Below are 52,569 nucleotides of genomic sequence, written 5' to 3'. Positions count from 1 at the left end.
GCGGCCAACAGCGCCGGCAGCCCCTCCGGCACGGCCACCGGCCCCGCCTCGGCCGCCGGCGGGCGGGGACCGCCCCGCTGGGCCGGCTTCGGCGGCTTCGGCGGCTCGGGCCGGTTGAAGAACGAGGCGGCGGGGCGCTCACCGCTCTCCACGGCCCGCACGGCGGCCCGCAGCTCCGCCGCCGCGTCGGCGGGGGTGGCGTGCTCGGAGGTCACAGCGAACTCCAGTCCTGGTCGGGGTAGTGGTGCACCGGCGCCGAGACGTCGTCCAGGGCCCGGCGAATCTCATCGGGAAGACTAAGCGCCTCCACTGACAACGCCTCCTCCAACTGCCGCGCCGTCCGCGCCCCCAGCAGCGGCGCCGCCACCCCCGGCCGGTCCCGCACCCAGGCGAGCGCCACCTGGGCCGGCGTCACCGCGAGCCCGTCGGCCGCTATGGCGACCGCGTCCACGATCCGGCCGGCCGCCTCGTCCAGATAGGGCGCGACAAAGCCCGCCAACACCTCGGAGGCACCCCGGGAGTCGGCCGGCCTGGCGCCCTCCCGGTACTTGCCGGTGAGCACCCCGCGCCCCAGCGGCGAGGACGGCAGCAGCCCGACGCCCAGGTCCAGCGCGGCCGGCAGCACCTCCCGTTCCACCCCGCGTTGCAGCAGCGAGTACTCCATCTGCGTGCTGGCCAGCCGGGTCCGGCCCAGCGGCGCCGCCAGCTGCCAGGTCGCCGCCTTGGCCAGCTGCCAGCCGCAGAAGTTGGAGACCCCGGCGTAACGGGCCCGGCCGGTGGCGATGGCCACGTCCACCGCCTGGAGCGTCTCGTCGAGCGGCGTCTCGGGGTCGAAGGCGTGGATCTGCCACAGGTCAACGTGGTCGGTGCGCAGCCGCGCCAGGGAGGCGTCGAGCGCCGCCAGCAGGTGACCGCGCGAGGTGTCGAAGCGGCGGTCCGGGTCGGGCACGCTGCCGGCCTTGGTGGCGATCACCAGGTCCTCGCGCGGCACCGAGCCGCCGACCAGCCGGCCCAGCATCCGTTCCGCCTCGCCGTCGGCGTAGACGTCGGCGGTGTCGACCAGCGTGCCGCCGGCGGCCCAGAACGTCTTCAGCAGCTCGGCCGCGTTCCGTTCGTCGATCTCCCTGCCCCAGGTGAGGGTCCCGAGCCCGAGGCGGGAGACGCGCAGTCCGGTACGGCCGAGGTGCCTGAGATCCATGGGCGTTGAGGGTACTTGCGGGCACGCGCTACAGTCCGGGGGACCGGTGCGTTACCGGTGAGTAGGCGGCGGTGAAGGGGATCTCATGCGGCTCGGAATCAACCTCGGCTACTGGGGCGCCGGGATGGACGCGGACAACCTGGCGGTGGCCCAGGAGGCCGACCGCCTCGGGTACGCGGTCTGCTGGGCCGCCGAGGCGTACGGTTCCGACGCCCCGACCGTGCTCTCCTGGGTCGCGGCCCAGACCGAACGCATCGACGTGGGCTCGGCGATCCTCCAGATCCCGGCCAGGACCCCGGCGATGACGGCGATGACGGCGGCCACCCTGGACAGCCTCTCCGGCGGCCGGTTCCGGCTGGGCCTGGGCGTCTCGGGGCCGCAGGTCTCCGAGGGCTGGTACGGGGTCCGCTTCGACAGGCCGCTGGCCCGCACCCGCGAGTATGTGGAGATCGTCCGCAAGGCGATGTCCCGCGAGCGGCTGACCCACCAGGGCGCGCACTGGACGCTGCCGCTGCCCGAAGGGCCGGGCAAGCCCATCAAGCTGACCGTGCACCCGATCCGCGAGCGCGTTCCCCTCTACATCGCCGCCATCGGCCCGAAGAACCTGGAGCAGACCGGGGAGATCGCCGACGGCGCCCTGCTGATCTTCTTCTCGCCCGAGCACGCCGAGGAGACGACGCTGGCGCCGCTGCGCGCCGGGCGGGAGCGGATCGGTCAGACGATGGACGGTTTCGATGTGGTGCCGACCGTTCCGCTGGCCATCGGTGACGATCTGACCGCGCTGGCCGACCACTTCCGCCCGTACACCGCGCTCTATGTGGGCGGGATGGGCAGCCGCAAGCAGAACTTCTACCACCGGCTGGCCCACCGGATGGGCTTCGGCGAGGCCGCCGACACCATCCAGGAGCGCTATCTCGCCGGCGACAGGGACGGCGCGGCCGCCGCCGTGCCGCGCGAGCTGATCGACGCGACCACGCTGATCGGGCCGGTGGAACGGGTCGCCGACCGGATGCGGGCCTTCGCCGACGCCGGAGTCACCACCCTCTCGCTCGCCCCGGCCGGGTTCACCCGTGAGGAGCGGTTCGCCGGCCTGCGCGCCGGGGTCGCCGCCCTGGAGCGCGCTGGCCTCGCCTGAGGGCGCGGGCCTCGCCTGAGGCGCCGGCGCGCGAGGGGCCGGCGCGCGCCGGTGAACGGGCGGCCACGCGTTCAACAGCCCACCCCGCACGGGGGACAGCGCCCTCGGAGCCCGCGTGGCCACGCCACCCCGCTGCTCTACCCTGGGCGCCATGCCCACGCTACTGCTGCTCCGGCACGGCCGGACCACCGCCAACTCCTCGGGGCTGCTCGCCGGCCGCACCCCCGGCGTCGACCTCGACGACTACGGCCGGGAGCAGGCGCGGGCGCTGCCCGGACGGCTGGCCGGGGTGCCGCTGGCCCTCGTCGTGCACAGCCCCCTGCTCCGCTGCGCGCGCACCGTCGCCCCGCTGCGCGAGGCGCGCCCCGAGCTGCCGGTCCACGCCGACGAGCGGGTCACCGAGTGCGACTACGGCCGGTGGACCAACCGGCCGCTCAAGGAGCTGGCCGAGACCGAGCTGATGCGCACCGTCCGCGTCCAGCCGTCCGCCGTGGTCTTCCCCGAGGGCGAGGCGCTGCGCGACGTCCAGCACCGCGTGGTGGCGGCCGTCCGCGAGTGGGACGCCCGGGTCGCCGAGGAACACGGCGCCGACGCGGTCTGGCTGATGTGCACCCATGGTGACAACATCAAGGCCGTGGTCGCCGACGCGCTGGGGATGCATCTCGACCTGTTCCAACGGCTGTTGCCGCACCCCGCCTCGGTGACCGCGATCCGCTACACCGAGCCCCCGATGCTGCTGCGCTTCGGGGACACCGGAGACCTGGGCGAGTTCGTGCCGCAGACCGAGGCCGCCGCCCGGGACGTCGCCGAGACCACCGAGTCCCCGGTGGGCGGCGGCGCCTAGGGAACGACGAGGGCCCCGCCCGGTGGCCGGCCACGGACGGTCCCGGGGCACGGTGATCGCGAAGCGCAGTAGGGTGCACGTGTCCCAGCAATCGATCCCCCGGAGCAGTACGTGTCCCGTCAGGTCTTCCTCTACGACCCTCCCGAACGCTTTGTCGCCGGGACCGTCGGGTTGCCTGGCCGCCGCACGTTCTTCCTACAGGCGTCGGCGGCCGGCCGTACCACCAGCGTCGCGTTGGAGAAGGCGCAGGTGGAAGCGCTCGCCGAGCGCATCGACGAGCTGCTGGACGAGGTCGTCCGGCGCTCGGGAGGCAACACCTCGGTCCCGGCCGTCGCCCCCTCCGAACTGACCGACACCGCGCCGCTGGCCTCGCCCGTGGACGAGGAGTTCCGGGTCGGCACCATGGCCCTGGCCTGGGACGGCGAGGCCGAGCGCATGATCGTCGAGGCGCAGGCGCTGGTTGAGCTGGAGGCGGACTCCGAGGAGGAGTTCGCCGAGGCCGAGGAGCGGCTGCTGCGCGACGACGAGAACGGCCCGCCCATGTTGCGGGTCCGGCTGAGCGGCACCATGGCGCGCGCCTTCGCCAAACGCGCCCTGGAGGTCGTCAACGCCGGCCGTCCGCCCTGCCCGCTGTGCAGCCTGCCGCTCGACCCGGAGGGACACGTATGTCCGCGCCAGAACGGATACCGTCGCAGCCGGGCGTGAGCACGTGTGAGGTCCTCGCCGAGGGCGAGTTGACGATCCTGGGGCAGGTCACCGACGCCTCCAACGCGGTCCTCTACGCCACCGTCGAGCGGGCCGGCCGCACCCTGCACTGCGTGTACAAGCCGGTGTCGGGCGAACGCCCGCTGTGGGACTTCCCCGACGGCACCCTCGCCGAGCGCGAGGTCGCCGCGTACGAGGTCTGCCGCGCGCTGGGCTGGGACCTGGTGCCGCCGACGGTGCTGCGCGAGGGGCCGCTGGGCGTCGGGATGTGCCAGCTGTGGGTGGGGCCCACGCCGGACGCGGCCGACTTCGGCCGGGGCCCCGAGCGGCTGTTGGCCCTGGTCGAGGGGGAGGAGCCCGGGCCCGGCTGGAAGGCCGTCGGCTTCGCCGAGGTCGCGGAGGGCCGCACGGCGCTGCTGGTGCACGCGGACGACGCGCGGCTGCGCCGGCTGGCGACCCTGGACGCGGTGATCAACAACGCCGACCGCAAGGGCGGCCACCTGCTGCCCCTGGACGACGGCCGGCTGCACGCCATCGACCACGGGGTCAGCTTCCATGTGGAGAACAAGTTGCGGACGCTGCTGTGGGGTTGGGGCGGCGAGCCGTTGCCGACGGACGTCCGCGCTGCCCTGGCCGGGCTGAGCGCGGAACTGGCCGACGGGCGCCCGCTGGCGAAGCGCCTCGCCGAGCTGCTGACCGAGGAGGAGTGCGAGGCCCTCCGCGAACGGGTCGCCGACCTGCTCGCCACCGGCACCCACCCCCTCCCCGGCGGCGAGTGGCCCGCGATCCCCTGGCCCCTGATCTGACCCGCGTCTGCCCCGCCCCTGATCCTTGCCCTCCGGGCGGCGGCCCCTCGGGGCCCTCAGCCCTCCTCGGGCCCTCGGGAGTGTTCGGGGCCGTAGGGCGAGGACACGGGATCTCCTTCTCAGCTGCCTGCGCCGCGCGTGAGGGCGCCGCGCGTGAACGCCGCCGCGCGTGAGGGCGCCGCGCGACACGCCGCGCCCGTACAGTAACGGCCCGACCGGCTCTGACGGCGCCGGCCGGGCCCTCGGCGGAGCGACGACGGCCGGGGGCCCGCCCCCGGAGGGCTCCCGCCGGGACGGGGCTCGGCCCGTGACGTTAGGCTCGTTGGCATGTATGCCTGGCCTGCCTCGAAGGTCCCCGTTCTGCCCGGTCAGGGCCCGGATCTGACGATCCACGACACCTCCGCGCGACGGCCCGTGACGCTGTCGCCCGGGCCCGTCGCGCGGCTCTATGTCTGCGGCATCACCCCCTATGACGCGACGCACATGGGCCACGCGGCCACCTACACCGCGTTCGACCTCGTGCAGCGGATCTGGCTGGACTCGGGGCGGCAGGTCGAGTACGTGCAGAACGTCACCGACGTCGACGACCCGCTGTTGGAGCGGGCCGAGGCCACCGGGGAGCCGTGGACCGAGCTGGCCGAGCGCGAGACCGCGCTGTTCCGGGAGGACATGACCGCGCTGCGGATGCTGCCGCCCGACCACTACGTCGGCGCGGTGGAGGCCATACCCCGGATCGTTCCGCTGATCGAACGGCTCCGGGAGGCCGGCGCCGCCTACGACGTGGACGGCGACACCTACTTCTCCGTCGCCTCCGACGCCCGCTTCGGCTCGGTCGCCGGGCTGGACGCCGCCACGATGCGGGAGCTGTCCGCCGAGCGCGGCGGCGACCCGGACCGCCCCGGCAAGAAGAACCCGTTGGACCCGCTGTTGTGGCGGGCCGCCCGCCCGGGCGAGCCGTCGTGGGACGGCGCCAGCCTCGGTGCCGGCCGGCCCGGCTGGCACGTGGAGTGCGTCGCCATCGCGCTGGACCACCTGGGCATGGGCTTCGACATCCAGGGCGGCGGCTCCGACCTGGCCTTCCCGCACCACGAGATGGGCGCCTCGCACGCCCGCGTCCTCACCGGGACCCACCCGTACGCGCACGCCTATGTGCACGCCGGGATGGTGGGCTACGAGGGCGAGAAGATGTCCAAGTCCAAGGGCAACCTCGTGCTCGTCTCCCAGCTGCGGAGGGACCACTGGGACCCGGCCGCGATCAGGCTGGCTCTGCTGGCGCACCACTACCGCGCCGACTGGGAGTGGACCGACGACGTGCTCGGCGCGGCCGTGGCCCGGCTGGCCCGCTGGCGGCACGCCGTCTCCCGGCCCGACGGCCCGCCCGCCGACGCGCTGGTGGCCGAGGTGCGGGCCGCCCTGGCGAACGACCTGGACGCGCCGGCCGCGCTGCGCGCCGTCGACCGCTGGGCCGAGGCCCAGGACCGCGACGGCGGCGACGACCCGGGCGCCCCGGGCGTGGTCTCCCGCGCCGTGGACGCGCTGCTGGGCGTCGCCCTGTAGGCGCGGCCGAAGGCCCGCCGCAGGCGGGCGAGGAACCAGCGACGCGCGGCAACTTCCCGCTCATACAAGGAAGTTGACGCGCGTCGCACAGGCCGTTCGGCTCCCGGCGCCGCTACTCCTCGGGCTCCTTGCCGCCCCCGTCCTGCGGGCCGGGCTCGCCCTCGGGCGGGCGGGGCCGGCGCGGCCGGTGGCTGCCCGGGTCGCGCAGATAGGAGCCCTGCTCGCCGCCGCCCGGCGGCTGCCCGTCCCGGCGCCGCAGATACCGTTCGAACTCCTTGGCGATGGCCTCGCCCGAGGCCTCCGGCAGTTCGGCCGTGTCCCTGGCCTCCTCAAGGGACTTCACATACTCCGCCACCTCGCTGTCCTCGGCGGCGAGTTGGTCCACGCCGATCTGCCAGGCGCGGGCGTCCTCGGGCAGGTCGCCCAGCGGGATGCCCAGGTTCAGCAGGTCCTCCAGCGCGTGCAGCAACGCCAACGACGCCTTGGGGTTGGGCGGTTGGGCCACATAGTGCGGCACGGCCGCCCAGAGCGTCACCGCCGGGACGCCGGCGTGGCCGCAGGCCTCCTGGAGAATGCCGACGATGCCGGTCGGCCCCTCGTACCGCGACTCCTCCAGGTCCAGGGTCCTGGCCAGGTCCTCGTCCGAGGTGACGCTGGTGACCGGAACGGGACGGGTGTGCGGGGTGTCACCCAGCAGGGCGCCCAGCACCACCACCATCTCCACGCCCAACTCGTGGGCGAAGCCCAGGATCTCGTTGCAGAACGAGCGCCAGCGCATACTCGGTTCGATGCCCCGCACCAGCACCAGGTCCCGCCGTCTGACCGGGCCGTCATCGGAGCCGATCCTCACCACGGAGAGCCTGGTCGTGGGCCAGGTGATGCGCCGCACCCCGCCGTCCAGCCAGATGTGGGGACGGTTGACCTGGAAGTCGTAGTAGTCCTCGGCGTCCAGGGCCGCGAACACCTCGCCCTTCCACTCCCGTTCCAGGTGTGCCACCGCTGCGGAGGCGGCGTCACCAGCATCGTTCCAGCCTTCGAACGCGGCCACCATGACCGGGTCAACCAGCTCGGGAACTCCGTCGAGCTCGATCACCCAGCGCCTCCTCCCGGCCGGGACGGGACGGTGTTGTCCGACCCGGCTGCATCAAGTTTCTGTGCGGCCCCAGCCTACGGCGTGACCGTGCCCAGCCGGCCGTCCTCGTACGCCTGCCCGGGGCAGGCTTGTCGCCGAAGGGCTCGCACGGGGGCCGGAACGGCTCCGTGAACCGTTCACTCCCACAGGGCGGTGGGCGCCTCACGGCGCAGCACCGGGGCGACCTCCTCGGCGAACCGGTGCAGCGTCTCGATCTGTTCGGAGCGCCCGGCGCCGAGCCCGTCCACGGTGAGAGACAGCAGGTCATGGCGGTAGGAGGCGTGGAAGTCCAGGATCTTGTCGATCACCCGCTGGGGGCTGCCGATCAGCGCCGGGCCGCTCTCCACGGCCTCCTCGATGGTGGTGAACGGCGTGTTGTAGCCGGCCCGGCCCACCAGGTGCGGCTTGAACGACTGGCGCACCCGGGCCTCGTAGAGCGCGCCGTAGCGCTCGATCGCGCGCTCCGTGGTGTCCGCGAGACACAGCCCGCCCGAGCCAGCGCCCAGGAACGCCAGGGCCGGGTCGTGGCCGTACGCCGCGTACCGCTCGCGGTAGTGGTCAACCAGCCGAACGTACGCCTCCCTTGGCTGGATCGCGTTGGCCGTGAAGAGCGGGTCGCCATAACGGGCCGCCAGCTCCGTGGAGTTCTCGCTGGTGGCCGAGCCGTGCCAGACGCGGGGCGGCCCGTCGAACGGGCGGGGCACGGTGGTGACCTCGTGCAGCGGTGGCCGGAACTCACCCGCCCAACTGACGTTCTCCTCCCGCCACAGCCGGCGCAGCAGCGCGTACTTCTCGGCCAGCAGGTCCCACTGCCGCTCCTCGGCCAGGCCGTAGAGCGAGAAGTGGCCGGCCTCCGAGCCCTTGCCGATCACCAACTCCAGGCGCCCGTGGGCCAGTTGGTCGAGGGTGGCGTACTCCTCGGCGACCCGCACCGGGTCCAGGACGGAGAGCACGGTTACTCCGGTCAGCAGCCGCACCCGGGAGGTGCGGGCGGCGATCGCGGCGAGCACCACCGCCGGGCTCGACGACAGGAAGTCGCCGGCGTGGCGTTCGCCGACGGCCACCGCGTCGAAGCCGAGCCGCTCGGCGGCGACGGCCACCTCGACCACGTCGGCCAGCCGCTCGGCGGCCGGCGTCACCGCCCCGGTCAACGGGTGCGGGGCCGAGCCGATCAGGGACAGCACGGAGAACCTCATGCGGTCGGCACCTCCTTCGGATCGCGGCCCTGCCGGGGCCGGGCGCGGGTGCCGGGGATGGCGGCGAGCAGCTCGCGGGTGTAGGGGTGCGCGGGCTCGGCGAAGATCCGGCCGACCGGCCCCTCCTCGACCACCTCGCCCCGGCGCATCACCGCGACCCGGTGGGCGATCCGGCGCACCACAGCCAGGTCGTGCGAGATGAACAGGTAGGCGAGCCCCAGCTGCTCCTGGAGCGTGGCCAGCAGGTCCAGGATCTGGGCCTGGGAGGTCACGTCCAGCGCGGAGACCGGCTCGTCGCACACCACCAGGTCGGGCTCCAGCGCCAGCGCCCTGGCGATGGCGACGCGCTGCCGCTGCCCGCCGGACAGCTCGGCCGGCCGCCGGTGCAGGGTGCGGGCGGGCAGGCCGACGCGCTCCAGCAGCTCGGCGGCGCGGGCCTGGCGCACCCGGCGCGGCCCGACGCCGAAGGCCCGCAGCGGCTCCCCGATCACCTCGCCCACCGAGAAGCGGGGGTTCAGCGAGGCGTACGGGTTCTGGTAGACGATCTGCGCCCGGCGCCGCAGCCGGCGCAGCGCCGAGCCGCGCAGCGCGGTGATGTCCCGCCCGTCGAAGACGACCCGGCCCGAGGTGGGGTCGGTCAGCCGCACCAGCATCCGCGCGGTGGTCGACTTCCCCGAGCCCGACTCGCCGACCAGCGCGAGGGTCTCGCCGGCGCGCACCGCCAGGCTGACCCCGGCGACCGCCCGGGTCGGCGGTGCCCCGCTGCCGCGCGGCGCGGGGAAGACCTTCACCAGGTCCTCGGCCCGCACCAGCGGCGGCCGCTCCGGGTCGGCGGCCGGCGCCCTGGCGGCGACCGGGCCGCCGTCCAGGCTGGGCGCCGACCGCAACAGGGCCTTGGTGTACGGGTGTCGCGGGTCGCCCAGCACCCGCTCGGCCGGGCCGACCTCCACGATCCGGCCCTGCGACATCACCGCGATCCGCCGAGCCCGGTCGGCCGCGACGCCCAGGTCGTGGGTGATCAGCAGCACGGCGGTGCCGGTGGAACGGGTCAACGCCTCCAGGTGGTCCAGGATGTGCCGCTGCACGGTCACGTCCAGCGCGCTGGTCGGCTCGTCGGCGATCACCAGGCGCGGGTCGGCGGCCAGCGCGATGGCGATCAGCACCCGCTGCCGCAGGCCGCCGGAGAGCTGGTGGGGGAACTGCCGGGCGCGCACGGCAGGTTCGGGCACGCCGGCGCGCTCCAGCAGGGCCACGGCCCGCTCCCGCGCCTCGGCCCGGTCGGCGAGCCGGTGGATCAGCAGCACCTCGGCGACCTGGCGGCCCACCCGTTGCACCGGGTTGAGGGAGACGGTCGGGTCCTGCGGCACCAGGCCGATCTCCCGGCCGCGCAGCGAACGGAGCCGGCGCTCGTCGGCCCGGGCCAGGTCCGTTCCGTCGAAGTCGATCCGGCCGGCCGCCCGCACCCCGCCCGCCGGCAGCAGCCCCATCACGGCGTGCCCGGTGCTGCTCTTGCCCGAGCCGGACTCGCCGACCAGCGCCACCACCTCGCCCGGCGCGACGTCCAGGCTCACCCCGCGCACCGCCTCCTCGACCCCGCCCCGGGTGTGGTAGCTCACCCGCAGGTCGGCGATCGACAGCAACGGCCGTGCGGGGTCGCGTTCCTGAGGTTCCGTCACAGCGCCTCCCCCGTTCCCCGGTCCAGCGCGCGGGCGATCCGGTTCGCCGCCAGCACGGTCAGCGCGATGGTGAGCCCCGGCAGCGTGGTCAGCCACCAGGAGGTGGCCAGGTAGTCCCGGCCGCCGGCGACCAGCGAGCCCCACTCCGGCTCAGGCGGCACGGCCCCGTAGCCGAGGAAGCTCAGCGAGGAGATGGCCAGCACCACCGTGCCGAACTCGACGGCGGCGAAGACCACGACCGGACCCCACGCCCCGGGCAGCACATGGCGCAGCAGCACGCCGGGCCAGCGGGTGCCGGAGGCGTGCGCGGCCTCCACGTAGTCGCTCTCCCGCACCCGGAGCACCTGCGCGCGCATCACCCGGGCGAAGCCCGCGATGCTCACCGCGCCCACGGCGACGGCCACCCGCGTGGTGCCGAAGCCGAGCGCGGTGATCAACGCCAGCGACAGCAGCAGCCCGGGGATCGCCAGCAGCACGTCGGCGACCCGCATCAGCACGTCGTCGACCACGCCGCCCGCCGCGCCGGCCAGCAGGCCCAGCAGCGAGCCAGGGACCAGGCCGATGGCGATGGCCAGCAGCGCGGCGCGCAGCGTCGGCGCGGTGCCGTGCACCGTGCGGGACAGCAGGTCGCGGCCCAACTGGTCGGTGCCGAAGGGGTGTTCGAGGCTGGGCGGCAGCAGCTTGTCGGCCGGCACCCCGGTCAGCGGGTCCTGGCCCGTCAGCAGCCCCGGCGCCAGCGCGGCCAGTCCCACCAGCACCAGCAGCACCACCGACAGCACCAGGCCCGGGGCGCGCAGCGCGGCCCGCGCCCGGGAGGGCCACGCGGCGGCGGGCGAACGTTCCAGCGTCTCCGAGGTCATCGCGCCACCGCCCCGCCCGTGGTCACCCGGGGGTCGAGCAGCGGGTAGACCAGGTCGACCAGCAGGTTGGCCAGCACGAACGCCACCGCGCCCAGCATCACCAGCCCCTGCACCACCGGGATGTCCTGCACGGTGACCGAGGTCGCCGTGATCCGCCCAACCCCCGTGCGGGAGAAGACCGTCTCCACCACCACCGAGCCGGCCAGCAGGTTGCCCACCAGCACGCCGAAGACCGTGAACGCCGGCAGCGAGGCGTTGCGCGCCGCGTGCCGCAGCGTCACCCGCGCCCGGCTGGCGCCCTTGGCCAGGGCCGTCTCCACATAGGGCTCGCGCAGCGCGTCCCGCAGGCTCTTGGCGAAGACCTGCGCCAGCACCGCCGAGGTCGGCAGCGCCAACGTCAACGCCGGCAGCACCAGGCTCCGCCACCCCTGGTCGCCGATCGCCGGCAGCAACCCCCAGCGGAACGACACGAGTTGGATCAGCAGCAGCCCCACCCAGAAGGTGGGCGCCGAGGCGCCGACCGAGGGCAGCGACAGCAGCAGCTGCCGCAGCCAGGGCCGTCGGGTGTGCGCGCCGGCCAACGCCACCGCCGAGCCGAGCAGCAGCGCCAACGCCCCGCCCGCGCACGTCAGTTGGAGCGTCGCCGGCAGCTGTTCCGCGACCATGGCGGAGACCCGTTCCCCGGTCTGCACCGAGGTGCCCAGGTCGCCGGTGAGCGCCGCGCCCAGCCGGTCGAGGTACTGCTCGGCCAGCGGCGCGTCCAGCCCGTACTCGGCGCGCACCGCGTCCAGTTGCTCCTCGGTGACCTCGGTGACCTCCCCGCCGCCGGCTGCCATGATCTCCACCGGGTCGCCGGGCAGCAGATAGAGCACCGCGAAGGAGAGCGTGTAGGCCGCCCACAGCACCAGCACCGCCTGGAGCAGTCGGCGCGCCACATAGCGTCCCATCCCGGGCCGCCGCTCAGCCGCGCCACGTGTCGTGGAACTGGAGCCGCGAACTGGCCTCGAAGTCCAGGTCGTGGACGTCCCCGTCCAGACCCAGCACCGTGGTCAGCTCGAAGACCGGCACCAGATAGCCCTTCTCCAGAAGCTCCCGCTGGAGCCGCTCCACCAGCGGCCCGCGCACCTCGGGGTCGACGGAGGCGTTCTGCTCGTTCAGCAGCGCCTCCAGGTCGGGGTCGTCCACCCGGGAGAGGTTGGCCAACTCGGCGGAGAACGCGGCCCGCAGGATGTCGGGGTCGGTGCGCGTGGTGTTGGACCAGGCGTAGTCGTAGTCGCCCTCCTCGCGGACGGCGTTGTACTCCGCGATGGTGACCGTCCGCAGCGTGACGTCGATGCCGACCTCCCGCAGCTGCTGCTGGATCAGCTCCAACGAGGGTTGGTTCGGGCCGAAGTTGGCGCCCCACACGATGTCCAGGTGCAACGGCTGCCCGTCCCGCTCCCGGATGCCGTCGGGCCCCTCCTCCCAGCCGGCCTCCTCCAACAGCGCCTCGGCGGCGGCCGGGTCGTGGGCCAGCAGGTCGGACTGGTCGGCGTACAGGTCGGTGGTCGAGGCCAGCGAGCTGGTCGCCGGCCGGTAGGACTCCGACAGCACGGTGTCCACGACCTCCTGCCGGTCGATGGCCAGCGAGACGGCCTGCCGCACCCGGGGGTCGGCCGGGATGGGCCGCTCCAGCTGCGGGAAGAGGGAGAACGGCAGTCCCGGGTTGGCGCGGCGCTCCAGCGTCAGGCCCGACGCCTCCAGGGTGGCCTCGTCCTGTGGGGCCACGCCGCCGATCGCGTCCACCTGCTGCGAGGACAGCCCTCCGGTGCGCACCCCCGACTCGGGGATCACCTCGAACGTCAGCCGATCAAGCCGCGCCGGTCCCTCCGGCTCGTCCCACAGCGAGGAGCCCCAGGCGTAGTCCTCCCTGCGGACCTGCCGCACGAAGCTGTTGAGGCGGTACTCCTCCAGCGTGAACGGGCCCGAGCCCACCACCGTCACGCACCGGTCGGCGGGGTCGTCCTCCAGCGTGGCCGGCGACAGCAGGCCCAGCGCCGGAGTCGAAGTGGCCTGGAGGAACTGGGCGTTGGGCCGCTCGAAGGTGACCTCGGCCGTCAACTCGTCCAGCACCTCGGTGCTCTGGTAGCCCGTCAGATAGCTGAGCGCCAGCGGCGCCCTGGGGCCCAGCTCCTGGATGCCGTCCAGGTTCCGCCGCAGCGCCTCGGCGTCGACGGGCGCCCCGTCGCTGAACGTCACGCCCTCGCGCAGCGTGAACGTGTAGACCGTGGCGTCCTCGTTGACCTCCCAGGACTCCGCCAGCCAGGGCACGATCTCCCCGGTCTCGGGGTCCTGGTCGGTGAGCGAGTCCACCAGCTGCCTGGCCGGATAGATCGTGTCGTTGGTGCCGGCCTGCTGTGGGTCGGCACAGGTCGGCGCGGAGGCCAGGGCGAAGGTCAACTCCCCGCCCGAGACCGGCTCCCCGCCGCCCTGCCCGGAGCCGGAGGACGAGGCGGCCGAGGAACAGCCGGAGACCAGCAGCACGCCACACAGCAGCGCCGCCGGCACGGCCGGCCGGCGACGGGCGGTGGGGAACAACGACGGTGACGACGCCGGTGACGACGGCGAGAGACTGAACCGCACGGGCGACAACTCCTTCAGGTCGCAACGCGGTTCAGTCTCTCGCCGTCGTGTTGACGCGGTATGAAGGGAAGATGGTCTAAACGCCCGTGCCCAGCACCCGCTCGACCTTCTCCCGCACCTCGGGCGTGTCCAGGCCCCTGATGGTCAGCGTGGTGCGCCGACGCAGCACGTCGTCGGTGGTCTCGGCCCACTCGCGGTCCCTGGCGTAGACGAGCTGCGCCATGATCTCCGGGCTGTCCGGATGCACCCGCTCGCCCAGGGCCGGGTCCTGGCGCGCCAGTTCCGCGACGTCCAGCGCCAACGAGCCGTAGTGACCGGCCAGATGGGCCGCCGTCGCCGGGCCGAGCAGCTCGCCCAGCTCGGGGTCGGCCAGCAGCCGGTGGGCCACCGCGTTGGGCGCCGCCACGCCCGGCAGCGGCACCCGCCGCACCAGGTCGGAGACCGGCTCCATCTCCGCGCCCAGCGGGCCGCCCGGCAGCTTGGCCAGCTTGCGCAGCACGGTGCGTCCGATGTGCCGGTAGGTCGTCCACTTGCCGCCCGCCACCGACAGCATCCCGCCGGCGCCCTCGGTGACCACCGTCTCCCGCTTGGCCTTGGCGACCCCGCCCGGGCCGCCGGGCAGCACCCGCAGCCCGGCGAAGGCGTAGGTCATCAGGTCCCGGTCCAGCTGCTCGTCGCGCACCGAGTGCCCGGCCTCGTCGAGGATCTGCGCGATGTCCGCCTCGGTCGGCGCGACCTCGCCCGGGTCGCCCTCGTAGGTCTCGTCGGTGGTGCCCAGCAGCAGCTGGTCCTCCCAGGGCAGGGCGAACGTGATCCGGTACTTGTCCACCGGGGTGGCCAGCGCCACCGGCCAGGGCGCGACCCGCCGCATCACCAGGTGCACGCCCTTGGAGAGCCGCACGCTGGGCTCGGCGCCCGGGTCCTCCATCAGCCGCAGCCGGTCCACCCACGGGCCGGTCGCGTTGAGCATCAGCCGGGCGTTCACCCCGAACTCCGAGCCGTCCAGCCGGTCCCGCAGCTCGGCGCCGGTGACCCGGCCCGCCGTCTTGCGCAGCCCGGTGACCTCGGCGTGGTTGAGCACCGTCGCGCCGGCCTCGGCGGCGGCGCGGACCGTCATCACCGCGACGCGGGCGTCGTTCATCTGGTGGTCGCCGTAGACCGCGACGGCCTTCAGGCCCTCGGTGCGCAGCGCGGGCACGGTGGCCGCCGCCTTCCTCGGCGAGACGACCCGGCCGACGCCGTCGCCGAAGGCGGAGAGCGCCGAGTAGGCGAAGACCCCGGCGCCGAGCTTCGCCGCGCCGTGCGGGCCACCCTCGTAGACCGGGAGATAGAAGGTGAGCGGGTTGACCAGGTGCGGCGCGACGTCCTTCGCCAACACCCGCCGCTCGTGGTGGTTCTCGGCCACCAGGCGCACGGCGCCGGTCTGGAGGTAGCGCAGGCCGCCGTGCACCAGCTTGGAGGACGCGGACGAGGTGGCGCCGGCGAAGTCGCCGGCGTCCACCATCGCCACCCGCAGACCCGACTGGGCGGCGTGCCAGGTGACCGAGGTACCCAGGATGCCGCCCCCGATGACCAGCAGGTCATAGGTAGCCTCGGCGAGCCGCTGTCGGGTCTCGGCGCGCCGTTCGGCGCGGGCTATCGCGGCCGGTTCGGCTGTCGGGTGCGGGGTGTTCATCTGATGTCAGCCTTCCTCGTCGAGCCAGCCCATGGTCCGCTGCACGGCCTTGAGCCAGAACTGGTACTCCCGGTCGCGCTCGGCCGGGTCCATCTCGGGCGTCCACTCGGCCGCGCGTCGCCAGTTGGCCCGCAGGTCCTCGATGTTGGACCAGAAGCCGACGGCGAGCCCGGCGGCGTAGGCGGCGCCGAGACAGGTCGTCTCGGAGACCATCGGCCGCACCACGGGCGCGTCCAGAAAATCCGAGATGTTCTGCATGAGTAGATTATTGGACGTCATCCCGCCGTCCACCTTCAGGGAGGTCAGCTCGACGCCGGAGTCCTTCTTCATGGCGTCGACGATCTCCCTGGTCTGCCAGGCCGTGGCCTCCAGGACCGCCCTTGCGATGTGGGCCTTGGTGACATAGCGGGTCAGACCGGCGATGACGCCCCGCGCGTCGGCCCGCCAGTAGGGCGCGAACAGCCCGGAGAACGCCGGCACGAAGTAGGCGCCGCCGTTGTCGTCCACCGAACGGGCCAGCGTCTCGATCTCGGCCGCGCTGTGGATCAGGCCCATCTGGTCGCGCATCCACTGCACCAGCGCGCCGGTGATCGCGATGGACCCCTCCAGCGCGTAGACCGGCTGCTGGTCGCCGATCCGGTAGCCCACCGTGGTGACCAGGCCGGCATAGGAGTTGATGGCCTGGTTGCCGGTGTTCATCAGCAGGAACGTTCCGGTGCCGTAGGTCGACTTGGCCTCGCCCACCGAGAAACAGGTCTGCCCGAAGAGCGCCGCCTGCTGGTCGCCCAGCGCCGAGGCGACCGGCACGCCGTCCAGCACGCCGCCCTTGGCGTGGCCGTAGACCTCGGAGGAGGAACGGATCTCCGGAAGAACCTCCATCGGTACGCCGATCGAGTCACAGATGCGCTCCTCCCAGCGCAGCGTGCGCAGGTTCATCAGCATCGTGCGGGAGGCGTTGGTGACGTCCGTGACATGCGCCCCGCCGTCGGGGCCGCCGGTCAGGTTCCAGATCACCCACGAGTCCATCGTCCCGAAGAGGATCTCGCCGCGCTCGGCGCGCTCCCGCAGCCCCTCCACGTTGTCCAACAGCCACCGGATCTTGGGCCCGGCGAAGTAGGAGGACAGCGGCAGCCCGGTCTCCCGGCGGAAGCGGTCCTGGCCGACGTTGCGCCCCAGCTCGCGACAGAGCGCGTCGGTGCGGGTGTCCTGCCAGACGATGGCGTTGTGGACCGGCTCGCCCGTGGTGCGGTCCCACAGCAGGGTGGTCTCGCGCTGGTTGGTGATGCCGATCGCCTTGACGTGCTCCCTGGTGATCTCGGCCTTGGCCAGCGCGCCGGCCACGACCTCCTGGACGTTGGCCCAGATCTCCCTGGCGTCGTGTTCCACCCAGCCCGGTTTGGGAAAGATCTGCTCGTGCTCCTTCTGTTCGACGGAGACGATGCGCCCGTCGCGGTCGAAGACGATGCAGCGGCTGGAGGTGGTGCCCTGGTCGATCGCGGCGATGTACTCGCGCGCCTCGGTGGTGAGTGCGGGGTCCTGAGCGTCGGTCATGGTTGGCGACTCCTGGTCGTGGCGTTGCGGTCGTGCTGGTCGCGGGTACCCGTTCCGGTCGCGGGGCGCCGGGTGGATCGGTCAGAAGAGGAGATTGAAGACGACGGCCGCGATCGTGGCGCCGATCAGCGGTCCGACGACGGGAATCCAGGAGTAGCCCCAGTCGGAGCCGCCCTTGTTGGGCAGGGGGAGGAGCGCGTGGACGATGCGGGGCCCGAGGTCACGGGCCGGGTTGATCGCGTAGCCCGTCGGCCCACCGAGCGAGAGGCCGATCCCGAGCACGATCAGGGCCACCATCAGCGGACCCGTGCCGGAGAGCGCCAGGTCGTCGTTGACGCCGATGGTCAGCACGCCGATCACCAGCACGGCCGTCGCGATGATCTCGGTGGCCAGGTTCTGCACCGTGTTGCGGATCTCCGGCGCGGTGGCGAAGACGCCCAGCACAGGACCCGGCTCGCCCGGCTCGGTCGCGCGCCGCTCGGCCTTCCGCTCGTTGCTCTCGTCGAAGGCGCGCGGGCCCGGCGTGGCCGAGCCGCTGACCTCCTCGCGGTCCAGCAGATGCGCCTGGAAGTGTCCGTAGTAGGCGAGCCAGACGAGCACGGCGCCGAGCATCGCGCCCAGCATCTGCCCGGCGACATAGGTGGGAACGTCGCTCCACTCGCCGGTGTCGATGGCGATGCCCAGCGTCACCGCCGGGTTGATGTGCGCGCCGGAGAGCTGGGTGGAGGCGTAGGCGCCGGTGAGCACCGCCATACCCCAGCCGAGGGTCACCACGACCCAGCCGGCCTCGAACGATTTCGACTTCTTGAGAACGGTGCCGGCGACGACGCCACCACCGAGCACGATCAGTACGGCGGTGCCGAGCACCTCGCCGAAGAAGATATCGGAGCTGGACACCCGTGACTCCTTTGTCCTTCGTCCAGGGGATTCCTGGGCGACATCCGTCCAGTGTTCGACATTATCGACCAACGAACGGCAGTGTTCTCCCCGGGGAGGGCTCCGTCAAGTGGGTAGGCGCCAGATACCTCTCCGGTGTCTGGATTGTCCTAGAAGCGCCCGGCTCCGAGGTCCCGCGACACGGCCCGGGCGCAGTCCCGCACCGCCGCCACCAGCCGGGGTCGGGGCGCCTCGCCGTCGAGCACCCGCTCCACGGCGCCCGTGATGCCCACCGCGCCCACCGGCATCCGGCGGCGGTCCACGATCGGGGCCGCGACCGAGGCGACGCCGTCCCAGGTCTCCCCGACGTCACTCGCCCAGCCGCGCGCCCGCACCGCCTCCAACTCCCGGTCGAAGGCGGCCGGGTCCGTGACCGTCAGCGGGGTGATCGCGGCGAAGTCCGAGTCCATCGCCTCGTTGTGCGCCACCGGGTCGAACGCCGCCAGCACCTTCCCCAGTGCCGTGCTGTGCAGCGGCTGCATCGCCCCCACCTCCAGCACCTGGCGGCTGTCGTCGGGCCGGAAGACGTGGTGGACGATCAGCACCCCGCGCTGGTGGAGCACGCCCAGATAGGTGCTCTCCCCGCTGGACCTGGCCAGGTCGTCCGTCCACACCAGCGCCCTGGCGCGCAGCTCGTGGACGTCGAGGTAGCTGTTGCCCAGGCGCAGCAGCTCGGCGCCCAGCTGGTACTTCCCGGAGATCTCGTCCTGCTCGACGAAGCCCTCCTGCTGGAGCGTGCGCAGCAGCCCGTGCGTGGTGGCCTTGGCCAGCCCTATGGCCGAGGCGATGTCGGACAGACCCAGCCGCCGCTCGCCGCCGGCGAGCAGGCGCAGCACCGCGGCCGCGCGTTCCAGTGACTGGATGGTCCGAGCCATGAGGCCGCCTCCCTGCGTCCCGCCCCGCGAAACATCTTCCGTTCGACATTGTCGAACTCCAGTGGGGGATGTCGATACCCCCAGGCCAGGAATGAGTTTACGGCGGTCCGATTCCCGGAAAGTTCCGCTCTCTGGCGCGGCCACCCGGTTAGGCTGCTGGGGTGCGTCACCGTGAGCGGAGGCGCATAGCCGACAGCCGTCGCACCTCTGGGAGAGAAGCCCATGGCCCTTGCCAGCCTGCCCACCACCAGCCAGGCGCAGCGCGCCCAGGCCCTGCGAGACGCCCTCGCCAGCCGCGTCGTGGTCGCCGACGGAGGAATGGGCACGATGCTCCAGGCGCAGGACCCCTCGCTGGAGGACTTCCAGCAGTTGGAGGGGTGCAACGAGGTCCTCAACGTCACCCGCCCCGACATCGTGGCCAACGTCCACCGCGAGTACCTGGCCACCGGCATCGACTGCGTGGAGACCAACACCTTCGGCGCCAACCTCGCCGCCCTCGGGGAGTACGACATCCCCGAGCGGGTCCACGAGCTGTCCGAGGCGGGCGCCCGGGTGGCCAGGGAGGTGGCCGACGCCTTCGCCGCCGAGGACGGCCGCGTCCGCTGGGTGCTGGGCTCGATGGGCCCCGGCACCAAGCTGCCCACCCTCGGCCACACCAGCTACCGGCCGCTGCGCGACGCCTACCAGCAGAACGCCGAGGGCCTGATCGCCGGCGGGGCCGACGCGCTGCTCGTCGAGACCAGCCAGGACCTGCTCCAGACCAAGGCCGCCACGCTGGGCGCCCGTCGCGCGCTGGCCGCGCTCGGCGTCGACCTGCCGCTGCTGGTGCAGGTGACCGTCGAGACCACCGGGACCATGCTGCTCGGCTCGGAGATCGGCGCCGCGCTGACCGCGCTGGAGCCCCTGGGCATCGACATGATCGGCCTCAACTGCGCCACCGGCCCCGCCGAGATGAGCGAGCACCTGCGCCACCTGGCCCGGCACAGCCGGCTTCCGCTGTCCTGTATGCCCAACGCGGGCCTGCCCGTGCTCGGCAAGGACGGCGCCCACTATCCGCTGACCCCCGAGCAACTCGCCGACGCGCACGAGGAGTTCGTGGCCGAGTTCGGCCTCTCCCTGGTCGGCGGCTGCTGCGGCACCACGCCCGAGCACCTGCGCCACGTGGTGGAGCGGGTGCGCGGCGCCACCCCGCCCGCCCGCGAGCCGCAGCCCGAGCCCGGCGCCTCCTCGCTGTACCAGAGCGTTCCGTTCCGCCAGGACACCGCCTATCTCGCGATCGGCGAGCGCACCAACGCCAACGGCTCCAAGAAGTTCCGCGAGGCCATGCTGGAGGGCCGCTGGGACGACTGCGTGGAGCTGGCGCGCGAGCAGATCCGCGAGGGCGCGCACCTGTTGGACCTGTGCGTGGACTACGTGGGCCGGGACGGCGCCGCCGACATGAGCGAGATCGCCGGCCGGCTGGCCACCGCCTCCACCCTGCCCATCGTGCTGGACTCCACCGAACCGGCCGTGCTGGAGGCCGGGTTGGAGCACCTCGGCGGGCGCGTGGTGATCAACTCGGTCAACTACGAGGACGGCGACGGCCCCGACTCCCGGTTCGCCCGCGTCGCCCGGCTGGCCGCCGAGCACGGCGCCGCGCTGATGGCCCTCACCATCGACGAGGAGGGCCAGGCCCGCACCCCCGAGCACAAACTCGCCGTCGCCGAGCGGCTGATCGCCGACCTCACCGACAACTGGGGCTTCCGGCCATCCGACATCCTGATCGACTTCCTGACGTTCACCATCTGCACCGGGCAGGAGGAGTCCCGCAAGGACGGCGTCAACACCATCGAGGCCATCAGGGAGTTGAAGCGCCGCCACCCCGACGTCGGTACCACGCTGGGCCTGTCGAACATCAGCTTCGGCCTCAACCCGGCCGCCCGCCTCGTCCTCAACTCCGTCTTCCTCGACGAGTGCGTCAAGGCCGGCCTGGACTCCGCGATCGTGCACGCCGCCAAGATCCTGCCGATCGCCCGGATCGACGAGGAGCACGTCGAGGTCGCCCGGGACCTGATCTTCGACCGCAGGCGCGAGGGCTACGACCCGCTCCAGCACTTCCTCACCCTCTTCGAGGGCGTGGACACCAAGACCATCAAGGCCGGCAAGGCCGAGGAGCTGGCCGCCCTCCCGCTGGAGGAACGACTCCGCCGCCGGATCATCGACGGCGAGCGCAACGGCCTGGAGGCCGACCTCGACGAGGCGCTGGCCGAGCGGCCGGCCCTGGAGATCGTCAACGACACGCTGCTGGAGGGCATGAAGGTCGTCGGCGAACTCTTCGGCTCCGGGCAGATGCAGCTGCCCTTCGTGCTCCAGTCCGCCGAGGTCATGAAGAACGCGGTGGCCCACCTGGAGCCGCACATGGAGAAGTCGGACGACGAGGGCAAGGGCACCATCGTGCTGGCCACCGTGCGCGGCGACGTCCACGACATCGGCAAGAACCTCGTCGACATCATCCTGACCAACAACGGCTACAACGTGGTCAACCTCGGCATCAAGCAGCCGGTTTCGGCCATCCTGGACGCCGCCGAGGAGCACAAGGCCGACGTGATCGGCATGTCCGGGCTGCTGGTGAAGTCCACCGTGATCATGAAGGAGAACCTGGAGGAGCTGAACCGGCGCGGCCTCGCCTCCGGCTACCCCGTCATCCTGGGCGGCGCCGCCCTCACCCGCGCCTATGTGGAGCAGGACCTCCACGAGATCTACGAGGGCGAGGTCCGCTACGCCAGGGATGCCTTCGAGGGGCTGCGGCTGATGGACGCGCTGGTCGCCGTCAAGCGCGGCGTGCCCGGCGCGACCCTGCCCGAGCTGAAGCAACGCCGCGTCGCCCGGCGCGAGACCCCCGCCGCCGCCGAGCCGACCGACGAGGCCCCCGCCCGTTCCGCCACCGCGACCGACGTGCCGCTGCCGACCCCGCCGTTCCTGGGCACCCGGGTCGTCAAGGGCATCCCGCTCAAGGAGTACGCGGAGTGGCTCGACGAGGACGCCCTCTTCAAGGGCCAGTGGGGCCTCAAGGCCGCCAGGGGCGAGGACGGGCCCGACTACGCCGAGCTGGTGGAGACCGAGGGCCGCCCCCGGCTGCGCGGCTGGCTGGACCGGCTGCACACCGACAACCTGCTCCAGGCCGCCGTCGTCTACGGCTACTTCCCCTGCCGCGCCGAGGGCGACGACCTGGTGATCCTCGACGAGGACGGCGCCGAGCGGACCCGCTTCACCTTCCCCCGGCAGCGCCGGGGGAGGCGGCTGTGCCTGGCCGACTTCTTCCGCCCGGCGGAGAGCGGCGAGACCGACGTCGTCGCGCTCCAGACCGTCACCATCGGGCCCAGGGTCAGCGAGGCGACCGCCGAGCTGTTCGCCGCCGACGCCTACCGCGACTACCTCGAACTCCACGGCCTGTCCGTGCAGTTGGCCGAGGCGCTGGCCGAGTACTGGCACTCCAGGGTCAGGTCCGAGCTGGGCATCGCCCAGGCCGACCCCACCGAGCTGTCCGGCATGTTCCGCACCGAGTACCAGGGCTGCCGCTACTCGCTCGGCTATCCGGCCTGCCCCGACCTGGAGGATCGCGCCAAGATCGCCGAGCTGCTGGACTCCGCGCGGATCGGCGTGACCCTCTCCGAGGAGTTCCAGCTCGACCCGGAGCAGTCCACCGACGCCATCGTCGTTCACCACCCGGAGGCCAACTACTTCAACGCCAGGTGAACGAGGGCCCGGCGACGAACGCCCGGTACCGCACGACGGGACCCCGGTCGCGTTCAGTGGCGCTTCACTGCGCCGACCGGGTGAGGTCAGCCGTTCGGCTCGGAACGGTTCCCACGTCCGACGTAGACTGATCGGTCCGGTGCTGGCCGGTCGCCCCTGGGCGGCCGGCCAGTCCTCTCCCTGCGGTCGCTACGGAGGCGTGCGGATGACGAGTTCCACTCCCGCCCTGGACACCCCCCGACCCGTCGGTTCCGTGCCGCGCGCGGTGCTGCTCGACATGGACGGCACCCTCGTGGACACTGAGGACTTCTGGTGGGACGCCGAGGTCGAGGTCTTCGGAGCCCTGGGCCACGTGCTGGCCGAGGAACACCGCGAGGTGGTCGTCGGCGGCCCGATGACCCGCTCCGCCGGCTATCTGATCGAGGTCACCGGCGCCGACATCACCCTCGACGAGGTGCGCGACCTGCTCAACGCGGCCTTCCTGCGCCGCCTCGACCAGGGCGTGCCCCTGATGCCGGGCGCCCGCCGGCTGCTGACCGAGCTGGCCGCCCACCGGGTGCCCACCGCCCTGGTCTCCGCCTCGCACCGCGAGGTCATCGACCGGACGCTGCGCTCCCTGGGCGCCGAGTTCTTCGCCACCACCGTCGCCGGCGACGAACTGGCCAGGACCAAGCCGCACCCCGACCCCTACCTCACCGCCGCGCTGCGCCTCGGCGCCGAGCCAGCGCACTGCGTGGCCGTCGAGGACACCGCGACCGGCGTCGCCTCCGCCGAGGCCGCCGGCTGCCGGGTGCTGGCCGTCCCCTCGGTGGCGGCGATCCCGCCGGCCGCCGGGCGGACCGTCGTCGACTCCCTGGAGTCCGTCGACCTGGCCTTCCTGCGCGGCCTCGTCACCGGCCCGCCGCCCAGGCCCACGCCCGGCCCGGCCGGCGGCGGGATGGCCGAATCCTGTTCGTGATCCATCTCACGCCGTTCCCGTGTTGCGGGACTCCCGCGCCCGCTAAGGTCGGTTGGGCTCGTCGAGACAGGCTCGCGACCGAAGGACCGACCACGTGAAGACCCGCTTGGGGAGGGCGTACCCCACACTCATCATCGCCCTCTCGATGGCCGTGGCCCTGCTGGCCGGCTGTGGACTGACCGAAGAAGAGGGGGCCGGCCGGGGCGAGCGCATCACCCTGGGCATGACGGACGAGGTGCTCGCCGTCGATCCGGCCTCCGGCTACGACCCCGGCTCCTGGCTGGTCTTCAACAACGTGTTCCAGTCGCTGCTCAGCTTCCCGCCCGGCGGCACCGAGCCCCAGCCGGAGGCCGCCGAGGAGTGCGGCTTCACCGACCGGGCCAGCCAGCGCTACACCTGCACGCTGAGGGACGGGCTGACGTTCAGCAACGGCAACGCGCTCACCTCGAAGGACGTCAAGTTCTCCTTCGACCGGACGCTCCGCATCGACGACCCCGACGGGCCGGCCGTGATGCTCTCCACGATCGACCAGATCGAGGCGCCGGACGACCGGACGGTCACCTTCCACCTCAGCGAGCCGGACGCCACCTTCCCGCAGAAGATCGCCTCCGGCGCCGGGTCCATCGTCGACCACCGCGCGTACCCGGCGGACGAACTGCGCACCGACGGCGAGGCCGACGGCTCCGGCGTGTACACGCTGGCCAGCTACGGCGAGGACGAGGCCGTCTTCGAGGTCAACCCGGACTACCAGGGGCCGGCCGAGGTCAAGAACTCCGGCGTCACCATGCGGCTCTTCCACGGCGACCAGCAGGCCCTCGACGACGCCGTGCGCGGCGGCGAGGTGGACGTGGCCTACCGGGGGCTCGCGGCCGAGGACATCGCCACCCTGCACACCGCCGACCGCAGCGGCGACGGCGAGTTGAAGGTCGTCGACGGCACCAGCGCCGAGGCCCAGTACCTCGTCTTCAACCTCGACGACCCGGTCACCGGCGACCCGGCCGTCCGCCGCGCGGTGGCCCAGCTCATCGACCGCGAGGCGCTCGTGCGCGACGTCTACCAGCGCACCGCCGAGCCGCTCTACTCGGTCGTGCCGGCCGGCATCACCGGCCACAACACCGCGTTCTTCGACCGCTACGGCGGCACCGGCGACCCCGAGGCCGCCGAGGAGACGCTCCGCGAGGCCGGCATCACCGAGCCCGTCGAGCTGACCCTGTGGGCCACCCCGGTCCGCTTCGGCCCCGACACGGTCGCCGCGTTCGAGCACCTGGCCGACCAGCTCAACGCGAGCGGGCTCTTCGACGCCAGCGTGCGCAGCGTGGACGCCGACGAGTTCGCCCAGGGCGTCGCCGACGGCGCCTACGGGGCGTTCGTCCGGGGCTGGGTGCCGGACTTCCCGGACCCGGAGAACTTCACCGACCCGTTCTTCGGCCCCGACAACGTCCTCGCCAACGGCTATGTCTCGGAACGGATCACCGAGGAGCTGCTGCCCGCCACCCGCAGGGAGGCCGACCGGGCCGACTCCGCCGAGGCCTTCAGCGCCGTACAGGACATCGTGGCCGAGGAGGTCCCGATGATCCCGATCTGGCAGGGCCGGCAGTACGCGGTCGCCAACGAGAACATCAACGGCCTCCAGTGGACGCTCGACCCCTCCACGGTCTTCCGCTTCTGGGAGCTGGAGATGGCCGAGGTCTGACCGCCGGAGACGGCCCGCGCCTGACGGACGGGTCCGCCCCGGCCGCGCTCAGCTGCCGGGGCGGACCAGCCCGCTCTCGTAGGCGAAGACCGCCGCCTGCACCCGGTCCCGCAGCTCCAACTTGGTGAGCACATGGCCCACATGGGTCTTCACCGTGGTCTCGCTGACGAAGAGGTCGGCGGCGATCTCCGCGTTGGACAGGCCACGGGCCACCAGCTTGAGCACCTCCACCTCCCGCTCGGTGAGGGTGCCCAGCGCGTCGGGAACGGGCTCCTCGCCGGAGGGCAGCTTGGATGCGTACATGTCCAGCAGCCGGCGGGTGACGCTGGGCGCCAGCATCGCCTCGCCGTTGGCGACCACCCGGATCGCCTGCACCAGCTCGGCGGCCGGCGCGTCCTTCAGCAGGAAGCCGCTGGCCCCGGCGCGCAGCGCCTCCACCACGTACTCGTCCAGGTCGAAGGTGGTCAGCACCAGGACCTTCACCGGACCGTCCTTCGCCGGCCCGGTGATCTGCCGCGTCGCCTCGACGCCGTCCATCCGGGGCATCCGGATGTCCATCAGCACCACGTCGGGCTGGAGCGTCCGCACCTGCTCCAACGCCTGGAGGCCGTCGCCCGCCTCGCCCACCACGGCCAGGTCCGGCTCGGCCTCCAGGATCATCCGGAAACCGGTGCGCAGCAGGGGCTGGTCGTCCACCAGCAGAACGCGGATCGGCATCGAAGCGCCCTTCGGTCGGGGAGGTCGGTCACATCGGTGCGGCCGGGCACGATCATTCTGGCGCACCCGGCTCAGCCACGGGCGTCCGGGCGTCCTCCCGCGCCGGCCCGGCGCCCCGCTCCTCGCCCGTCTCGCCGCCGGCCTGTGCCGGCAGCGGCAACGCCGTCTGGATGTGCAACGGGTACGGCGGGGGAGTGCCCCCGAACTCCGGGCAGCGCGCCCGGTGGTCACACCAGCCGCACAGCCGCCCACGCCTGGGCCGCCAGTCGCCCGACTCCGTGGCGCGCTGGATCGCCTCCCACAGCGCCAGCACCTTCCGCTCCACGCCCCGCAGATCGGCCTCGTCCGGGTCGTAGGTGAGCACCTCGCCGCTGCCCAGATACACCAACTGGAGCCGGCGCGGCACCACTCCCCGCAGCCGCCACAGCACCAGCGCGTAGAACTTCATCTGGAAGAGCGCGCCGGCCGCGAACTCCGCCGGCGGCGCCTTGCCCGTCTTGTAGTCGACGATCCTGATGTCCCCGCCGGGCGCCACGTCCACCCGGTCGATCACCCCGCGCAGCCGCAGCCCGGACTCCAACGTGGTCTCGACCCACAACTCCCGCTCCGCCGGCTCAAGGCGCGTCGGGTCCTCCAGCGTGAACCACCGCTCCACCAGCCGTTCGGCCTCCGCCAGGAACGCCGCCAGCCGCTCCTGGTCCAGCTCCGGCTCGCCCGCCGACGCCCCGTCAGCCCCCTCCTCGGCCCCGGCGGCCCCCTCGGCCGCCCCCGCGTCCTCCGCGTCCTCCGCTGCCGCGCCGCCCGCCCGGAACAGCCGCGCCAACTCCGGCCGCCGCTCCAGCAGTCGGCGCCACTCCGGCGCCACCAACGCCCGCGCCCCCGGCACGCTCCGCTCGGCCGCCGGCGCGTCGAAGACCCGCTCCAACACCGCGTGCACCACCGTGCCCCTGGTGGCCGCCTCGTTCGGCTCCTCGGGCAGCCGGTCGATGACGCGGAACCGGTAGAGCAGCGGGCACTGTTGGAAGTCGGCGGCCCGGGAGGGGGAGAGGGAGCGCGGTGGCGCCGCGGTGGAGCGAGTCATGCGGCGTACCCTACGGCGCGTCACTGACACTCAGCCCATACCATCGACTCCACGCTCACGGTGCGGGACCATCGGACCGCGTCCCGGAGGCGAGGCGCGAGGCCGCGAGGCGACGAGGGGATCAGGTGGCAGAGACCACGACCGACCGGTCACCCGACCCGGAGAGCCCGGGGGACCCGGAGAACCGGGACGCCCCGGAGGGCCGGGACGCCCCGGAGGGCCGGGAGGTCCCGGAGAACCGGGACGCCCGGGACCCGCGCCGCCCGCGCGGCGCCCTCCGGGTGGGCCGCGTCCGGGGCGTGCCCATCTATGTGACCCCCAGCTGGTTCCTGGTCGCCGCGCTGATCACCCTGCTCCTCGGCCACCAACTCGACCGCGCGCTGCCCGAACTGGGCCCGGAACGCTACCTGGTGGCGCTCTTCTTCGCCGTCGCCTTCTACGGCTCCGTGCTGGTCCACGAGTTGGCCCACACCTACGCCGCGCTCCGCCTGGGCCTGCCCGTGCACCGGGTGTTGATCCAGTTCATCGGCGGCGCCTCGGAGATCGACGACCGGTCGACCACGCCCCGCAGGGACCTGGTGGTCGTCGGCTCGGGGCCGTTGCTCTCCCTCGTCCTGGCCGGGGTGTTCGCCCTCGCCATGCTGGCCGTCGAACCCGGCACCGTGCCCGGCGTGTTGGTCGCCGCGCTGATGATCTCCAACCTGATCGTCGCCGTCTTCAACCTGCTGCCGGGACTGCCTCTGGACGGCGGCCGGATGCTGCGCGCCGTCATCTGGTGGCGCACCGGCGACGTGCTGCGCGGCACCGTCGTCACCGCCTGGACCGGGCGGGCGCTGGCGCTGGTGGTGCTCGTCGGGTTTCCCACCGCGACCCACCTGGCCGCCGACGACCGTGGCGCGTTCGGCGGCCTCCAGCCGCTGCTCGACGCCCTGCTCGCCGCCGTGCTGGCCGCGATCATCTGGCTGGCCGCTGGGCGGGGCCTGAGCCAGGCCAGGCGCAACGCCCAACTCCCCTCGCTCACCGCCCGCGCGCTGACCCGCCGCGCCATCCCCGTGCCCGGCGAGACCTCCCTCGCCGAGGCGCTGCGCCGCGCCAACGAGGTCGGCGCCAAGGCCCTCATCGTGGTCGACGACGACGGCGCCCCGCTCGCGCTGGTGCGGGAGGCGGGCATCGCCGGCGTCCCCGACGACCGCAGGCCCTGGGTGCCGGTGGTCGCCCTGGCCGAGGAGCTGACCGAGGGGACGCGGGTGCCGGCCGACCTCACCGGCGAGGCGCTGCTGGACCACCTCGACGCCACCCCGGCCAGCGAGTACCTGGTCGTCGAGGAGAACGGCGAGGTGTACGGCGTCCTGTCCTACCGCGACGTCGACGAGGCCCTGCTGGCCATGGAACGCCGCCGCCCGGCCGCCGCGCCCCGCCCCGCCGGCTGACCGCCCGCCCGCCGCCTGCCCCGCCTCGATTACGGGCCGGCGGGGCGCCTGGACTAGGCTGGCCGCCATGTCCGAACCGACCGGTGCCGCCCGCCGTCGCGGGCCCTTCGAGGTCGGGGACCAGGTACAGCTGACCGACCCCAAGGGACGCCACTACACGTTCACGCTTGAGGCGGGCAAGAGCTTCCACACCCACAAGGGAGCCTTCCCGCACGACGAGCTGATCGGCGCCCCCGAGGGGACCGTGGTCCGCACCACGGGAAACGTCGCCTATCTGGCGCTGCGCCCACTGCTCCCCGACTATGTCCTGTCCATGCCCCGTGGGGCCGCCGTGGTCTACCCCAAGGACGCGGGGCAGATCCTGGCGATGGCCGACATCTTCCCCGGCGCCCGCGTCGTCGAGGCCGGCGTCGGCTCGGGGTCGCTCTCCACGTTCCTGCTGCGGGCCATCGGCGACCAGGGGATGCTGCACTCCTACGAGCGCCGCGCCGACTTCGCCGAGATCGCGCGCGAGAACGTCACCCGGTACTTCGGAACTCCGCACCCCGCCTGGGAGTTGACCGTCGGGGACCTCCAGGACCACCTCTCCGACACCGAGGTGGACCGCGTCATCCTGGACATGCTCGCGCCCTGGGAGTGCCTGGACCCGGTCGCCAAGGCCCTGGTGCCCGGCGGCATCGTGTGCGCCTACGTCGCCACCACCACCCAACTCGCGCGCACCGTCGAGACGATCAGGGAGCACGGCAGCTTCAACGAGCCGACCGCCTGGGAGACGATGGTCCGCACCTGGCACGTCGAGGGCCTCGCGGTGCGCCCCGACCACCGGATGATCGGCCACACCGGCTTCCTGCTCACCGCCCGCCGGCTCGCCGACGGCGTCACCCCGCCGCTGCGCCGCCGCCGCCCGGCCCCGGGCGCCTACGGCTCGGACTACACCGGCCCGGGCTCGGCCACCGGCTGAACCCCACGCCGAACTCCCGCCGCCCGTCACGGGGTTGACGCGGACGCGCGCGGGAGGCGAAGGAACGGGTGGGAACGGTGAGGGGCGCGGGGCGAGAGGGACCCCGCCGTTCCCGGCCGATGTGAGATATGGCACCATGCCGGTCTGCCGGCGAGCCTCAGCCGACGCCCCCTCCCGCCCCCAGGAGACCCCGCGTGCAGCAATCGGCAGCGCCCCAGGGCGCCACGACCGACGGCCTTCCGCACACCCACGCCCGCCCCCGGCACTGGCTGGTCACCGCCGTCGGCGTGGCCGCCGTGACCGGGGTCGCCGCCCTCGTCCAGCCGACCGGCGCCGGCGCCACCTCGGGCGGCGCGGTCGCCACGGCCGGCCCCGACGCCACCGCCGCCGACTACCCGCTGGACTGCGGCCCGTTCGACGTGCTGGTCACCGACCAGGCCGAGGTGGACCTCGACGCCGACGGCCGGGGCGAGACCGTCGCCGTGGTGCGCTGCGACGCCGGCTCAGGCTCCCCGCCCAACGGCATGTACCTGCTCACCCACGCGGCGGGAACGGACGCCGCCCCCGAGGTCACCGCCACCCTGGTCGACCCCGCCGAGCAGATGACCGTGGACGGTCTGACCGCCGAGGGCACCGGCTTCTCCGCCCGGCTGGTCGGCTACTCCTCGCCCGACGTCCGCCGCTGCTGCCCCGACCTCCAGCGCGACGTGCGCTGGGAGTGGCGCGACGGCCGGCTGGAACTGATCGCCGACCGGGCCCCCAACAGCGTCTGACGCCCCGCCGGGGAACGGGCCCCGCCTCAGTCCGCGTCCGGCCCCAGCACCTCGACGCCGTCCGAGGCCCGCCGCACATGGATGCACTGCCCCGGACAGTCCTTGACCGAGTCGGACACCTCGCGCAGCAGCGGCAGCGGAACGACCGCCCTGGCCCCCGGCTCGGTCAGCAACTCGGCCTCCTCACCCGGCGCGACCGGCGGCTTCACATAGGCCAGCCCGTCGATGTCCAACTCGAACACCTCGGGCGCGTACTGGGCGCAGATCCCGTCCCCGGTGCAGAGGTCCTGGTCGATCCAGACCTCCAGCTCCTCGGCCTCGGGAGCCTCGTTCCGCGTGCTCATCCGGCTGTCGCTCCTTGCCCGCTCGTGGCGGCCCGTGCGGCGCGGGAACGGCAAAAGCGGCTGTCCCCGACGGGTGTTGACCACCACCGACGATACAACCGGCCGCTTCCTGACGGCGTGGGGTGGGTATCCCCCTGGCGTGAGGGAGTGCGCAAGGGTGAAGATCGGACACGCCCCGACCGTCTTTGTGATCTAGGGGTTTCGAACTGCACCGGTCCAGGTAGGGTCTGGAAGCGTCCAGCTCCCCTTGGAGGAGGTGAGGACCGTGGTATCCCAGAACGACGACAGCAACCGCGGCATCCGGTCCGGGCGAGGTTCCGACGACCAGGCCCGCCAGATCGCCGACCTTGAGCAGGAGATCACCGTCCTGCGCCGCAAGCTGGCCGATTCGCCGCGGCACACTCGGATTCTCGAAGAGCGGATCGTTGAGCTACAGACGAATCTGGCCGGCGTGTCCGCGCAGAACGAACGGCTCGCGAGCACCCTTCGGGAGGCGCGTGACCAGATCGTCGCGCTCAAGGAGGAGGTAGACAGGCTCGCCCAGCCGCCCTCGGGCTTCGGGGTCTTCCTGGCCGCCAACGAGGACGGCACCGCCGACATCTTCACCGGCGGCCGCAAGCTCCGGGTCAACGTCAGCCCCGGACTCGAACTCGCCGAGCTGCGGCGTGGCCAGGAGGTCATGCTCAACGAGGCGCTGAACATCGTCGCCGCGATGGAGTTCGAGAACGCCGGCGACATCGTCACCCTCAAGGAGGTCCTGGAGGACGGCGAGCGCGCGCTGGTGGTCGGCCACACCGACGAGGAGCGCGTCGTCAAGCTCGCCGAGCCGCTGATGGCCTCGACCCTGCGGGCCGGGGACGCGCTGCTGCTGGAGCCGCGCTCCGGCTACGTCTTCGAGGTGGTGCCCAAGAGCGAGGTCGAGGAGCTGGTCCTCGAAGAGGTCCCGGACATCGACTACACCCGGATCGGCGGCCTCGGCGGCCAGATCGAGCTGATCAGGGACGCGGTCGAGCTGCCGTACCTCTACCCGGACCTGTTCCGCGAGCACGAGCTGCGCCCGCCCAAGGGCGTGCTGCTCTACGGCCCGCCCGGCTGCGGCAAGACGCTCATCGCCAAGGCCGTGGCCAACTCCCTCGCCAAGAAGGTCGCCGAGGTCACCGGCAAGCCGGCGGGGAAGAGCTTCTTCCTCAACATCAAGGGCCCCGAGCTGCTCAACAAGTACGTGGGCGAGACCGAGCGCCACATCCGCCTGGTCTTCCAGCGGGCCAGGGAGAAGGCCAGCGAGGGCACGCCCGTCATCGTCTTCTTCGACGAGATGGACTCCCTCTTCCGCACCCGTGGCTCGGGCGTCAGCTCGGACGTGGAGAACACCATCGTTCCCCAGCTGCTCTCCGAGATCGACGGCGTGGAGGGGCTGGAGAACGTCATCGTGATCGGCGCCTCCAACCGCGAGGACATGATCGACCCGGCGATCCTGCGCCCGGGACGCCTCGACGTGAAGATCAAGATCGAGCGCCCCGACGCCGAGGCCGCCCGCGACATCTTCTCCAAGTACCTCACCCCGCGCCTGCCGCTGCACGACGACGACCTCGGCGAGCACCAGGGCAACGCGGAGGCCGCCATCGACGGCATGATCCAGACCGTCGTGGAGCAGATGTACGCGGAGACCGAGGAGAACCGCTTCCTGGAGGTCACCTACGCCAACGGTGACAAGGAGGTCCTGTACTTCAAGGACTTCAACTCCGGCGCCATGATCCAGAACATCGTGGACCGGGCCAAGAAGATGGCGATCAAGGACTTCCTCGACCACCAGCAGAAGGGCATCCGCGTCTCCCACCTGATCTCGGCGTGCGTCGACGAGTTCAAGGAGAACGAGGACCTGCCCAACACCACCAACCCGGACGACTGGGCCCGGATCTCCGGCAAGAAGGGCGAGCGGATCGTCTTCATCCGCACGCTGGTCACCGGCAAGCAGGGCGGCGACACCGGCCGTTCCATCGACACGGTGGCCAACACCGGCCAGTACCTGTAGGACCTTCACCTGTAGGACCGTTCTTAAGCAGCGAGCGACGACGTCCGGCTGCGGGGCACGCGAGGCGTGGCCCGCAGCCGGACGCGTTCCCAGACCGTCCAGGGAAACTCGCGGTGATCTCCTCACCGCACCCCGTGTCGCCTAGGCTGCTAGGCAGCGACCGGGTCCCGAGGACACCGCGAGGCAAGGAGGGCCGCATGACCGTACGGCGAGTGATGGGCATCGAGACCGAGTACGGCGTCTCCGTCCCTGGCCACCCCAACGCCAACGCCATGCTCAGCTCCTCCCAGGTCGTCAACGCCTACGCGGCGGCCATGCACCGCGCCAGAAGAGCCCGTTGGGACTTCGAGGAGGAGAACCCGCTCCGCGACGCCAGGGGCTTCGACCTGGCCAGGGACAACGCCGACGCCAGCCAGCTCACCGACGAGGACATCGGCCTGGCCAACGTCATCCTCACCAACGGCGCCCGGCTCTACGTCGACCACGCGCACCCCGAGTACAGCGCCCCCGAGACCACCAACCCGCTGGACGCGGTGCTCTGGGACAAGGCGGGGGAGCGGATCATGGCCGAGGCGGCCCAGCGCGCCGGCGAGGTGCCGGGCGCCCAGCCGATCCTGCTCTACAAGAACAACACGGACAACAAGGGCGCCTCCTACGGCACCCACGAGAACTACCTGATGAAGCGGGAGACCCCGTTCTCCGAGATCGTGCGGCACCTGACGCCGTTCTTCGTCTCCCGCCAGGTGGTCTGCGGCGCCGGCCGGGTCGGCCTCGGGCAGGACGGCGGGGAGCACGGCTTCCAGATCAGCCAGCGCGCCGACTACTTCGAGGTCGAGGTGGGCCTGGAGACCACCCTCAAGCGCCCCATCATCAACACCAGGGACGAGCCGCACGCGGACGCCGAGCGCTACCGCCGCCTCCACGTGATCATCGGCGACGCCAACCTCTCGGAGATCTCCACCTATCTGAAGCTGGGCACCACCGCGCTGGTGCTGTCCATGATCGAGGACGGCTTCATCGCCGTCGACCTCGCCGTGGACCAGCCGGTGCGCACCCTGCACCGGGTCAGCCACGACCCCTCGCTCAAGGAGCTGGTGACGCTGCGCAGCGGCCGGCGACTGACCGCCACGCAGCTCCAGATGGAGTTCTACGAACTGGCCCGCAAGTACGTCGAGGAGCGCTGGGGCGCGGACGCCGACGAGCAGACCGTGGACGTGCTGACGCGCTGGGAGGACGTGCTGACCCGGCTGGAGAGCGACCCGATGAGCCTGGCCAACCAGCTGGACTGGGTGGCCAAGCGGGAGCTGATGGAGGGCTACCGGCGGCGGGACGGGCTGGGCTGGGAGGCGGCCAGGCTGCACCTGGTCGACCTCCAGTACGCGGACGTGCGGCCCGACAAGGGCCTCTACAACCGGCTGGTGGCGCGCGGCCGGATGCGGACCCTGCTCGACGAGGACGAGGTGACCCGCGCGCGGCGGCGGCCGCCCGAGGACACCAGGGCGTACTTCAGGGGCCGTTGCCTGGAGCGGTACGCGGAGCATGTGGCCGCCGCCTCCTGGGACTCGGTGATCTTCGACCTGCCCGGGCGCGACTCGCTCCAACGGGTGCCGACCATGGACCCGCTGCGCGGGACCCGGGAGCACGTGGAGGGGTTGCTTGAGCGCTCCGAGACGGCCGAGGATCTCGTCAGGGCGCTCTCCGGCGGCTGACTCGCCCCCGATCAGGGAATGATCAGGGTGGGTTCCGGACGCATCCGCTCCGAGAAGCCGATGTCAGCCCCGGCTAGTAGGGTCTGATCTTGTCACGTCACAGCTGAGCATGGGGTGAGGGAGATGGCGACCAAGGACACCGGCGGCGGCCAGCAGAGGGCGTCGCGTACCAGCGAGGAGACCGAGGAGCAGGCGCAGGACGCCGAGGTCTCCGAGGATCTCAAGGAGCGTCAGGAGGCCCTGACGGACGATGTGGACTCGGTCCTGGACGAGATCGACGAGGTGTTGGAGTCGAACGCCGAGGACTTCGTGCGCAGCTTCGTTCAGAAGGGCGGCCAGTAGGCAGGCGGCTGCCGGGTATCGCTTCCGACGCATGTGGATCATGTCCATGTGACGGGTAGGGTCCGTGACGTACGCTGCCTCTGCCCGGCCCACCGCTGGCCCGGAGCAGCGGACCGTTTCGCCTATCTGGAAGGAAACCTGTGGCAGCCAACTCCCACGACCAGGGGCGACTCCCGGCGGCCTTCCTGCGGCCGGGGTCGTCCTCGTTTCTGGACTTCCTCTCCGAGCACGCGCCCGAGCGGCTGCCCGGCCGGTCGCTGCCCCCGATCGAGGGCCCGGTGGAGGCGGTGCACGGCACCACCATCGTGGCCGCCAGCTTCGCCGACGGGGTGGTGCTGGCCGGCGACCGCCGCGCCACCATGGGCAATGTCATCGCCACCAAGGACATGGAGAAGGTCTTCCCGGCCGACGAGTACTCGGCGGTCGGCATCGCCGGCACGGCGGGCATCGCCGTGGAGCTGGTGAAGCTCTTCCAGCTGGAGTTGGAGCACTTCGAGAAGGTCGAGGGCGAGGTGCTCTCGCTGGAGGGCAAGGCCAACCGCCTCGCCACGATGATCCGGGGGAACCTGGGCATGGCCATGCAGGGCCTGGCCGTCGTCCCGCTCTTCGCGGGGTACGACCTGGACCGGGGCCGGGGCCGGATCTTCTCCTACGACGTGGCCGGCGGCCGCACGGAGGAGACGGGCTTCGCCTCCGTCGGCTCCGGATCGGTCTTCGCCCGTGGCTCGTTGAAGAAGCTCCACCACGCGGACCTGACGGAGGAGCAGGTCGTGACCGTCGTGGTGCAGGCCCTCTTCGACGCCGCCGACGACGACTCGGCGACCGGCGGCCCGGACCTGGTGCGCCGGATCTACCCCATCGTCATGGTGATCACCGAGGACGGCATCCGCCGCCTGACCGAGGACGAGGCGTCCGAGGTCGCCAGGGCCGTCCACGACGCGCGCCTGGGGCGGCCCAACGGCCCGCAGGCGCCCGTCGTCTAGCGCCGGGCCCAGCCCGCGATGCCGACCATTTCGCTGTGACCGACCAGATGTGAAGGGACAACTCCGGTGTCCACGCCGTTCTATGTCTCACCCCAGCAGGCCATGGCCGACCGCGCCGAGTACGCCCGCAAGGGCATCGCGCGCGGCCGGAGCCTGGTGGTGCTCCAGTACGCCGACGGCATCGTGTTTGTCGCCGAGAACCCCTCGCGCGCGCTGCACAAGGTGAGCGAGATCTACGACCGGATCGCGTTCGCCGCGACCGGCAAGTACAACGAGTACGAGAGCCTGCGCATCGGCGGCACCCGCTACGCCGACCTGCGCGGCTACACCTACGACCGGCAGGACGTGACGGCTCGCGGCCTGGCCAACCTGTACGCCCAGACGCTGGGCACGATCTTCTCGGCCACGGTGGAGAAGCCCTACGAGGTCGAGTTGCTGGTCGCCGAGGTCGGGGCCACCCCGGCCGAGGACGAGATCTACCGGCTGCCCCACGACGGTTCGATCATCGACGAGCACGGCTCGGTCGCCGTCGGCGGGAACTCGGACCAGATCGGAAGCTACCTCAGCCAGCGGCACCGGGACGACATGAGCCTGGGCGAGGCGCTGCGGCTGGCCGTGGCCTCGCTGGCCCGGGAGAGCGGCGGCACCGAGCGGGAGATCACCAGCGAGCAGCTGGAGGTCGCGGTCCTGGACCGCAAGCGGCCGCAACAGCGCAAGTTCAAGCGGGTGTTGCAGCGCCAGCTCGCCAGCCTGCTGGAGGCGGACGGCGGCGACGGTGCCCCGGCGGCCGGGTCCGAGGGCTCCGACGAGTCCAACGGCTCAGGCGACTCCAGCGACTCCCCGAAGAAGAACGGCGAGAAGTGACCCCGGCGCCGGACCAGGCGCACCGGAAGCACCGTGTCCGGCTGACCGGACCTCTCCCGCGAGCCCTCCCGGGCATCCTCCAGCACGGCCAGCAGCGCCCGCATCCCGGCCGCCCCCAGTTCCTCGGCCGGCAGGCTGACCGTGGTCAACTCCGGCTCCACCGTGGTGGCCAGCGCCAGATCGTCGAAGCCGGTCACCGACACGTCCTCCGGCACCCGCAGCCCCAGCCGCCGCACCGCCTTGCACGCCCCGGCGGCCAGCACGTCGTCGTCGCAGACCAGCGCGGTGGGACGGGGCGTGGCGGCCAGGGCCCGTTCGGCGGCGAGCAGCCCGCCGACCACGCTCAGCTCGGCCCGTTCGGTGCGTGGCGCCGGGGCGCCCGACGAGCGCAGCCGCTCGGCCAGCGTCGCGGCCCGCACGGCGAAGGTCCAGGAGTCGACGTCGGCAGCGATATGGGCGATCCTGCGGTGCCCCAACTCCCGCAGGTGGTCGGCGACCTGGCGCATCCCGGCCGCGATGTCCGGGTTGACCGTGGTCGCCGCAGGGGTCCGGCCCGGCTCGCTGTCCAGCATCACCAGCGGCAGCCCCGCAGCGCTGAGCGCGCTCAGCGCCTCGGCCGCCATCGACGAGGCCAGCACCCCGTCCAGGGTCGCGGCCGCCGAGGCGAACGGGTCGGGCGCCGGGCCCACCCCCTCGGGCGAGGGGTAGAGCACCAGGTGCAGCCCGTTCTCGGCCGCCACCCCCGCGGCGCCCGCGTGCACCCGCCCGAAGAAGTCGTTGGTCAGCGCCGGCACCACCACCAGCGCGGTGCGCGCGCGGCCCAGGCGCAGATTGCGGGCCGCCAGGTTCGGCCGGTAGCCCAGCTCCCGCGCGGCGGCCCGCACTGCCTCGGCGCGGGCGGGGGAGACCCGGCCGCGCCAGCGGTCGCGCAGCACCAGCGAGACCGACGCCTGGGAGACGCCGGCGCGCTCGGCCACGTCGCGGCTGGTCGGCGGTCGCGCCTGGGCCACGGGCCCTCCTCGGGAGCGGGTCACGGGCGAGAGGCCGGTTCTCGGCCTTCCGGATCGGGCCATCGTACGTAGAATCGGAGGCCGTTATACGTAACACTGACGAAGGGTGAACCCATGGCCGCCGGCTACGGGGAGCTGCTGCGCTCCCCCCATGTGCTGCGCCTGCTGACCGGCACGCTGGTGGGCCGACTCCCGCACGGCACCGCCCCGTTGGCGATCGTGCTCTTCACCCGGGCCGAGGGCGGCGGCTACTCGCTCGCCGGCGCGCTGGCCGCCGTGCACGGCCTGGCCACCGCCGTCGGCCAGCCGCTCCTGGGCCGACTGGTCGACCGTCGCGGGCAGCGCCTGATGTTCCCCGCCGCGCTGGTCTCCGCGCTGGCCATGGCCACGCTGGCGCTGGTCGGCACCGGCTCCGTGCCGCTGGCCGCGGCCCTGGTGCTGCTGGCCGGGCTCACCACCCCGCCGCTGGAGGGCGCGCTGCGCGCGCTGTGGTCGAGCGTGCTGGGCGTGCCCGAACGGGTGCGCAGGGCCTACGCGTTGGACGCCGTCGCCCAGGAGGTGATGTTCGCCGGCGGCCCGCTGGTGGTGATGCTGCTGGTCGCCGCCTGGTCGGAGGGCGCTGCCCTGCTGGTGATCAACGTGGTCGGCCTGCTCGGCGCGCTCACCGTGGTGGTCTCCGAGCCGTCCCGGGCCTGGCGTGGCGAGCGGCGCGAGGCGCACTGGCTGGGCGCGCTGCGCTCCGGCGGGCTGCGCGCGCTGCTGGGCTGCTTCCTGTGCGTAGGGATGGCGCTGGGCGCGATCTCGGTGGCCGCCGTGGCCTACGCGGACGCGCGCGGCGACGAGTTGGTCGCCAGCTATCTGCTCTCCGCGCTGGGCGTCGGCGCGCTGGTCGGCGGTCTGTGCTACGGCGCCAGGCCCTGGGCCGGGCCGGCCGAGTCGCGGCTGCTGGTGCTGGTGACCGCGCTGGCCGCCGGCTATCTCCCGCTGGCCCTGGTGCCGGCGTCCGTGGCGCTGATGACGCTGCTCGCCGGGGTCTGCGGGGTCTTTCTGGCGCCCGCGCTGGCCTGCGCGTTCGTGGTCATCGACCGGCACGCGCCGCGCGGCACCGTGACCGAGGCGTTCTCCTGGCTGGTGACCACCTTCGGGGTGGGCGCGGCCGTCGGTACGGCGGTCGCCGGCCCGGTCGTCGAGTGGGGGCAGGAGGCCGCCGGCTTCCTGGTCGCCGGCGTCTCGGGCTGGCTCGGGGTGCTGGTGCTGCTCGCCACCCGCCGCGTTCTCGCAGCTCCCAGGGGCGAGTCCGCGCCCTCGGCGGAATCGCGAAATGATCGAAACGCCGCGCTCGAACCCGGTTTCAGAAGCGGGCATCAGGCGTAATGTTCACTCATGGATCGCCGCATTTTCGGGCTGGAGAACGAGTACGGCGTCACCTGCACGTTCCGTGGCCAGCGACGGCTGTCCCCGGACGAGGTGGCCAGGTACCTCTTCCGCCGCGTCGTGTCATGGGGCCGCAGCAGCAACGTCTTTCTGCGCAACGGTGCCCGGCTGTATCTGGACGTCGGCTCGCACCCGGAGTACGCCACTCCGGAGTGTGACAACGTCACCGAGTTGATCACCCACGACAAGGCGGGCGAGCGGATTCTCGAAGGACTGCTCGTCGACGCCGAGCGGCGGCTGCACGAGGAGGGCATCGCCGGCGACGTCTACCTCTTCAAGAACAACACCGACTCCGCCGGCAACTCCTACGGCTGCCACGAGAACTACCTGGTCGCCCGGCACGGGGAGTTCTCCCGGCTGGCCGACGTGCTGATCCCGTTCCTCGTCACCCGGCAGCTGATCTGCGGCGCGGGCAAGGTGCTCCAGACGCCCAGGGGCGCGGTGTTCTGCGTCAGCCAGCGCGCCGAGCACATCTGGGAGGGGGTCAGCTCGGCCACCACCCGCTCCCGGCCGATCATCAACACCAGGGACGAGCCGCACGCGGACGCCGAGCGGTACCGCCGCCTCCATGTGATCGTCGGCGACTCGAACATGTCCGAGACCACCATGCTGCTCAAGGTGGGCGCGACCGACCTGGTGCTGCGGATGATCGAGGCGGGCACGGTGATGCGCGACCTCACCCTGGAGAACCCGATCCGGGCCATCCGCGAGGTCAGCCACGACACCACGGGCCAGCGCAAGGTCCGCCTGGCCACCGGCCGGGAGGCGTCCGCGCTGGAGATCCAACAGGAGTACTTCGACAAGGCGTTGGACTTCTGCGAGCGCCGGGGGATGCGGTCCGGGCTCACCGAGAGGATCCTGGAGCTGTGGGGGCGGACGCTGGAGGCGATCCGCGGCGAGCAGCTGGACAAGATCAACACCGAGATCGACTGGGTCATGAAGTACCAGCTGATCGAGCGGTACCGGGCCAAGCACAACCTGACCATGTCGCACCCCAGGGTGGCGCAGATAGACCTCGCCTACCACGACATCCACCGCCGCCGTGGCCTGTACTACCTGCTGGAGCGCAGGGGCCAGGCGGAGCGGATCTGCAACGACCTGAAGATCTTCCAGGGCAAGTCCGTTCCCCCGCAGACCACCAGGGCCAGGCTGCGCGGGGACTTCATCCGCCGGGCGCAGGAGCAGCGGCGGGACTTCACGGTGGACTGGGTCCATCTGAAGCTCAACGACCAGGCCCAGCGGACGGTCCTGTGCAAGGACCCGTTCCGGTCCGTCGACGAGCGGGTGGAGAAGCTCATCGCCGGCATGTGAGCGACACGCGGAGCGTGCCGGAGGTCGTAGGGTGGGCGGGACCAGCGGGGTCCCGCCCCGGCCGTTCCTACCGCGAGTTGGACTCATGATCCCCACACAACGAGCGCACCGCATCGTCGCGGCGCTGGCCGTGCCGGCGTTCTTCCTGACCGCCGCCTGCGGCTCCGAATCGGGCGACGACGAGGGCAACGGCGACGGTCCGGTGGCGACCGTCTCGGGTGAGCCCGGAGAGCAGCCCGAGATCAAGATCGACGCCGACGCCTCGGTCGCCGAGGAGACCGTCGTCGAGGTGCTCAGGGAGGGCGAAGGCGCCGAGGTCGCCGAGGGCGACTACCTGCGGATGGACGTGGTGGCCACGGCCGTGGCGCAGGACGCCGAGCTGGTCAACACCTGGCGCACCACCGAGGGCGAGCCCACCCAGCAGTCCGAGGACGGCGCCAAGCCGCAGGTGATCGCCCAGGCCAACGTGGAGTCCTCGCTGCCGCAGACGGTCACCGCGCCGCTGGTCGGGCAGCAGGTGGGGAGCCGGGTGCAGGTCGAGGGCCAGGCGGGCGAGCTGCTCGGGCCGGCCGCCCAGCAGGTCGGGCTCCAGGAGGACGACGGCGTCGTCTGGGTCTTCGACATCGTCGCCGCCGCCAGCGTGGACCCGGCCGGGTCCGTCGAGGGCGAGCAGGCCGAGACCGAGGACGGCCTCCCGGCCGTGGAGATGGGCGACGAGGGCCCGCAGATCACCGTCCCCGAGGGCGAGGACCCGCCGGAGGAGCTCCAGCAGCAGCTGCTCGTCGAGGGCGACGGACCCGAGGTCACCAACGGGCAGGCCCTGGTCGTCCAGTACACGGGCGTGACCTGGGCCGACGGCGAGGTCTTCGACTCCTCCTGGGAGCGCGAGTCGGCCTCAGCCTTCCAGATCGGCACCGGCTCCGTGGTCCCCGGCTGGGACCAGGGCCTGGTGGGCAAGCACGTCGGCGACCGGGTCCTGCTGGTGATCCCGCCCGACATGGCCTATGGAGACCAGGAGAACGGCGGCATTCCGGCCGGCTCGACCCTGGTCTTCGTGGTCGACATCATCGGCGCCGCCTGAGGGCTCTTCGAGCCCAGGCGCCTCGCGCGTCGACAACCGACGCGATGCGACGATCCTTCGTAGGAGTGGTTTTCGGTGAAGAACGAGAAGCCCGAGGTTGACTTCCCGGGAGGCGAGCCGCCGGCCGACCTGGAGATCAAGGACCTCTGGGTGGGGGACGGACCGGTCGCCGAGGCCGGTGCCCAGGTCTCCGTCCACTATGTGGGCGTGGCCTTCAGCACCGGTGAGGAGTTCGACGCCAGCTGGAACCGGGGTCAGCCCCTGCGGTTCCAGCTCGGCGCCGGTCAGGTCATCACCGGCTGGGACCGGGGCGTGCAGGGGATGCGGGTCGGCGGCCGCCGGCAGCTGACCATCCCGCCGCACCTGGCCTACGGCGACGCCGGGGCCGGCGGACGCATCAAGCCGGGCGAGACGTTGATCTTCGTCTGCGACCTGGTCTCGGCCTGATCGACGCAGGCGGTACCGTGGGCCCATCCCCGTCGCGGGGGTGGGCCCACGCGTTGTGGCGCCGAACGCCCCTGTGTCCGGGGGAGGTTGGGGCGACCGCCGCGCGCCGGCGGGAACGAAACGGACAAACGGAAGGGGGTGGCGGTGCGATGGCCATCGCCAAGGCCGAGCGGCTGATGAACCTGGCCCTGTGCCTGCTGAACACCGCCCGCCCGTTGAGCAAGCGTGAGCTGCGCACCTCCATCGAGGCGTATATCGAGGTGACCTCGGAGGACGCGTTCAACCGCACCTTCGAGCGGGACAAGGACGACCTGCGCGAGCTGGGCATGGTGATCGAGACCGTGGAGAGCCTGGACGGCGAGGTGGGCTATCTGGCCCGCCGCGACCTCAACCGGCTACCCCCGGTCACCCTGGACGCGGCCGAGGCCGCCGCGCTGGGCCTGGTCGCCAAGGTCTGGCAGCAGGCCAGGCTCGCCGGCGCGGCCAGCGGCGCGCTCCAGAAGCTGCGCGCCGCCGGCGTCCCCATGGTCGAGGCAGAGCAGGACCGCTACAGCGCCATCGAGCCGAGGGTGCCGGCCGGGGAGGCGGCGTTCGAGCCGCTGATGATCGCCTGCCGGGACCGCCGGCTGGTGACCTTCGACTACCGCAAGTCCAACGCGGCGACCCCGCGGGCCCGGCACGTCGAGCCCTGGGCGTTGGAGTGCTGGCACGGCAACTGGTATCTGGCCGGCTGGGACCGGGAGCGGCGGGCGCAGCGGGTCTTCCGGCTCTCCCGGATCGTCGGGCGGGTCAGGTCGCGGTCCGGGGAGTTCACCGCCGAGGTCCCCGACCAGGTGGCGGTGCGCGAGGGCGTGGCCGCGTTCGCCGGGGAGCACGCCACCGCGCAGGCCCGGATCAGGCTGCGCGCCGGCGCGGGCTACCCGCTGCGCGCCCGCGCGACGCGGTTCATCAGCCGGGGCGTGGAGTGGGACGAGCTGGAGATCCCCTACGGGCACGGACTCGACGCCTGGCTGGCCGAGTTCGGGCCGGACGTGCTGGTGCTGGAGCCGGCCGAGCTGCGGGCCGACGTGATGGAGCGGCTGCGCGCCGTCGCCAAGGGCTGACGACGGGGCGAAGGCACGGCCCGCGACTCGGGCCGGGGAAGGGCAGGAGGGGGAGATGACGACATGGCGACCACCGCCATTGACCGCACCAGGCGGCTGCTGTCGCTGGTGACCTATCTGCGGGAGCGGCCGGGGGCCAGGGTCGACGAGGTGGCGCGCGCCTTCGGCGTGAGCCAGGACGAGCTGATCTCGGACCTGAGCGTGCTGCCGATGTGCGGCACCAGCTTCCGGGGCGGCGACCTGCTGGACATCGACACCGACGGCGAGCACATCTGGTGGTACAACGCCGAGGCCACCGGCTCCACCACCGGGCAGCCGCTGCGGCTCGCCGCCGACGAGGCGACCGCGCTGCTGGTCGCGGCGCGCGCCGTGGCCACCATGCCAGGGCTGCGGGAGGGCGACCGGGACGCGCTGCTGCGGCTGACCGCCAAGCTGGAGGCGGCGGCGGGGGAGAGCGCCAGGGCCAGCTCGCGGGTGTCGGTCACCTTCGAGTCGGAGGGCGGCGTCTTCGCCGAGGTGGACCGGGCCATCGCCGAGCGTCGGCGGCTGCGCATCCGCTACTACTCGCCGGGCCGGGACGAGTTGACCGACCGGGAGATCGACCCGATCCGGCTCTTCGCCGTCGGCCACACCTATGTCGAGGCGTGGTGCCACCGCACCGAGGCCCGGCGCACCTTCCGGCTGGACCGGGTGGCCAGCATCGAGCTGCTGGACGTGCCGGCCGACCCGCCGCCGATCGAGCCGCGCGACCTGAGCGAGGGCCTGGTGCAGCCGGCGCCGACCGACCCGGAGGTGGTGATCGAGGTCGGCCCCGGCGGCCGGTGGGTCGCCGAGTACTACGCGCACGACGAGGCCGAGGAGCTGCCGGACGGCGGGTTGCGCATCACGTTGCGCACCCCCGACCCCACCACGCTGCGCCGGCTCGCGCTCCGGCTCGGGGGCGACGGGCGGATCGTCGCGCCCCCGGAGCTGGCGGACAGCGCGCGCGAGGCGGCCAGGGCCGCGCTGCGCGGCTACGAGGAGTTGGGATAGCACGTGTTCTGGCCGATGGCGCTCGTTCTTCTGACCTTCACCGGGGTCGCCGTGCTCGGGGTTCTCGCGGTGCGGGTGGGGATCGAGGTGGCCCGTTTCTCCCGGGCCGTCGCCGAGGGAACGGAGCGGCTCGGCCGCGCCGCCGACGAGCTGGAACGCGCCGCCGCCCCGCTCGCGGCCAGGTCGGGCCGGGTGCGCCGGGAGATCTCCCCGGGTGTCGGAAGTGAGATCCGGGAAGAATAGAGCGACGCCCAAGCATTGCTTTGTGTTTACCCCCGGGCGTTAAGATTGCTGATCGTGTGGCTGGTGGTCGCGATTCCTCCATCACCCGCCAGCGTCAGATCCCAAATCTCGAAGAGAGACCCGAAGAGAGAGAAGACACATCATGGGCGCTATCTCCCCTATGCACCTTCTCATCGTCTTCCTCGTCGTCGTTGTGGTCTTTGGCTCCAAGCGCCTGCCGGACACCGCCAGGGCGCTGGGCAAGTCGATGCGGATCATGAAGAGTGAGACGGCCGCCATGAAGGCGGAGAACAACAAGCCGGCCGACGACGCCGAACCGGTCGTCGCCCCGCGCAGCATCGAGCCCACCCCCGGCGAGGCGACCGCCGCCCGGCCCGTGGACGAGCCCAGGGGCGAGGCCAGGGGCTGACGCCTCGACGTTCACCGTGACCGTGCAGTGAGGGCAGGCGGCCGGGTGGGACACCGGCCGCCCTACGAGATGAGGACGTGGGGTGCTCAAGACCGCGCGTAAACCGCCGAAGGACCCCGAAGGGCGGATGCCGCTCACCGAGCATCTTCGTGAGTTGCGCAACCGGCTGGGGATCGCGGCGCTCTCGGTCGTGATCGTGGCGATCGTGGCGGCGTTCTTCGCCAAGGACATCATGGATTTCCTCACCGATCCGGTGCCGATGTGTGAGCGAGGGAGCCTTCAGGCCGAGGAGAAGCGCTGCGCCGTGCTGGCGCAGAACGGCCTGACCGCGCCGTTCGCCACCTATCTGCGGGTGTCCCTGCTGGTGGGCCTCATCGGGGCCTCGCCGGTCTGGCTCTACCAGCTCTGGGCGTTCATCGCGCCCGGGCTGCACCGCAACGAGAAGAAGTACAGCCGGGCCGTGGTCGCGGTCGGCGTTCCGCTGTTCCTCACCGGCACCTACTTCGCCTACTGGCTGCTGCCCCGGGCGATCCCCGTGCTGCTGAGCTTCAGCGCCGACGACGCGCAGAACTTCGTGAGCGTCGAGGAGGTCCTCGACATCACCGTCCGGCTGGCCCTCGCGTTCGGCATCTCCTTCGAACTCCCGCTGCTGCTCGTCCTGTTGAACCTGGGCGGCGTGGTCTCCGGCAAGCGGATGATCAGCTGGTGGCGCTGGATGGTGATGGGCATCGCGATCTTCGCCGCCGCCATCACGCCCACCGACCTGATGTCGATGATCGCGCTCCAGATCCCGGTCACCGGCCTCTACTTCCTGGCCTGCGGCATCGCGATGCTCAACGACCGCCGCCGGCGCAGGCGGAACGCCGACGCCGAGCTGGCCGACGACGAGGCGTCCGAGCTGGACCTGACGCCCGAGCCCGTCGGCCCCGCCGAGAGGCTCGACGACGACCGCCCCGTCAACGGGTATGACGACGACGTGACATGAGCCGTGGGAAGACCGCTGGATGAGCGGTGAGGTCACCCTGCTGATCAATCCGGTGGCCGGGCGGGGGAACGGGCGGCGCGCCGCCGAGCCCGTGGCCCGGGTGCTGCGCGAGGCCGGGATCGCCGTCCGGGTGCTGGTCGGCCTCGACGCGGACGACGCGCTGGCCCGCGCCCACGCGGCGGTCGCCGCCGGCACCGGGGCCCTGGTCGCCCTCGGCGGCGACGGGATGTCCTCCCTCGCGCTGCGCGCCGTCGCCGGCACCGCCACCCCGCTGGGGCTGGTCGCCGTCGGCACCGGCAACGACATCGCCCGCGCCCTCGGGCTGCCGCTGCGCGACCCGAGGGCCGCCGCCCTCGTGATCGCCGAGGCGCTCAAGCGCGGGCAGCCGCGCGCCGTCGACCTGGGGCGGGTCGGCGCGACCTGGTTCGGCAGCGTGCTGGCCACCGGCTTCGACTCCCGCGTCAACGACCGCGCCAACGGGATGCGTTGGCCACGCGGCGGGCTCCGCTACGACCTCGCGATGGTTGCCGAGCTGGCCGCCCTGCGCCCGCTGCCCTACCGCCTGCGGCTGGACGACGGGCCCTGGCGCGAGCTGGAGGCCACCCTCGTCGCCGTCGGCAACGGCCCCTCCTACGGCGGCGGGATGCGGATCTGCGCCGACGCCGACCTGGACGACGGGCTGCTGGACGTCACCGTCGTCGGCCCCTGCCGCCGTTCCACCCTGCTGCGGGTCTTCCCCCGCGTCTACCGGGGAACGCACCTGAGCCACCCCGTCGTCACCACCCACCGGGCCCGCCGCGTGGAGCTGGCGTCGCCCGGCGTCACCGGCTACGCCGACGGCGAGGCGCTGGGGCCGCTGCCGCTGGTGGCCGAGTGCGTTCCGCGCGCGGTGCGGGTGCTGACGCCCGAGCCGGCCTGAGCGCCACCGGCCCCGGGAGAGATCGCCAGGAAGAGCGGACCGGTGGGCCGGTAGGCTCGGGAGACGATGACCGAGCACATGTCTCCCGCCGAGCGGTACGCCGAGTCACGGCGTCGGGCTGCGGACGAGCGGACCGCTCTCGCCCCGTTCCGTGATCTCTACGACTTCGCCCTGGACGACTTCCAGATCGAGGCGTGTCAGGCCCTGGAGGCCGGGCATGGCGTGCTGGTCGCGGCGCCGACCGGCTCGGGCAAGACGATCGTGGGCGAGTTCGCCGTCCACCTGGCGCTCAGCCAGGGCCGGAAGTGCTTCTACACCACGCCGATCAAGGCCCTCTCCAACCAGAAGTACGCCGACCTGCTGCGCCGCTACGGCGAGGACAGGGTCGGCCTGCTGACCGGCGACAACAGCGTCAACTCCGACGCCCCGGTGGTCGTGATGACCACCGAGGTGCTGCGGAACATGCTCTACGCCAACTCCACCGCCCTGACCAACCTCGGCTATGTCGTGATGGACGAGGTGCACTACCTCTCCGACCGGTTCAGGGGCGCCGTGTGGGAGGAGGTGATCATCCACCTCCCCGAGTCCGTCTCGCTGGTCTCGCTGTCGGCCACGGTCTCCAACGCCGAGGAGTTCGGCGACTGGCTGGACACCGTGCGCGGCGACACCCGGGTGATCGTCTCCGAGCACCGGCCGGTGCCGCTGTGGCAGCACGTGCTGGCCGGGCGCCGGCTCTACGACCTGTTCGCCGAGTCCGACAGCAAGCGGGAGGTCAACCCCGACCTGCTGCGGATGGCGCGGCTTGAGAACACCCGCTCCTGGGGCGCGCGGGAGCGCAACCGCAACGTCCGGGACCGGCGCAGGGCCGCCGAGCGGGAGCGCGAGAAGCGCCAGCGGAACCGGCTCTACACGCCCAGCCGCGTCGAGGTCATCGACCGGCTCGACGCCGAGGGGCTGCTGCCGGCCATCACGTTCATCTTCAGCCGCGCCGGCTGCGAGGCGGCCGTCCAGCAGTGCCTCGCCGCCGGGCTGCGCCTCAACGACGCGCCGGCGCGCGCCCGCGTGCGGGAGATCGTCGAGCGCCGCACCTCCGCCATCCCCGACGAGGACCTCCATGTGCTGGGCTACTTCGAGTGGCTTGAGGGCCTGGAACGGGGCATCGCCGCGCACCACGCGGGGATGCTGCCCCGCTTCAAGGAGATCGTCGAGGAGCTGTTCGTCGAGGGCCTCGTCAAGGCCGTCTTCGCCACCGAGACCCTGGCCCTCGGCATCAACATGCCGGCGCGCTCGGTGGTGTTGGAGAAGCTGGTCAAGTGGAACGGCGAGCAGCACGCCGACATCACCCCCGGCGAGTACACCCAGCTCACCGGCCGCGCCGGGCGGCGCGGGATCGACGTCGAGGGGCACGCCGTGGTGCTGTGGCAGCGCGGCATGGACCCGGGGGCGCTCGCGGGGCTCGCGGGGGCGCGCACCTATCCGTTGCGCTCCTCGTTCAAGCCCTCCTACAACATGGCCGTCAACCTGGTCGCCCAGTTCGGCCGGCACCGCTCGCGGGAGCTGCTGGAGACCTCGTTCGCGCAGTTCCAGGCCGACCGCTCGGTGGTGGGGATCTCCCGCCAGGTGCAGCGCAACGAGACCGGCCTTGAGGGCTACCGGGAGGCGATGACCTGCCATCTGGGCGACTTCGAGGAGTACGCGGGGCTCCGGCAGAAGCTCAAGGAACGCGAGACCGAGCTGGCCCGGCAGGGCGTCGCCCAGCGCAGGGCGGCCGCCTCCGACGCGTTGGAGAAGCTGCGGCCCGGCGACATCATCCACGTGCCCACCGGCAAGTTCGCCGGCCTGGCGCTGGTCCTCGACCCGGGGATGCCCGACGGGCGCAGCGGCGGACACCGGGGCTTCGACCACCACGACGGGCCGCGTCCGCTGGTCCTCACCGTTCAGCGGCAGGTCAAGCGGCTGGGCGCGATGGACTTCCCGGTGCCGGTCGAGGCGCTCGGCCGGATGCGCATCCCCAGGTCGTTCAACCAGCGCAGCCCGCAGTCCCGCCGCGACCTGGCCTCCGCGCTGCGCACCAAGGCGGGGCACGTCGAGCCGCGTCGGCACCGGAAGGAACGCGCCCAGGCCGCCGACGACCAGGAGATCGCGCGCCTGCGCCGCGAGATCAGGGCGCACCCCTGCCACGGCTGCGAGTCCCGCGAGGACCACGCGCGGTGGGCCGAGCGCTACCACCGGCTGCGCCGCGACACCCGGCAGCTCGAACGCCGGATCGCGGGCCGCACCAACACCATCGCCAGGACCTTCGACCAGGTCGCCGCGCTGCTGACCGAGCTGGACTACCTGCGCGGCGACGAGGTCACCGAACACGGCCGCCGACTGGCGCGGCTCTACGGCGAGTTGGACCTGCTGGCCAGCGAGTGCCTGCGGGACGGCGTCTGGGAGGGCCTCAACCCGGCGGAGCTGGCCGCGTGTGTCTCCGCGCTGGTCTACGAGGCGCGCTCCGCCGACGACGCGCCCGCGCCGGACGTGCCCGACGGGCGGACCCGGCAGGCGCTGGGCGAGATGGTGCGGATCTGGGGGCGGCTGGACGCGTTGGAGGAACGGCACCGGATCAGCACCGTGACCGGCGTCGGGCAACGCGAACCCGACCTCGGCTTCGCCTGGCCCGTCTACCGCTGGGCGCAGGGCCAGGGCCTGGACGCGGTGCTGCGCGACGCGGAGATGCCGGCCGGGGACTTCGTCCGCTGGTGCAAGCAGGTCATCGACGTGCTGGGCCAGCTGTCCGCCGCCGCCCCCGAGGGCAGCGGCGTGGGCAGGACCGCGCGCCAGGCCGTCGACCAACTCCTGCGGGGCGTGGTGGCGTACAGCTCCCTGGGCTGAGCCCTGCCCGGGCCGGGTCGGGCCCAGGGCCGGCGGGGCCCTGGGGGCCCGCGCGGCGGGGCGGCGGGGCCTGCGGCCGGGCGGCCGGTCGGGGTTGACGGGCGGTGGCGGTGAGCGGGCGGTGCGCCGGGGGCTGTTGGTGAACGGGCGGCGCGGGTGGCGGCCTGGCCGGTCGGGACGGTGCGGGGCGGGTGTTGTCAGCGACGGGTGGTTGTCGAACGGGTGCGGTGGGTTGGGGGAGTGGGCGGTGCGGGCTCACGCCCGGCGGCCGGGGCCCGGACGGACCGGATGCCGCTGACCCGTTCGGGGCTGGGTCGTTGACATGGGGGCGGCGTGAGGCTCGGTCTGCTGATCATGAACTGCCGTCGGAGGTGCGGCTGTTGCCACTGCCGGGCGGTGGCCCGGCCCGGCCTGGGCGCCGCGTGCCCGGCGCAGCCGATGCGCGTCCCCGGCCGGCGGCCGGGGGGTGCCGGCCCGCCCAGCGGGCCGGCTCAGGAAGCCAGCGCCGCGACCAGGCGGGAGAGGGAGCCGCCCAGGCCCCAGCGTTCGTCGAGCGCGGCCAGCGCCTCCGGGTCCCGGGGCGCGGCCGGCAGCGTCGCGTCCCGTTCGGGCAGCGGGAGGTCCGTGACCACCCGCACCACGCGCGGCGCGACGGCCAGATAGTCCGCCGCCTCGCGCAGCCGGCGGTGCTGCGCCGGCGTCAGCCCCGAGGTCGGGTCGTCCAGCGCGGCCACCAGGCCGGCCAGGTCGCCGAACCTGGCCAGCAGCTTGGCCGCCGTCTTCTCGCCGATCCCCGGCACCCCGGGGAGCCCGTCGCTCGGGTCGCCGCGCAGCAGCGCCAGCTCCGCGTAGCCGGGGCCGTCCACGCCGTACTTCTCCCGCAGCGCGGCCTCGTCGAACGCCGCCAGGTTCGCCATGCCACGGACCGGGTAGAGAACCCGAACACCCCTGGAGTCGTCGATCAGTTGGAAGAGGTCGCGGTCCCCCGTGACGATGTCAACGGGCCCGGTGGCGCGGTGGCTGAGCGTGCCGATCACGTCGTCGGCCTCGTGCTCGGGGGCGCCGACGCGGAGGATGCCCACCGCGTCGAGCACGGCCTCGATCACCGGCACCTGAGGGCTGAGGGTGTCCGGCACCTCCTCGACGTCGGTGCCCCCGGGCACCTCGTCGGCCACCCGGTGGGCCTTGTAGGTGGGGATCAGCGCCACCCGCCAGGCGGGGCGCCAGTCCTCGTCCACGCAGGCCACCAACGCGTCGGGCCGGTGGTCCCTGACCAGCCTGGCGATGAAGTCCAGCAGGCCGCGCACCGCGTTGACCGGGGTGCCGTCGGGGGCGCGAACGGAGTCGGGCACGCCGTGATAGGCGCGGAAGTACAGCGAGGCGGTGTCGAGCAGCATCAGACGTGTGGTCACAGGACGGATCATGCCGCACACCACCGACAATTTCGCCACGCCCCCTGGTGGCCCAGAAATCGTTTGGTAAGCTAAATATTAACGATTTCTTGACGCTCACTTTGCCGAGCCGTCCGGACGCCGAGAAGGAGACACTCACTTGCCGACGCCCACCCGACCCGGCACCCTCACTGGTCCCGCCGCTCTCCCGTCCGTTTCCCCGTCGCTCGACCCCCGGGGCTGATGCGGGATGGGACACGCTGACACCCTGCTCGCGATGGGCGGCGCCTTCGTCGCCGCCGCGTTCCTCGCCCGCCTCGGCGGCCGCATAGGCCTGCCCACGATTCCGCTCTTCATCCTGGCCGGGATACTGCTCGGCCCCAACACCCCCGGCTTCGTTCTGCTGGAGGACCCGCACGACCTGGAGATGCTCTCCGCGCTCGGCCTCGTGCTGCTGCTGTTCTACCTCGGCCTTGAGTTCCACATGGACGACCTCAAGACCGGCGGCAAGAAGATGGCCGTGGCCGGCTGCACCTATCTGGCGCTCAACGTCGGCGCCGGGCTGGGATTCGGCTTCGCGCTGGGCTGGGGCACGTCCGAGGCGCTGGTGCTGGCCGGTGTGCTGGGCATCTCGTCCTCCGCCATCGTCACCAAGATCCTGGTGGACGCCGGCCGCATCGGTAACCCGGAGACCAAGCCCATCCTGGGCATCATCGTGGTCGAGGACATCTTCCTCGCCCTCTATCTGGCCGCCCTCCAGCCGGTGATCTCCGGTTCCGAGAGCGCCGGCGAGACCGCCTGGCAGATCGCCAAGGCGTTCGGCTTCCTGTTGCTGCTGGCCATCGCGGCCCGCTGGGGCACCAAGCTCATCGGCCGGCTGTTCGCCATCAAGGACGACGAGCTGCTGGTCATCTCGTTCCTGGGCGCCGCCGTGCTGGTCTCCGGGATCGCCGAGCAGTTCGGGGTCGCCGACGCCATCGCCGCCTTCATGGTCGGCCTGATCCTGGGCAACACCGCCAACGGCGAGCGGATCAGGGAGTTGGTCCACCCGCTGCGGGACGCCTTCGCCGCGATCTTCTTCTTCGGCTTCGGGCTCTCCATCGCGCCCGGCGACCTGCCGACCGTCATCTGGCCGGTGCTGATCGCGGTGCTGATCACCGTGGTGATGAACGTGGGCGCCGGCCTGTTCACCGCGCGGATCTACGGGTTCGGCGCCGAGCCCACCGCCAACGTCTCCACCACCCTGCTGGCCAGGGGCGAGTTCGCGCTGATCCTGGCCACCATGGCGGCCGCGGCCGGGCTCGACGAGCGGCTGTCGCCGTTCATCGCCGGCTATGTGCTGATCCTCGCCGTGCTCGCGCCGCTGGTCGCCGGTCGTTCGCACTGGCTGGCCAAGATCCTGCCCGGCGGCCGGAACACCCCCAGCGAGGAGGCGGCGGCCATCCCCGAGCCGGAGCCCGCGAACTCCGGCAGGTAGTTCGGGGCGCGGCGGGAGCCACCCCAACGGGCCGCCCCGGCCCGAGCGTCCCGCCCGCCCGGTCACGTTCCACCGTGTCCCCCCATGCGTCAGTTCCGCTCAACGCCCGGCCGCGTGCCGGGCGTTGGTCGTGACGGAGCGGTGATCACGGGTCATCGCGCGGCCACTGGCCGCGACGGCGCGGGTGTGAGAAGTTCAGCGGGTGAGCCAGACCACACCGCCCGGCTGGTACCAGGACCCGGGCCGACCAGCGGGCGAGCCGGCGCGGGAGCGCTGGTGGGACGGTGCGGCCTGGACGGCCAGGACGAGGCCGGCCGAAGGGGCGCGCACCCCGACCGTTCCCTCGCTGCCCTCCGACGTCGCGGGCCGCCCGCACTCCCTGCCCACACTGCCCGGCGAGCCGCCCCCGCCCGCCGCCGACCCGCCGGCCGACCCCGCCGCCCGGGGCCGGCGGCGGGAC

44 protein-coding genes and 2 pseudogenes are annotated in these 52,569 nt (G+C 72.6%); 29 read left to right on the top strand and 17 right to left on the bottom strand.

The window, feature by feature from the left end:
* Both EBN88_RS05205 and EBN88_RS05200 read right to left on the bottom strand, forming a co-directional pair.
* Positions 1-215 (bottom strand): annotated as a pseudogene (locus EBN88_RS05205) (exodeoxyribonuclease V); the annotation flags it as partial.
* Positions 212-1,198 carry an aldo/keto reductase gene (locus EBN88_RS05200; RefSeq protein ID WP_122182604.1) on the bottom strand — a complete coding sequence of 329 codons (987 nt, stop codon included), beginning with the start codon at positions 1,196-1,198 and terminating at the stop codon, positions 212-214. The gene EBN88_RS05200 and the pseudogene EBN88_RS05205, both read right to left, overlap by 4 nt.
* A gap of 85 nt (positions 1,199-1,283) precedes the next feature.
* On the opposite strand from EBN88_RS05200, the gene EBN88_RS05195 reads away from it, so the two are divergent.
* The 5 genes from EBN88_RS05195 to mshC all read left to right on the top strand — a co-directional run bounded on the left by EBN88_RS05195 (position 1,284) and on the right by mshC (position 6,245).
* Positions 1,284-2,333: an LLM class F420-dependent oxidoreductase gene (locus tag EBN88_RS05195; protein ID WP_122182603.1), complete on the top strand. Its 1,050-nt coding sequence runs from the start codon at positions 1,284-1,286 to the stop codon at positions 2,331-2,333.
* A gap of 151 nt (positions 2,334-2,484) precedes the next feature.
* The gene (locus tag EBN88_RS05190) at positions 2,485-3,177 is read left to right on the top strand and encodes an MSMEG_4193 family putative phosphomutase (RefSeq protein WP_122182602.1); all 693 of its coding nucleotides are present in this window, start codon (positions 2,485-2,487) and stop codon (positions 3,175-3,177) included.
* Between the two features lie 111 nt (positions 3,178-3,288).
* Complete coding sequence (locus tag EBN88_RS05185) at positions 3,289-3,882, top strand: DUF3090 domain-containing protein (RefSeq protein ID WP_122182601.1); 594 nt, start codon at positions 3,289-3,291, stop codon at positions 3,880-3,882.
* Positions 3,843-4,688: an SCO1664 family protein gene (locus tag EBN88_RS05180; RefSeq protein ID WP_122182600.1), complete on the top strand. Its 846-nt coding sequence runs from the start codon at positions 3,843-3,845 to the stop codon at positions 4,686-4,688. Before EBN88_RS05185 ends, EBN88_RS05180 begins: the two co-directional genes overlap by 40 nt.
* Positions 4,689-5,015: 327 nt before the next feature.
* Positions 5,016-6,245, top strand: coding sequence for a cysteine--1-D-myo-inosityl 2-amino-2-deoxy-alpha-D-glucopyranoside ligase (gene mshC, locus EBN88_RS05175; RefSeq protein WP_122182599.1), 1,230 nt, complete (start codon positions 5,016-5,018; stop codon positions 6,243-6,245).
* A gap of 112 nt (positions 6,246-6,357) precedes the next feature.
* On the opposite strand, the gene EBN88_RS05170 is transcribed toward mshC, so the two are convergent.
* From EBN88_RS05170 to EBN88_RS05125, 10 genes are all read right to left on the bottom strand, one after another.
* On the bottom strand, positions 6,358-7,338 hold the full coding sequence (locus EBN88_RS05170; protein ID WP_122182598.1) for a PAC2 family protein: 981 nt from the start codon (positions 7,336-7,338) through the stop codon (positions 6,358-6,360).
* A gap of 176 nt (positions 7,339-7,514) precedes the next feature.
* Positions 7,515-8,573: an LLM class flavin-dependent oxidoreductase gene (locus EBN88_RS05165; RefSeq protein ID WP_122182597.1), complete on the bottom strand. Its 1,059-nt coding sequence runs from the start codon at positions 8,571-8,573 to the stop codon at positions 7,515-7,517.
* A complete protein-coding gene (locus EBN88_RS05160) occupies positions 8,570-10,249 on the bottom strand; it encodes an ABC transporter ATP-binding protein (protein WP_122182596.1) in 1,680 nt (559 codons plus the stop codon). Before EBN88_RS05160 ends, EBN88_RS05165 begins: the two co-directional genes overlap by 4 nt.
* Positions 10,246-11,109, bottom strand: coding sequence for an ABC transporter permease (locus EBN88_RS05155; protein WP_122182595.1), 864 nt, complete (start codon positions 11,107-11,109; stop codon positions 10,246-10,248). Before EBN88_RS05155 ends, EBN88_RS05160 begins: the two co-directional genes overlap by 4 nt.
* Entirely contained in the window at positions 11,106-12,056 is a 951-nt protein-coding gene (locus EBN88_RS05150) for an ABC transporter permease (protein ID WP_122182594.1), read from the bottom strand. Before EBN88_RS05150 ends, EBN88_RS05155 begins: the two co-directional genes overlap by 4 nt.
* A gap of 13 nt (positions 12,057-12,069) precedes the next feature.
* Positions 12,070-13,731: an ABC transporter substrate-binding protein gene (locus EBN88_RS05145; RefSeq protein WP_233580472.1), complete on the bottom strand. Its 1,662-nt coding sequence runs from the start codon at positions 13,729-13,731 to the stop codon at positions 12,070-12,072.
* 76 nt (positions 13,732-13,807) lie between these two features.
* Positions 13,808-15,406, bottom strand: coding sequence for a glycerol-3-phosphate dehydrogenase/oxidase (locus tag EBN88_RS05140; protein WP_122182593.1), 1,599 nt, complete (start codon positions 15,404-15,406; stop codon positions 13,808-13,810).
* 6 nt (positions 15,407-15,412) lie between these two features.
* A complete protein-coding gene (gene glpK / locus EBN88_RS05135; RefSeq protein WP_122182592.1) occupies positions 15,413-16,957 on the bottom strand; it encodes a glycerol kinase GlpK in 1,545 nt (514 codons plus the stop codon).
* An 81-nt stretch (positions 16,958-17,038) separates the two neighbouring features.
* The gene (locus EBN88_RS05130) at positions 17,039-17,854 is read right to left on the bottom strand and encodes an MIP/aquaporin family protein (RefSeq protein ID WP_122182591.1); all 816 of its coding nucleotides are present in this window, start codon (positions 17,852-17,854) and stop codon (positions 17,039-17,041) included.
* Between the two features lie 149 nt (positions 17,855-18,003).
* Positions 18,004-18,768, bottom strand: a complete 765-nt coding sequence (locus tag EBN88_RS05125) for an IclR family transcriptional regulator (protein ID WP_122182590.1) — start codon at positions 18,766-18,768, stop codon at positions 18,004-18,006.
* Between the two features lie 222 nt (positions 18,769-18,990).
* Between EBN88_RS05125 and metH the strand changes: the two genes are divergently transcribed.
* From metH to EBN88_RS05110, 3 genes are all read left to right on the top strand, one after another.
* Positions 18,991-22,503: a methionine synthase gene (gene metH / locus EBN88_RS05120; protein WP_122182589.1), complete on the top strand. Its 3,513-nt coding sequence runs from the start codon at positions 18,991-18,993 to the stop codon at positions 22,501-22,503.
* A gap of 205 nt (positions 22,504-22,708) precedes the next feature.
* Positions 22,709-23,461, top strand: coding sequence for an HAD family hydrolase (locus EBN88_RS05115; protein WP_122182588.1), 753 nt, complete (start codon positions 22,709-22,711; stop codon positions 23,459-23,461).
* Positions 23,462-23,606: 145 nt separating this feature from the next.
* A complete protein-coding gene (locus EBN88_RS05110) occupies positions 23,607-25,154 on the top strand; it encodes an ABC transporter substrate-binding protein (protein ID WP_122182609.1) in 1,548 nt (515 codons plus the stop codon).
* Between the two features lie 48 nt (positions 25,155-25,202).
* Here the strand turns inward: EBN88_RS05110 and EBN88_RS05105 are convergent, their stop codons facing one another.
* Together EBN88_RS05105 and EBN88_RS05100 are read right to left on the bottom strand one after the other, a co-directional pair.
* On the bottom strand, positions 25,203-25,871 hold the full coding sequence (locus EBN88_RS05105) for a response regulator (RefSeq protein ID WP_122182587.1): 669 nt from the start codon (positions 25,869-25,871) through the stop codon (positions 25,203-25,205).
* Positions 25,872-25,923: 52 nt separating this feature from the next.
* Positions 25,924-26,952 (bottom strand): RecB family exonuclease, encoded by a 1,029-nt coding sequence (locus EBN88_RS05100; protein ID WP_122182608.1) that lies wholly within the window; start codon positions 26,950-26,952, stop codon positions 25,924-25,926.
* A 125-nt stretch (positions 26,953-27,077) separates the two neighbouring features.
* Between EBN88_RS05100 and EBN88_RS05095 the strand changes: the two genes are divergently transcribed.
* From EBN88_RS05095 to EBN88_RS05085, 3 genes are all read left to right on the top strand, one after another.
* Positions 27,078-28,382 (top strand): site-2 protease family protein, encoded by a 1,305-nt coding sequence (locus EBN88_RS05095; protein ID WP_233580471.1) that lies wholly within the window; start codon positions 27,078-27,080, stop codon positions 28,380-28,382.
* Between the two features lie 67 nt (positions 28,383-28,449).
* A complete protein-coding gene (locus EBN88_RS05090; protein ID WP_122182585.1) occupies positions 28,450-29,343 on the top strand; it encodes a tRNA (adenine-N1)-methyltransferase in 894 nt (297 codons plus the stop codon).
* Positions 29,344-29,537: 194 nt separating this feature from the next.
* Complete coding sequence (locus EBN88_RS05085; protein ID WP_122182584.1) at positions 29,538-30,116, top strand: hypothetical protein; 579 nt, start codon at positions 29,538-29,540, stop codon at positions 30,114-30,116.
* 26 nt (positions 30,117-30,142) lie between these two features.
* On the opposite strand, the gene EBN88_RS05080 is transcribed toward EBN88_RS05085, so the two are convergent.
* Entirely contained in the window at positions 30,143-30,460 is a 318-nt protein-coding gene (locus EBN88_RS05080) for a ferredoxin (RefSeq protein ID WP_122182583.1), read from the bottom strand.
* A 247-nt stretch (positions 30,461-30,707) separates the two neighbouring features.
* On the opposite strand from EBN88_RS05080, the gene arc reads away from it, so the two are divergent.
* The 5 genes from arc to prcA all read left to right on the top strand — a co-directional run bounded on the left by arc (position 30,708) and on the right by prcA (position 36,390).
* On the top strand, positions 30,708-32,492 hold the full coding sequence (gene arc / locus EBN88_RS05075) for a proteasome ATPase (protein WP_407703375.1): 1,785 nt from the start codon (positions 30,708-30,710) through the stop codon (positions 32,490-32,492).
* A gap of 197 nt (positions 32,493-32,689) precedes the next feature.
* Complete coding sequence (gene dop / locus EBN88_RS05070) at positions 32,690-34,201, top strand: depupylase/deamidase Dop (RefSeq protein WP_122182582.1); 1,512 nt, start codon at positions 32,690-32,692, stop codon at positions 34,199-34,201.
* A 123-nt stretch (positions 34,202-34,324) separates the two neighbouring features.
* Positions 34,325-34,543, top strand: coding sequence for a ubiquitin-like protein Pup (locus tag EBN88_RS05065; RefSeq protein ID WP_097230087.1), 219 nt, complete (start codon positions 34,325-34,327; stop codon positions 34,541-34,543).
* Positions 34,544-34,683: 140 nt separating this feature from the next.
* The gene (prcB, locus tag EBN88_RS05060) at positions 34,684-35,526 is read left to right on the top strand and encodes a proteasome subunit beta (RefSeq protein ID WP_122182581.1); all 843 of its coding nucleotides are present in this window, start codon (positions 34,684-34,686) and stop codon (positions 35,524-35,526) included.
* 66 nt (positions 35,527-35,592) lie between these two features.
* The gene (gene prcA / locus EBN88_RS05055) at positions 35,593-36,390 is read left to right on the top strand and encodes a proteasome subunit alpha (RefSeq protein ID WP_122182580.1); all 798 of its coding nucleotides are present in this window, start codon (positions 35,593-35,595) and stop codon (positions 36,388-36,390) included.
* Positions 36,391-36,395: 5 nt separating this feature from the next.
* On the opposite strand, the pseudogene EBN88_RS05050 reads toward prcA, so the two are convergent.
* Positions 36,396-37,367: pseudogene (locus EBN88_RS05050) on the bottom strand (LacI family DNA-binding transcriptional regulator); the annotation flags it as partial.
* Positions 37,368-37,514: 147 nt separating this feature from the next.
* Here EBN88_RS05050 and EBN88_RS05045 point away from each other — a divergent pair.
* The 11 genes from EBN88_RS05045 to EBN88_RS04995 all read left to right on the top strand — a co-directional run bounded on the left by EBN88_RS05045 (position 37,515) and on the right by EBN88_RS04995 (position 49,241).
* The gene (locus EBN88_RS05045) at positions 37,515-38,774 is read left to right on the top strand and encodes an MFS transporter (RefSeq protein WP_122182579.1); all 1,260 of its coding nucleotides are present in this window, start codon (positions 37,515-37,517) and stop codon (positions 38,772-38,774) included.
* Positions 38,775-38,783: 9 nt separating this feature from the next.
* The gene (pafA, locus tag EBN88_RS05040; RefSeq protein ID WP_122182578.1) at positions 38,784-40,145 is read left to right on the top strand and encodes a Pup--protein ligase; all 1,362 of its coding nucleotides are present in this window, start codon (positions 38,784-38,786) and stop codon (positions 40,143-40,145) included.
* 85 nt (positions 40,146-40,230) lie between these two features.
* A complete protein-coding gene (locus tag EBN88_RS05035) occupies positions 40,231-41,226 on the top strand; it encodes an FKBP-type peptidyl-prolyl cis-trans isomerase (protein WP_122182577.1) in 996 nt (331 codons plus the stop codon).
* A 75-nt stretch (positions 41,227-41,301) separates the two neighbouring features.
* Positions 41,302-41,673, top strand: coding sequence for an FKBP-type peptidyl-prolyl cis-trans isomerase (locus tag EBN88_RS05030; RefSeq protein ID WP_122182576.1), 372 nt, complete (start codon positions 41,302-41,304; stop codon positions 41,671-41,673).
* 149 nt (positions 41,674-41,822) lie between these two features.
* Positions 41,823-42,776: a helix-turn-helix transcriptional regulator gene (locus EBN88_RS05025; protein WP_122182575.1), complete on the top strand. Its 954-nt coding sequence runs from the start codon at positions 41,823-41,825 to the stop codon at positions 42,774-42,776.
* A gap of 63 nt (positions 42,777-42,839) precedes the next feature.
* A complete protein-coding gene (locus EBN88_RS05020) occupies positions 42,840-43,808 on the top strand; it encodes a helix-turn-helix transcriptional regulator (protein WP_122182574.1) in 969 nt (322 codons plus the stop codon).
* 3 nt (positions 43,809-43,811) lie between these two features.
* The gene (locus EBN88_RS05015; protein ID WP_199742256.1) at positions 43,812-44,051 is read left to right on the top strand and encodes a hypothetical protein; all 240 of its coding nucleotides are present in this window, start codon (positions 43,812-43,814) and stop codon (positions 44,049-44,051) included.
* Between the two features lie 142 nt (positions 44,052-44,193).
* A complete protein-coding gene (tatA, locus tag EBN88_RS05010) occupies positions 44,194-44,460 on the top strand; it encodes a Sec-independent protein translocase subunit TatA (protein ID WP_122182573.1) in 267 nt (88 codons plus the stop codon).
* A gap of 82 nt (positions 44,461-44,542) precedes the next feature.
* Positions 44,543-45,445: a twin-arginine translocase subunit TatC gene (tatC, locus tag EBN88_RS05005; protein ID WP_122182572.1), complete on the top strand. Its 903-nt coding sequence runs from the start codon at positions 44,543-44,545 to the stop codon at positions 45,443-45,445.
* A gap of 19 nt (positions 45,446-45,464) precedes the next feature.
* Entirely contained in the window at positions 45,465-46,364 is a 900-nt protein-coding gene (locus tag EBN88_RS05000) for a diacylglycerol kinase (RefSeq protein WP_122182571.1), read from the top strand.
* Positions 46,365-46,430: 66 nt separating this feature from the next.
* Positions 46,431-49,241 carry a DEAD/DEAH box helicase gene (locus tag EBN88_RS04995; protein WP_122182570.1) on the top strand — a complete coding sequence of 937 codons (2,811 nt, stop codon included), beginning with the start codon at positions 46,431-46,433 and terminating at the stop codon, positions 49,239-49,241.
* A 491-nt stretch (positions 49,242-49,732) separates the two neighbouring features.
* Here the strand turns inward: EBN88_RS04995 and EBN88_RS04990 are convergent, their stop codons facing one another.
* A complete protein-coding gene (locus tag EBN88_RS04990) occupies positions 49,733-50,665 on the bottom strand; it encodes a 5'-3' exonuclease (protein ID WP_233580469.1) in 933 nt (310 codons plus the stop codon).
* Positions 50,666-50,909: 244 nt separating this feature from the next.
* Here EBN88_RS04990 and EBN88_RS04985 point away from each other — a divergent pair, with 244 nt between their 5' ends.
* Complete coding sequence (locus tag EBN88_RS04985; RefSeq protein WP_122182605.1) at positions 50,910-52,109, top strand: cation:proton antiporter; 1,200 nt, start codon at positions 50,910-50,912, stop codon at positions 52,107-52,109.
* 202 nt (positions 52,110-52,311) lie between these two features.
* The coding region (locus EBN88_RS04980; protein ID WP_147472646.1) for a DUF2510 domain-containing protein at positions 52,312-52,569 on the top strand (258 nt) is incomplete at its 3' end.

It is taken from the genome of Streptomyces triticirhizae, assembly GCF_003696235.1.
Lineage (GTDB): Bacteria > Actinomycetota > Actinomycetes > Streptomycetales > Streptomycetaceae > Streptomyces > Streptomyces triticirhizae.
Note: the sequence above shows the minus strand (reverse complement) of the source record. Positions and strands in the feature narration are given on the sequence as shown.

Bases quoted from the DNA above. Each gene is read 5' to 3' on its own strand.
- EBN88_RS05200 (WP_122182604.1), bottom strand. From the start codon at position 1,198: ATGGATCTCAGGCACCTCGGCCGTACCGGACTGCGCGTCTCCCGCCTC.
- EBN88_RS05195 (WP_122182603.1), top strand. From the start codon at position 1,284: ATGCGGCTCGGAATCAACCTCGGCTACTGGGGCGCCGGGATGGACGCG.
- EBN88_RS05190 (WP_122182602.1), top strand. From the start codon at position 2,485: ATGCCCACGCTACTGCTGCTCCGGCACGGCCGGACCACCGCCAACTCC.
- EBN88_RS05180 (WP_122182600.1), top strand. From the start codon at position 3,843: ATGTCCGCGCCAGAACGGATACCGTCGCAGCCGGGCGTGAGCACGTGT.
- mshC (WP_122182599.1), top strand. From the start codon at position 5,016: ATGTATGCCTGGCCTGCCTCGAAGGTCCCCGTTCTGCCCGGTCAGGGC.
- EBN88_RS05165 (WP_122182597.1), bottom strand. From the start codon at position 8,573: ATGAGGTTCTCCGTGCTGTCCCTGATCGGCTCGGCCCCGCACCCGTTG.
- EBN88_RS05155 (WP_122182595.1), bottom strand. From the start codon at position 11,109: ATGACCTCGGAGACGCTGGAACGTTCGCCCGCCGCCGCGTGGCCCTCC.
- EBN88_RS05150 (WP_122182594.1), bottom strand. From the start codon at position 12,056: ATGGGACGCTATGTGGCGCGCCGACTGCTCCAGGCGGTGCTGGTGCTG.
- EBN88_RS05140 (WP_122182593.1), bottom strand. From the start codon at position 15,406: ATGAACACCCCGCACCCGACAGCCGAACCGGCCGCGATAGCCCGCGCC.
- glpK (WP_122182592.1), bottom strand. From the start codon at position 16,957: ATGACCGACGCTCAGGACCCCGCACTCACCACCGAGGCGCGCGAGTAC.
- EBN88_RS05125 (WP_122182590.1), bottom strand. From the start codon at position 18,768: ATGGCTCGGACCATCCAGTCACTGGAACGCGCGGCCGCGGTGCTGCGC.
- metH (WP_122182589.1), top strand. From the start codon at position 18,991: ATGGCCCTTGCCAGCCTGCCCACCACCAGCCAGGCGCAGCGCGCCCAG.
- EBN88_RS05115 (WP_122182588.1), top strand. From the start codon at position 22,709: ATGACGAGTTCCACTCCCGCCCTGGACACCCCCCGACCCGTCGGTTCC.
- EBN88_RS05110 (WP_122182609.1), top strand. From the start codon at position 23,607: ATGGCCGTGGCCCTGCTGGCCGGCTGTGGACTGACCGAAGAAGAGGGG.
- EBN88_RS05105 (WP_122182587.1), bottom strand. From the start codon at position 25,871: ATGCCGATCCGCGTTCTGCTGGTGGACGACCAGCCCCTGCTGCGCACC.
- EBN88_RS05100 (WP_122182608.1), bottom strand. From the start codon at position 26,952: ATGACTCGCTCCACCGCGGCGCCACCGCGCTCCCTCTCCCCCTCCCGG.
- EBN88_RS05090 (WP_122182585.1), top strand. From the start codon at position 28,450: ATGTCCGAACCGACCGGTGCCGCCCGCCGTCGCGGGCCCTTCGAGGTC.
- EBN88_RS05080 (WP_122182583.1), bottom strand. From the start codon at position 30,460: ATGAGCACGCGGAACGAGGCTCCCGAGGCCGAGGAGCTGGAGGTCTGG.
- dop (WP_122182582.1), top strand. From the start codon at position 32,690: ATGACCGTACGGCGAGTGATGGGCATCGAGACCGAGTACGGCGTCTCC.
- EBN88_RS05065 (WP_097230087.1), top strand. From the start codon at position 34,325: ATGGCGACCAAGGACACCGGCGGCGGCCAGCAGAGGGCGTCGCGTACC.
- EBN88_RS05045 (WP_122182579.1), top strand. From the start codon at position 37,515: ATGGCCGCCGGCTACGGGGAGCTGCTGCGCTCCCCCCATGTGCTGCGC.
- pafA (WP_122182578.1), top strand. From the start codon at position 38,784: ATGGATCGCCGCATTTTCGGGCTGGAGAACGAGTACGGCGTCACCTGC.
- EBN88_RS05035 (WP_122182577.1), top strand. From the start codon at position 40,231: ATGATCCCCACACAACGAGCGCACCGCATCGTCGCGGCGCTGGCCGTG.
- EBN88_RS05025 (WP_122182575.1), top strand. From the start codon at position 41,823: ATGGCCATCGCCAAGGCCGAGCGGCTGATGAACCTGGCCCTGTGCCTG.
- EBN88_RS05020 (WP_122182574.1), top strand. From the start codon at position 42,840: ATGGCGACCACCGCCATTGACCGCACCAGGCGGCTGCTGTCGCTGGTG.
- tatA (WP_122182573.1), top strand. From the start codon at position 44,194: ATGGGCGCTATCTCCCCTATGCACCTTCTCATCGTCTTCCTCGTCGTC.
- EBN88_RS05000 (WP_122182571.1), top strand. From the start codon at position 45,465: ATGAGCGGTGAGGTCACCCTGCTGATCAATCCGGTGGCCGGGCGGGGG.
- EBN88_RS04995 (WP_122182570.1), top strand. From the start codon at position 46,431: ATGACCGAGCACATGTCTCCCGCCGAGCGGTACGCCGAGTCACGGCGT.
- EBN88_RS04990 (WP_233580469.1), bottom strand. From the start codon at position 50,665: ATGATCCGTCCTGTGACCACACGTCTGATGCTGCTCGACACCGCCTCG.
- EBN88_RS04985 (WP_122182605.1), top strand. From the start codon at position 50,910: ATGGGCGGCGCCTTCGTCGCCGCCGCGTTCCTCGCCCGCCTCGGCGGC.